The organism is Peribacillus sp. FSL K6-1552, assembly GCF_038005205.1.
Classification (GTDB): Bacteria; Bacillota; Bacilli; order Bacillales; family DSM-1321; genus Peribacillus; species Peribacillus butanolivorans.
In genome coordinates this window covers 2,593,659-2,651,329 of sequence record NZ_JBBOST010000001.1, presented here as the reverse complement: position 1 = coordinate 2,651,329, position 57,671 = coordinate 2,593,659, and the positions used below count along the sequence as shown (strand labels likewise).

Genomic DNA, 57,671 nt, shown 5'->3' with positions numbered 1-57,671 from the left:
CTTCTATCCAATTTAGTGTCCGTTTATCTTTTTCCTCTTCTGTCAGACTTCTTGGGAGTTCTATCCATTGATCTTTTTCAGGGACTAAATGAATCTGTCCTCTTAATGAATTTGGCACTTCCCTGTCCAATAAACGTATCTCTATATCATTATTAATAGTTACATATATATGCCCAGTATATTCGATTTCTTCAATTTTCATGTTAAAGTGACCTCGGGTATTAGGATGGCACCAAATATGATTTCCTTTAAGTTTTCTCAAAGAGTATTCAAAACCAAAAAGTTGTTCTTCCGATATATAATAATCTTTGATGTAATACAAATTTTCATTATGTTTTTTGTCATTCACATCATACACATCATACGTAAAATGTACATTTGAATCTTTTCTTATTTTAGGATTTTGGTCGGTCCAATTGTTATTTACTATTATTGGTCGTACAAAAGATCCTAGCCTTTCTTTTACTAAATATTCAATATTGCTATGATCGAGATTACATCCAAAGGTAAATAAAAAATAGTCTTTCAATTACTTCTAGCCCCATTTCAGCAATGAATTATTATTTAATCTAATATTCCCCTTATGATCAGACCAATCATCTTATGTATGGTAATGATAATTTATTGAATTTTCAGATTGATTTTTAAATACATGAAATCTAAAGTAAGGATTCCATTGTCACCTAATAATTCAAAAATATGCTCTGGTACTACTTAATGGTCCTACACGTCTAGAATATCCATACTTACCATAACCTTTTTTTCCATACTCTCTAGAGTAAACCATACTTTCTTATAAAAATCTTTTTCAAGCGTTACTTAGGAAAGTAAGGATCCGTCATCTTCAAGAAACTCTTTTACCAGAGTTTAAAAGGAAATAACTACACGATGCTCACATTTGCTATTGTCGCCTTTACTATTGTTTTTCTATCGTTTAGGCCCTTTACTAGAATATTATCATTTCTAGAAAGTACCTGACAGTATGAATCTTAACCTAGTAATAGATACATTGTGGAAGAAACAAAAAAAGAAACGTGTACTGGAATCCTTCATTTGAAGGATTCCAGTACACGTCCAAGAAATACAACAATCTACTCTATCAGTACATACTGGTAGAATTCTGCCGCACTCTAGCTACTTTTTTTATGACTGTTTACTTGAATATCAGGGATATTTTTCGTGACACCAGCACTGGCTTTGTTCACCTTAACGAATGGGAACTACTTTTCCATCTTCAACCGCTCCAACGACAATTGTAGATGCGAATCCTCCATTCTCATCAATTGTTGGGATATCGTAAATTTTCTGTTCAGCAGAAATATTCGTCAGCCCGTCCTGCATATGTTCGCGAATCGCCTTGACGTCATCCACGCTTCCTGCCGATTTCATCGCTTCCACAAAAGCATACATCGCGATGTAATTCAAACCGACTTCGGAGCTTGGATCTTCCTTATAATTTTTTTGATATTTCTCAATAAAAGCTGGCACTGCTTCTTCATCGGAGTTAATCAGAGGTAGGACACCGATTGAGCCTTCCAATGTTTCATATGATCCTGCAATCGGCTTCATTTGATCCAGCTTCGCCTGATCCATAATAATAAAACCGCCTTTAAACCCTAACTCCCGAGCTTGCTTCGCTACTTTTGCCGTCGGTTCAGACGCACCTCCGATAAACAGCACATCAGGATCCTTTTTCAATGCATTCGTAACAATCGTAAAGAAATCTGTTTCTTTAGCAAAATCAATCGAGGAATTATAAACGACTTTACCACCTTGCTTTTTCCAATGAGGGAGAACCGCTTCTGTCCAATCTTTTCCGTATTGAGAAGAGGTTGGCAAAGCTGCAATTTTTTTGCCGAAATGTTCCATGGCATACGTTGTAAACGGTTCGATATATCCTTCATAATTCGGTGGAATTCGTACGGTTAATGAATTTCCGCTTTCGGTAACTGAAGGCTCACTCGTATAGGCGCCAATGATAAATTTCTCTTGTTCATTAAAAACCTGCAGCGCCAGGACACCGCCGCTATGCGGCGTAAATATAATCGGTGTATCATATTCCTGAATTAATCGTTTAGCATTCGAACCTGTTTCATTCGGTAAGTATTTATCATCCAAAGAAACGAGATTAAGCGTGTATTTTTCCCCATCTACTTCAAACCCGCCGTCATCATTGATTTCATTGACGGCCATTTCCACACCATTTAACGTTCGTTTCCCATACAATGCTGCAGCCCCGCTTAACGGACCGCTAAAACCGATGTTAACGACATTTCCGCCTTTACCTTTTTTACCACTACTTGATGCGGGGCTGTCTCCCTTGTTACAGCCAACCAAAGCAGTTACTACTAGTAGCATGAATACAAATAACACTTTCAGTTGTTTCATATAAATAAATCCCCCATTCTTTTTTTCATGCTCCAATATACGCTTTCCGTACTTCACCATTAGCCAATAAATCACCTGCTGTTCCTTGAACGACAATTTCCCCATTTTCAAAAACATAACCTTTATCTGCAATGCTGAGGGCAGCATTCGCATTCTGTTCTGCAAGTAGAACGGTGATTCCTTCCCGGTTTATTTCTTCGATAACCTTAAACATCTGTTCCACAATCAAAGGTGCGAGTCCAACCGAAGGCTCATCAAGCATCAGCAGCTTTGGCTTAGACATTAATGCCCTACCTATGGCAAGCATCTGCTGTTGCCCACCGCTCAGACTTCCTGCATCATTATGATTCTTTTCTTTTAAGATTGGGAATAAATTATATACCTTTTCCAAAGAATGCTTGATTTCCGCCTTTTTCTTTCGATGCACATATGCCCCCATCCTCAAATTTTCCTGGACAGTCATTTGTGGAAACAGTTTACGTCCTTCGGCACACTGAACAATTCCAGCTTGAACATTCTTATCCGGGGCCCGACCGCCTATAGGACTATTTTGAAAATAAATTTCTCCTTGAGACAGCTTACTGATACCACTAATGGAACGAAAAGTCGTACTTTTACCCGCTCCATTCGCCCCCAATAAAACGACAATCTCCCCTTTGGCAACTTCGATATTCACATGTTTGATTGCAGTAAAACTTCCATAACTGACTGCAACATTAGATAACTTTAGCACTAGCACTACCTCCCAAATAGGCTTTAATAACCGCTTCATTACTTCGGATTTCCTTAGGTGTACCCTCGGCAATTTTTTCTCCGTAATTCAAAACCATGATGTGGTCAGCCAAGTTCATAATCATATGCATTTTGTGCTCGATTAAACATATCGTAAGACCGGATTGATTTAACTTCTTGATCAGAACTGTCAGTCCTTCCGTTTCATCCGGGTTGATTCCAGCAGCAGGTTCATCAAGAAAGATAATTTCCGGGTCCGTTGCAAGAGCAAGGGCGATGGCTGTCCGTTTCTTTTCCTCCTGCGAAACACTAGCGACTATTTTGTCAGCCACATCCGTTAATCCAACAATCTCCAGCACCTCCATAGCCTTATCCCGACATGCCGCTTCCTCTCGTTTTAAGCGTTTTGTTCTTAGAATGGCATCTACCAAATTCGATTTGGTGCGTAGTCTATGCCCAACAATGACATTATCCAATACGGTCGATTTATCAAAAAGACTGGTTGTTTGGAAGGTCCTTGAAATTCCTAGCGCTGCTATTTCATTAGCAGGAAGCTTGGTGATATCAATTCCTTTAAAAATGACGGTTCCAGAGCTTGGACGATGAAAGCCGCTAATCAAGTTAAAAAAAGTGGATTTCCCCGCCCCATTCGGTCCGATAATAGCATTGATTTTTCCTTTTTTAATCAAAAAATCTACATTATTAACTGCTGCTAAGCCGCCAAACCGCTTTGTCAAATTCTTAGTTTCAATAATCATTTTCATCCCTCCTCCACTTTAATAGAAACATCGTTTCTCAAAACAGGCGGCTTCTTATCTTTTCGTTTGATTTTCCAATCAAAGATGGCACCTGCGATTCCACGTGGATAAAAGATGATGATTAATGTAAGCAAAGGTCCGAAGATCAACATTCGGTACTCTTGAAGAAATTGCAGATTTTGCGAAAGTATTACGAGCAGTAACGTTCCCACCAACGGTCCCGAAAGTGTCCCAATCCCACCAACTAAGAGATACATCAATAGGTCGAACATAATGGAGGTGGAGCCGATATCAGGTCCAATAAACCGAATGAATGAAGCATACAGGGCTCCAGCCAAACCTGCGAAAAATGTAGAAAGGACAAAGGCCGTCAGTTTATTCTTCATCGTGGATATACCAATCGTTTGAGCAAGGTCCTCACTATTCCTGATGGCCATATACGTTCTACCTGTTAACGAATGGATAATCCGATACATGACTATGATCACCGCAAGCAGAAACACAAGGACAAGATAATATTGTGAAGCTGCCGTATCGAATGTTATTGGACCGATATTACCTGGGGCAGGGATGCCAATCAATCCTCTAACTCCCTCCGTCAGCCCCTCCCATTTATCAATGACCAGATATATGATATAGCCTACACATAATGTGTATATGGCGAAAAAGTGTTCCTTTGTCCTCAATGCTATTAATCCGATTACAAATCCAATCGCACATGTGATCAAACAGGCCCCCACAAGAGCCAGCCAAAAATTCATTCCAGATTTTACTGTCAGCAGCCCAAGTGAGTATGCACCAATTGCAAAAAATCCAGCATGAGCAAGCGAAAGATAACCAGTATAGCCTGATAACAAATTGATTCCGTAAACAGCAATTGCCCAAATGAATGAGAGTGTTAGCATATGAAGATAATAGTCGTTTTGACCGATAATAGGGAATAAAAAAGCTAAGATGATAAGAGCAATAATTCCATTTCGTTTCGTCAAAATCTTCATGCTACCTCTCCCCCTTAGCAAAAAGTCCCGTTGGTTTCACTGTTAAAATTACAACTAAAAGAACGAATGCAATGATGTCTTTATAATCATTTGAAATATAAGTTGCGCCCAGGCTCTCGCTGAAACCAAGGATATAACCGCCGACAATCGCCCCTGGAATACTTCCCATGCCTCCCAGAATGATAATGACGAATGCCTTCAAGATGACGAGATGTCCCATGCCGGGGAAAACGAGGTTAATCGGTGAAGCAAGAGATGAGGCAATGGCGGCTAAGCCACCAGATATCATGAAGGTCAGCATAGCGACTTTGTTGATGTTAATCCCTACAAGTGAAGCTCCTTCACGACTTTGGGACATCGCAATTATCGTTGAACCGGTATACGTTTTCTTGAGGAAAAGATAAAGCAAAATCATCACCACGATAGCCGAAACGATAATCAACAAGCGCTGCAGTGTAAACGTCAACCCCATGATGTTGACGACTTGATCGTAAGGAGAAGTCATTGTATGGAAATCGGCGCCCCAGACAAATTGCGCAAAGGCTTCAAGAAAAAGAAGGATCCCGATTGCCGCAATTTTATCGTGCAATGGCGGTGCCTCCCTTAACAAGCGGAACACGAAACGTTCCAATAGAACACCCATCAAACCAACAACGATTACGGATACAAACATAGCAAACCAATAATTAATGCCATATAACGTCATCATTGATAATGTGATGTACCCTCCCAACATATAGAGAGCTCCGTGGGCAAAGTTCGGGATATGCAAAATTCCATATACAAGCGTCAATCCCAGGGCAACTAAACTATAAACGCTTCCAATTGTCAAACCATTAAAAAGCTGCTGGATTAAAATATCCATTTACTTCCTCCTTCTTAATTATTGAATTTTTATCATGCTATTTGGTTATTCCTGCTTCACAATCAAGGGCATGCCTAGAAAACCAGCCATTCAAAAAAGTGAGAGGCATCTATTCATTAATCAAACTGACGATTTTTGATTCTGTTAACGGCAACGGAATTCTAATACTGTTTACCCTACGTTCGCCCGATAATGGATTGCGACAAGCAGATGAAGAAGCCTCCGATAAACCGTAGCCTTCAATGATTTTTATTTTTGTTAGCTTTTCAAACTGATGTAACATCGTAGGAGACAACGGGGCTGAATCACATAAACAGAACTATAATGTATGCAAAGCATTATGAGTATCACCAAGTTCTTTGATTAAAGAGTTTTACATTTGGGGTAAGCCATGAAAAATGGTCACTTTGCAAGTCTCGCTCAACTCGATTACCCGTTTAGCCTAAAACACGGGCACGATGACATTCGCTGCACCAAGCATAACAGCCAAGTTCATCGTGATAGTCATCATATACACATGATAAAGCGGAGAAGCCGTCATGATTACTTCCTCACCGAACTGAATCCTCGATTGAAGAAAGCTTTGGTTCTGAATCACATTGGCAACTAAATTAAAATGGGTTAGTTCCACACCCATTCTCTGTCCGGAAGTCCCGCCTATATACTGAATCACAGCCATATCTACTTTTGGACTTATAGTCGCTTCCCCTACCTCTTTCGGAGGGGCATGGATAAGGTCATCAAGATATTCAAAAGGCAATGTGAGTTTTAATTCTTTATTATCACCACCTACATATATACGAGGTCTTGAAGTAGCTGATAAAACGCCCAACTTGTTAGCGCTTTCATTTTCAGTGACTAAGTATTTCAATTGTACGTCTTCTTGAATCTCTCACATTTCTCTAACCATACATAACGGGTTGATTAGTATAATGATCATTCCTAGTTTAATAGCAGCATAATAGGCGATTAGATAATCGGGTTGATTACCTAGCAAGAAACCAATTTTATTACACTTTTTTGCCCCTGCCTTATAACAAGCAGTTGCAAGACCATCCACATTTCGCATAAGTAATCATTTGTTCTTCATAATAAATGGCTGCCCGGTCCCCAAAACCTATTTACGGAAAGCATTCTGCATAGGCTGATTTTAGGGATATTCGTAGATTTCATCGTCTGAATATAACCGCTTTCCCATGGTCGATCACCTGGATCAATCAACTATCTCACCTCACACTTTCTACATGGAAATTCCGTAGATTAATTCCTTATTAATATGCAAGTGCTGTGCCATAGTTAAACACAGTTACTGTGGCTATTTCAAAGTCCCAGAAAATTCATTATTGAATCATATAAATGAAAAATGGGGTTCTATATAGGATAGTCATCATTCACTTTTGACTGAAAAAATCATTTCTGAATTAAGTTAGTTTCGTGAATGAAGACCTAAAATAACGAGAGTCACTAATATTTGTTATTCAACGGGTAGCGATAAATAGTAAGAGGGGATTTCCGATAAACGGAAATCCCCTCTTACTTACCTATCCTTTTCACTGACCTTTAATTGATATTTTTTAAGTTTCCTCACAATTGTCGCCTGACTCGAATCTAGGGCTTCTGCGATTTCATATGTAGTTTGGTAGGTTTGCGCCGCTTTCGTCAATATTTCCTTTTCCGCTCTTTCTACCGCTTCTTTTAAAGTAAGTGTGCCTTTAAGGTTGGAAAAATTTTGATTTACCTGCTGATATTCTTCCGGAAGATCGCTAAGTGAAAGTAATTGATTATTTGTTAGGACGACGAGCCTTTCCACTATATTATTCAATTCACGGACATTTCCTGGCCAATCATATTGAAAAAAATATTCTTTCAATCTCGAATCTATTTCTTTCGAGAATTTATATTGTTCGTTGGCTTTTGTTAAAAATAAATCCGTCAATGCTAGAATGTCTTCTCTTCTCTCCCTTAAAGGGGGAATCGTAATTGGTATGACATTCAGCCTGTAATAGAGATCTTCACGGAATTCACCTACTTTAACCATTTCCAATAAGTTGCGGTTCGTGGCTGCGATTATTCGAACATCAATTTTTTTGGGCTTCGTTCCTCCGATTCTTTGAATCTCCCTTTCCTGAAGTGCCCTAAGTAGCTTTACCTGCAATTGTAGAGGAAGCTCACCCACTTCATCCAAAAATAAAATCCCACTCTCAGCCACTTCAAACATCCCTGGTTTCCCTTTTTGATTAGCTCCGGTAAACGCGCCGCCTTCATATCCAAAGAGTTCGGATTCCAATAAATCCGCCGGAATTGCCCCGCAGTTTATCTTTACGAAATCTCCTTTTTTAGATCGGATGCTCCGGTTGTAAATATTACGGGCCAGTACATCTTTTCCAACGCCCGTTTCTCCTAAGATCAGTACTGTCGCATCAATATCCGAGATTCTTTCGGCAATCTCATAAATCATTTTCATCTTATCACTGACAAAAACAACCCCATCCTGACTTGTTATCTTTCGAAGTTTTTCAATTTCCTGCTTATATTGATTATTCAATTCATTTACTTTCGTCAATTCATGCATCAGTTCATTTAAATCTGACAAATCACGTATGTTCGTAACGACTTGCTCAATTTCACCTTCTTCATTAAAAACGGGACTTCCTGTAATTAATGTTTCTTTTCCAGCAAAATTATCCTGTACGACTGAAACCGTTCGTCGCAGCTTCACTACCTTATGTGTCACCGAAGTATTCAAAATACCTCGTTTTATTAATTGGTCCACCGATTTGCCGATATAATACTCTTTCGGAATGCCAGTAATCCGTTCAATCGCTGAATTTGTGTAAAGTGTAATGCCATTTTGATCGGTGATATAAATCCCATCATAGGAATTTTCAATAATGGCATCAAGAGCGCGATTCAGTTTTTCCGTTTCATGGGCATCAACCAATAAATTATCCAAAAATTGTGTTTCACTGCCTACATATAGAATATCGCCATTATCCAATTGTGTCAGAAATATAAATAAATACCGTTTGTCATGCAGGCGTGCAGCTGCCAATCTATTATTATCGAGAAATTGCCACTCTTCAAATTGTTCGGTAAGTAGTTTCTTCCCATTCTGTCCTATCCGATCATTTAGGTAACTGCTCCAATCCCTAATCCGGTATTCAGAATCAACGACTAGAGCAGGAAAGATCCACTCTTTGAGCAAATTAATCTGAGAATCCTGTTTTACATGATTCATTAATAATATTCACCGCCGCAAAAAGAATTCTTTTTTAGTACAATTCTGGATAGATTTCGAATCTCCTTTAATATTGTCGAATTTTAATCCTAAAAAAAGTAGTGATGAAATAAATTTCACCACTACTTTCCTTTAGTAGGTCCTAAAAATAACCTCTCCACTGATCGCTTCCTTACCTGATTGGTTGATTGCTGCTACATTGAAATAATACTTATCTTCCTTTTTCTCTTTTAAATCTGCTTGAAGGGTGATAACATCATTCAAGAAAACCATACCTTTGAAACGAATCTTGTATTCTTCAATGTACCCAATTTCATATAGATTACTGAAAATCTTTGCCAGGTTTCCCATCGTCCACATTCCGTGTGCAATAATCCCAGGCAAACCAGCATTTTTTGCTTCTTCATCAATCGTATGAATGGGATTGAAATCACCTGATGCCCCTGCATACTTAATGAGATCCAAACGTGTTACAGGACCAAGCTCTATCGAATGCAACGAGTCGCCAATATGCAGTTCAGTTAATGTAGTCACTTGCTCATCACCATCCTTTTTATCGTTTCATTGATAATGACAAGTTGTTCAGCGGTAAAAACAATTTCTCCATTTGCATCTGTCCCGTAATTTTTTAAGGCTAGGAATCCCATTTCCCCTTGCTTTCCTTTTTTCTCATAGTAGTCCCTCACTTCTGTATAACAGGTAATTTCTTCTCCAACCCTCAGCGGACGGTTATAATGATATTTCTGTTCACCGTGTATCAATCCTTTATTTGGGAGGTCTAAGCCTTCAATCGTTCCAAAATCAAAAACTCTTGGAAAAGTTGGGGGCGCAATATTCGTACCATACCTTGATTGCCTACCTTTTTCTTCATCGATGAAAATCGGATGCGGGTCACCAATCGCTAACGCAAATTTTTTAACGGCTCCCCGTTCAACCAGATTTTTAACCGGTTTAGATTGTTTTCCAATACTTTCATTGAACATATCATCCCGCCTTTACTCTTAATTTTTTGGACCACCCGCAACATATAGAACTTGCCCACTAACGAAAGATGATGCTTCATCAGCGAAAAATGCAACAGCATTAGCGATGTCACTTGGAATACCGCTTCTAGCAACTGGAATACTGTTTGCCCTATCCTGGATAAATTGTTCAAAACTCACTCCCATTCGCCGTGCTGTTTCTTTCGTCATTTCGGTTTCAATAAAACCAGGTGCTACCGAATTAGCCGTTATTCCATATTTACCAAGTTCAATTGCGAGTGTTTTTGTTAACCCCTGCAACCCCGCTTTTGCCGCTGCATAATTAGCCTGACCGCGGTTACCTAGTGCCGAGGTGGAAGATATATTAATAATTCTCCCATATTTGTTTTCAACCATATACTTCTGAGCCGCACGAACCGCATTGAAGGTACCTTTTAAATGCACGTCCATTACTGTCTGCCAATCTGAATCGGTCATTTTAAATAGTAAATTATCTCGAATGACACCTGCATTATTCACGAGAATATCTAGCGAACCGAACGTATCAGCTATTTCTTTTACTGATGCTTCTACCTCTTCTGAATCCACCACATTGGCGACCCTTGTAAAAATGGTATGGCCTTGATCCCTTAGTTCATTTCCTGTTGAGGTCAAAACTTCCTCATTTATATCTATGATAGCAACCTTTGCGCCTTCACTTGCAAATAGTTCTACGATTGCCCGTCCAATTCCCCTGCTTCCACCAGTAACTAAAGCGGTTTTCCCTGAAAATCTTCCTGTCATAATCTTTTCCTCCTAATCTATTATAAAAATTGTCCTAATTTAACATGTCCTTTAATTAAATTCCGTGAAATAATCATGCGTTGTATTTCATCGGTCCCATCATATATTCTCCAAAGTCTTGCCTCACGGTACCAGCGCTCAATTGGAAGTTCCTTCGTATAACCCATGCCCCCATGTATTTGCAACACGCGATCAACGACACGATTCCCCATATTTGCTCCATAGAGTTTAGCCATAGAAGCTAGATGACGATTGTCTTCTCCATGATCTAGTGTGTAGGCGGCATTTAACACAAGCCACCTTGCAGCTTCGATTTCAACAGCCGAGTCAGCAATCTGCCATTGAATAGCCTGGCGCTCAGCGATTGGTTTTCCGAATGTGACGCGTTCTTTTGCATAATCTATAGCCATTTGCAGCAATCGTTCTGAAGAACCGACAGCACGTGCCCCCACGATCCATCTTGCAAAACCAATCCATTCAAGGCCAAGTTTATAACCTCCATGCACTTCTCCTAAAATATTTTCCTCGGGTACCCGAACATTATCGAAAACTAAACCAGCCGGTCCCCATTCTCCCATCGTGTTGATATACTCAGATTTCCAGCCCATGCTCCGATCTACGATGAAACAGGTGACCCCTTCTGTACCAGTTTCTTGATGAAGTTCTTTATCGGTAACAGCAATGACCATGACGAAATCGGCATCATTTCCACCTGTAATGAATGTTTTTTCTCCATTCAGCACCCACTCATTGCCATCTTTTATCGCAGTCATTTTAATATTTCGAGTATCGGACCCAGCTCCCGGCTCCGTCATGGCAAAACAGGATTTTTTCTCCCCATTAATCGTAGGAATCAGATACTTCTTTTTCTGTTCTTCGTTTCCATAATAGAGAATATTGTCCGCAGAACCGCCAAAGCTGAAAGGTACAAACGTTTTTGATACTTCCATCAAGACTATTGCCATCATCATCTGCCCTAAGTCGGCCCCGCCAAACTCCACCGGCGTATTAATGCCCCAGAACCCCGCTTTTTTTGCTTTTTCCTGTAATTCTATTAATTTCCCTTCAGGTAAACTAGGTTTTCCTGCTATTTCGTTGCGAAGTACTTCATTTTCCAAAGGAATTAATTCATTTTCCACGAACTTGCGTATTGTTTTTTGTACCATTTTTTGTTCATCTGATAAACGTAAATCCATTATAACCCCTCCATTTTCTCATTAAACTATTTTTGATAATTTTTCTTTAATTGTCCTGTAATGATATTTTTCTGGATTTCGGACGTTCCTTCATAAATTCTAGTAATTCGTGCATCCCGATAGAAACGTTCGACTGGATAATCCTTCATGTATCCCATCCCTCCATGAATTTGAACTGCTCTATCAGCGACCCTGTTATATACTTCCGAACCATACAGCTTCAGCATTGCCGCTTCTTTAATAATTTTCTCTTTTTGATCGACCATCCATGCAACCCGGTATGTGAATGAGCGGAGAGCTTCTATTTCCATCGCCATTTCGGCAATCATATGAGATACGGCTTGATGATCGATAATAGGAACATCGAATTGTTCACGTTCAGTAGCATAATGGATTGATAAATCAAGCAGGTATTGGCAGGACCCCAAATTTCGTGCGGCAAGTCCCGCCCGGCCATTTGCAAGGATTTTTAATGCATTGACATAGCCTTTCCCGACTTCCCCTAGTACATTTCCCACTGGAACCTCACAATCTTCAAAAACCAGTTCGGCAGAATGTGAGCCCCTAAGTCCCATTTTCCTTTCAATGCTACCAATTTGAAAACCTGGGAACCCCTTCTCTACAATGAATGACGTGATTCCTTTTGCTCCTATTCCCTTATCCGTTACCGCCATAACAGTAAAAATATCGGCCACATCTGCATTCGTTATATAATGCTTAGTCCCATTAAGAATATACTTATCTCCTCTTTTGACAGCAGTCATTTTTAGATTCGTCGCATGAGATCCGGCAGCAGGCTCAGTTAAAGCGAATGCGCCAATTTTATTTCCGCTTGCCATATCTGGCAGGTACTTTTGCTTTTGCATTTCATTGCCCATTTCTACGATTCCGACCGTCCCTATGCCAGTATGGGCACCAATCAGAGTGGTATATCCATTATGTGTTTTACCGATTTCTTCATATAAAGCACATTTCCCTACCATCCCAATGCCTAGCCCGCCGTACTGTTCTGGGATACTGAGTCCGAATAGCCCGATTTCCTTCGATAATTTGATGATGGATTCTGGAATATGATCATCTTCCTCTATTTGCATTGAATATGGTTCGATTTCTTCTTCAATAAACTGCCGTATATTTTCTTTTAAAAGTAGGATGTCTTCATCTAAGCGAAAGTCCATTTGCATTCCCCTTTTTACCTATGAATTATTTGTTAGCGTTTTCATTCATTACCGGATAAGCAGCTTTATATTTTTCTTGAAGCTTTCGTTTTAAAATTTTACCGACCGCAGTTTTGGGAAGTTCACTTTGAAAGGTGATAACTTCCGGTACTTTAAAGGCTGCGAGCTGTTTTCGGCAGTATTCATTCAGTTCCTTTTCAGTTATCCATTCATTTGGCTTAATAACAACGGCTGCATGAACGGTTTCACCACGGTATTGGTCGGGAACACCGAATACCGCTGCTTCAAGTACCTTTGGATGGCTGTAAAAAACCTCTTCAATTTCAATAGGATAAATATTAAATCCGCCTGCGATAATCATTTCTTTCTTTCGTCCAACGATGTAAAAGAAACCATCTTCATCCATCTTTGCGATGTCACCGGTATATAGCCATCCGTTTTGAATCGCCTGCAACGTTTCTTCTGGCATGCCCCAATACCCTTTCATCACCTGAGGTCCCTTAATAACCAATTCGCCAGGTGTATCAACCAAAAGGGACGGCTCACCTGTAATACTGTCAATAATGGCGGCATCTGTATTTGGGATAGGTATCCCAATACTTCCGGGTTTTTGCAGGCCTCTAACTGGATTTCGATGCGTCACTGGTGAAGCCTCAGACAAACCATATCCTTCAGCGATCATTGATCCGCTTACTTCGTTAAAACGTGACAATACATTTAGAGGCAATGGCGACGAACCCGAAGTGCATGTTTTCAAAGAATTCAAATCAAAAGGATGGGACTGGTAATATTGTAATAAAGCAATATACATCGTCGGCACAGCTGGGAAAATAGTCGGTTTGAGCTTATTAATAATATCAACTATCTCAGCCACCTCAAACCTAGGTACTATAATTAAATTACCTCCATTATAAAACGTCAAATTCATAGCAGAGGTCATACCATATACATGAAATAGAGGAGAAACGGCAAGTACCCTTTCCTTCGCCTTTTGAGTATTGATTTGTGAAGTAGCCGCGCTTTGCAAGGTGTTAGCCACGATGTTTCGATGTGTTAGCATCGCACCTTTTGAACGCCCCGTCGTTCCTCCTGTATATTGGAGGACAGCAACATCTTCATCAGGTTCAATTGGTACAGTAAAATCTGCCTCTATTATTTTCATAAGCCTTTTTGTCAGCTCACACCTGCCATTTTCCATAGACACGCTTATTGTCTTTTCAACACGTGTTTCTGGTAATATGGCTTCTACCGTGGGATAAAGTTTATCGAGCACAATGATGTGTCTTGCACCTGAGTCTTTTAGGACATGTATCAATTCGTTCGCCTTATACATTGGATTGATTTGAACAACGATCGCACCATTCAAAAGCGTTCCAAAAAAACTAATCGGATATTGAGGACAATTGGGCAGCATAATAGCCACACGATCTCCCTTTTTAACCCCATCATCAGCAAGTATCCGGGCACATCTTTTCACTAACTGCCCCAACTCAGAATATGTATACGTTTGATCCATAAACGTAATCGCTGTTTTATCCGGATACAGTCCAACTGATTGGTAAAATAAGTCTGTTAGAGATATTTCAGGTATATCAATTTCCATTGGATTTCCGGACGGGATATGCTTGTTCCAAGGTCTATCCATTAGTCCTCCCCTTTCTTCATTCAAAAAATAAAGAAGTCATGCTAATATTATGCAAGGACTGTGCCAAAAATAAAGCGTACTGGTGCATAGATTCTATCAGCATTAGAATTCATAATTGAATTATTTGTTGTCTGGATAAGATTATTAGCTTGCTAGTACAAGGATTTAAAATTGACTCAATAAGTCATTTTTGATTTAAGAATATAGCCCGAAAAAATAATAATTGTTGTAGTTGCAAATAATGGGATATTATCAGGAGATTATTTTCTGGTCGATGAACATGATACATAACCGGCACCCTACCGTTTATTTGTTTTGTTTGTTTTTCATCATAATAAACTAAATAAAAGGGATGCTGATTATTGTCAGCATCCCTTTTTATAAAAAAATTGTTTACGACTCTAAAGCAGATTCATCCTCTAAAGATATCTTCCACAATTCTTTCGCTTTTCCACTTACAGTTTCATCAAAAACAAAAGATCCATTCGTGTAACGATCATGATTTTTTAATGAAGCAGCATGGATTGTTTCAATTATGCCCTTTTCAGAAAGAATGAAAAGACTGTCGGTTTTATTGACAGTTTCAAATCCAATGACCCGATGTGGATTCGATTTCAATTCTCTCAAGACCACGACCCCGCGTTTTGCACGGCCAGTTTTTTCAAACTCGGTTAATTTCATTTTCTTGATGGCTCCGCGCTGGGTAACAATCAGAATTGATTCTTTACTATCCTTAGCTAAAACCTTGCCGCCAATAACATAGTCATCTTCTTTCAAATTAATCCCCTTAACTCCTGCTGCACGGACTCCAACTACACTTACTTCTTCTTCATCAAACCATAAACCGTAGCCATTATGAGTGACTAGGAAAAGCTCGGCCTGACCATCTGTATGATGGACATCAACCAATTCATCATCGCCCTTTAAATTGACACCAACTAGCGGTTTCGAATGCCGCTGTGCTTTATAGGAAGCTAGTTCAGTCTTTTTCACCATACCGTTTTTCGTGACGAACACTAAGAATTGCGGCAGGGTAAAGTCTTTGATTGGAATCGCTTTTATGATTTGTTCTTCTCGATCAATAGGAATGATGTTCGCGATATGCTGGCCGGTTTCCTTCCAGCGAATATCAGGAAGCTGATGAACTGGACAATAAAGGTAATTACCTTTGGAAGTAAACAGCAACAGAACGTCTGTTGTATTCATTTCCAGCCGCTGAAGCATTCGATCGGAATCTTTCATGCCAAAATCAAGCCCGCCTGATGCTGAATACGATCGTAAGGACGTCCGTTTGACATAGCCTTCTTTCGTCACTGTCACCATCACGTCTTCACTCGCGATCAAGACTTCAAGATTGATTTTGATTTCTTCAATATCTTTCTCAATTTTAGAGCGGCGTCCGTCATCAAACCCTTTTTTAATGAATCGTAATTCTTTTTTTATTACTTGGAGAAGTACCCTTTCACTGCCTAGGATTTTGGTCAATTCCTCAATTTTGCTGTTCAACTCCGCTGCCTCTTCTTCAAGAGCCGTAATATCTGTGTTTGTTAATCGGTATAATTGTAAGGATACAATAGCTTCTGCTTGGGCTTCTGTAAAAGAAAATTTAGCGATAAGGTTATCTTTAGCATTACGTTTGTCTTTAGACGCACGGATGACAGCAATAACTTCATCTAAAATGGACAGTGCTTTCATTAAACCATCGACAATATGTGCCCGGTCATGTGCTTTTTGCAATTCATAACGGGAACGGTTCACAATTACTTCTTTACGATGATTGATATACGCATCGAGCATTTTTGGAAGGCTCATTAACGTTGGTCGTTTTTTATAAATCGCGACCATATTAAAATTGTATGCAATTTGAAGATCTGAATTTTTGTATAAATAATGCAGGACACCATTTGCATCTGCTTCTTTTTTCAGTTCAATTACAATACGTAAACCTGTACGATCAGTTTCATCACGTACTTCTGCGATGCCTTCTACTTTCCGATCAAGACGGAATTCATCCATTTTCTTAACAAGGTTCGCTTTATTGACTTCATAAGGGATTTCAGTGATGACGATTTGCTGTTTACCACCACGGATTGTTTCCACTTCAGCCAAGCCACGAATTATGATTTTCCCTTTACCTGTTTCATAGGCTTTACGGATACCTTCAATTCCTTGAATGATACCACCTGTAGGGAAATCCGGACCTTTAATGACCGTCATTAATTCTGCTACTGTTGCTTCTGGATTATCAATTCGCATTATAGCAGCATCAATGACCTCACCTAATTGATGCGGAGGGATTTCCGTTGCATAGCCTGCAGAAATTCCTGTCGAGCCGTTAACAAGTAAATTAGGGAACATCGCAGGTAATACGATAGGTTCTTCTGAGGTATCATCAAAATTCGGGACAAAATCAACAGTTCGTTTTTCAATATCACGTAACATCTCAGATGCAATTGATGAAAGCCTTGCTTCTGTATATCGCATTGCAGCAGGCGGATCTCCATCAATACTACCGTTGTTTCCGTGCATTTGGACCATGACTTTACGCAACTTCCAGTCCTGGCTCATTCGTACCATCGCCTCATAAACCGAAGAATCTCCATGAGGGTGATAGTTACCAATTACATTTCCGACTGTTTTTGCAGATTTTCTAAATCCTTTTTCCTGTGTATTTCCTTCTACATACATCGCATATAATATCCTGCGCTGTACCGGTTTTAACCCATCCCGAGCATCTGGAAGTGCTCGATCCTGAATAATATATTTACTATAACGCCCGAAACGGTCTCCAATAACCTCTTCAAGCGGCAAATCACGAAACGTTTCCTCAAATACCATCGTTATTGACCTCCTCTTCAATCGACATATTTTCATTATCTAAAATATTCGATTCTTCTTCGAGACCAAAAGCGACATTGGTTTCAATCCATTTACGGCGTGGTTCCACTTTGTCTCCCATTAACGTTGTCACACGTCTTTCTGCACGCGCACCGTCATCGATTTTCACGCGGATTAATGTTCTGGTTTCCGGGTTCATTGTCGTATCCCATAATTGATCGGCATTCATCTCACCCAGCCCTTTATAGCGCTGAATCATATAGCCTTTCCCCACCTTGTTTATCGCTCCCTGAAGTTCATCATCACTCCATGCATATTCAATGACTTCTTTCTTCCCGGTCCCTTTACTCACTTTATATAACGGCGGCAAGGCTATGAACACCTTACCCGCCTCAATTAACGGCTTCATATAGCGGTAAAAGAATGTCAGCAGCAGCACTTGGATATGGGCGCCATCCGTATCGGCATCAGTCATGATAATCACTTTATCATAATTAGTGTCCGAGGTATTAAACTCGGCCCCGACGCCTGCACCGATAGCATGGATAATCGTATTGATTTCTTCGTTTTTAAAAATATCCGCTAGTTTTGCCTTTTCTGTATTGATAACTTTACCCCGTAATGGCAGTACCGCTTGAAAACGGCGATCGCGGCCTTGTTTTGCGGATCCTCCTGCAGAGTCCCCTTCCACAAGATACAATTCATTCCGCTCAGGATTTTTAGATTGAGCTGGTGTCAATTTACCAGAAAGGATGGCATCCGACTTTTTCCGTTTCTTCCCACTTCTTGCATCTTCACGCGCTTTACGAGCAGCTTCACGTGCCTGGAATGCTTTAATTGATTTTTTCACCAACAGTGCACTAGTAGTCGGATCTTCTTCAAAAAAGTAAGCCAAGTGCTCCGACACGATTGAATCAACAGCCGAACGGGCTTCGCTTGTTCCAAGCTTGCTCTTGGTTTGTCCTTCAAATTGCAAAAGTTCTTCAGGGATACGCACAGAAATAATTGAAGATAAGCCTTCTCGTATATCGGTACCTTCGAGGTTTTTATCTTTTTCCTTAAGCAGCCCCATTTTTCTAGCATAATCATTAAATGCCCGTGTCATAGCCGTTTTTGCGCCAATCTCATGGGTGCCGCCGTCTTTTGTACGAACATTATTTACAAAGCTTAGAATATTTTCTGAATACCCATCATTAAATTGAAAAGCCAGGTCGACTTCTATCCCATTCTGTTCTCCTTCTAAGCTAATAACACTATGAAGGGTTTCCTTTTCTTCATTTAAGTAGGCTACAAAGGCTTCAATTCCGTTTTCATAATGAAAAGTCTCATGCAGGTCATTACGTTCATCCGTCAATTCTATTTTCATGCCTTTTAAAAGAAAGGCTGATTCGCGTAGACGTTCAGAGAGGATATCATAATTAAAAGTCGTAACCGAAAAAATTTTCGGATCTGGCTTGAAATGGATTTTCGTCCCAACTTGGTTGGTCTTTCCAATTTTCTCTAGGGTCGTTTCCGGTTTTCCTCCCTTGAAAAACCGTTGTTCATAAACAAAGCCATCTCTTTTAATCGTCACGACAAGCCATTCAGACAATGCGTTAACGACAGAGGCACCCACACCATGAAGGCCACCGCTCGTTTTATATCCGCCTTGTCCAAATTTACCGCCTGCATGAAGAATCGTCAAAATGACTTCAGGTGTTGGTTTCCCCAATTTATGCATTCCAGTGGGCATCCCACGCCCTTTATCTGTCACACTTATACTGTTATCTTTATGTATTTTCACACTAATCTGGTCTCCATATCCAGCCAAAGCCTCATCTACGGAGTTATCTACAATCTCGTACACTAAATGATGAAGTCCACGTGCATCAGTACTGCCGATATACATACCGGGACGTTTTCTGACCGCTTCAAGTCCTTCCAGTACCTGAATTGCATCATCATTGTACTCGATTGTTTTTACTTTCTTTGCCACAGAAATTCCCCTTTCCTTACTAAACACAATTTCCGGGCCAAATCATACTGCAATGAAATGACTCTCTAGCTCTTACAAAATAATTCATACGTTGATAATCATACAAAAAGTATAATACTTTCACGAACAAAGAACAAGTGTTCTATTTTTTTAGTCCCTTTTATTAGCGTTAGCACCATCCGTTAAAACTTGTTAGTTTTGTAAACGTATCTTAGCTACCGTTCTAATTGTAGCGGTAATTTTTCATTTGGCAAATACACTTTTACTATTTCGCTTAAATTATTCTTTAAAATGATCGATATGCCCCCACGTTCTCCAAATCCAGTCATAGCTAGGCATTATTGGATTTCTTCGGATGAAACTTTCGATACCTTTAAGAAAGAGCGGAAAATCCGCTCTTTCCAATTTACTTCGTAAGTGCATGTTCAACTTTTATACATCGATCCATGATGACAGTATAACCTTTTTCTTTTAGATAATCATAAGCTTCTTCATTTTCAACCCCAAGCTGCGCCCAAAAAATATCAGCATCGATTTCTGCGAATTCTTTTGCAATCCCCGGGAGGAATTCAGAACGGCGAAAAACATTGACGATATCAACATGCCCTTCAATATCTTTAAGTGCTTTTACGGCCTTAACGCCCAGCACTTCAGTTACAGCTGGATTTACCGGGATGATTTCATATCCGCTATCCTGCATTGCTTTTGATACCATATAAGAAGTACGCTCGGGGTTATTTGATAATCCCACAACAGCAATGCGCTTCGATTTTTTTAACATCTGACCCATTTCTTCTCTGCTTGGATTTTCTATCATTTTTATCAATCCCCTTTATAATAAAATGTATTCTTACGCATAAAGTATTCCTCAACATGGATATTTTACAGAGAAAAGCTGACTATTACCATTATTAAGAAAAACAATTATACAAGAAATAACTTGCTTCGAAAAGGTAAGTCTCTCTTAACTTCCTTTATTTTCATACAGACTACCACGTATTGCATCAATTTATACACTATAGGTAACCCGCATATCTTATATTTACGAAAAAACGAATTCATAAACCTCTCCACCCTATATGAACATAAACGTATATCAAATGATGTATGTTCATCAAGGAAAAATCTTTTTTTAGTGGATTTTTTTTTTGACAGCCATACCATTTTGTCACGAAAATGTTACAATAAGAGGAGCTTATCAGGTATTTAAAGGCTGTTTTAGCTGTTCCTCCACGTCCAATATCGATAAAAGGAACATTCAGCCTGTTAACCGAGATAAAATAAGAAGATTTTTCTTTAAAGAAAGGGTCATAGAATGCTTACATTTATCACTTTACTGTCTGCCTACTTGATTGGTTCGATTCCATCCGGTCTAATAATCGGAAAAACCTTTTACAAAATCGATATTCGGGAGCATGGCAGTAAAAATCTAGGCGGGACAAATACCTTCCGGACACTTGGTGTCAAGGCAGGGCTAACCGTTACTATCATGGATATACTTAAAGGGACTCTAGCAACTTTTCTTCCGTTAATGCTAGGCGTGGAAATGAATCTATTGCTAGCCGGACTTTTTGCAGTAATCGGTCATATGCTCCCTATTTTTGCAAACTTTCGGGGTGGGAAAGCAGTCGCAACATCGGCTGGTGTTATCCTCGCATATGAACCATTATTTTTTCTTATTGTCCTTATCATATTCTTTATATCCTTATACATATCCAAATATGTTTCACTATCTTCCATGATTGCTTGTCTACTAGCTCTCATTTACAGCTTAGTGTTTCATACCGATGATTGGGCTCTTATTATTGTAATTGGCATTTTAACGATTTTCATCTTTTACCGCCACCGTGCGAACATCAAACGAATAATCGATAAAACTGAACCAAAAGTAAAATGGTTGTAAGAGGAGACCATTGGCTTTTTTAAACAAAAATAAAAGCCCGTCTTTACGGGCTTATTTCTATTCTAAAATTAATAGGCCATATGCTTCAGAATCCTGGCATGTCCTAACACCTTTTCCGCAGAATTTCCAATTTTCTAAATCATTATGTTTTTAACAAACTTCATTGTTAAGATTAAATAAGTTCAGCAGTATTACGTTTCACCTTTTAATCTCCTACCTACTAGCGGAAGCAAAAGACTAATTGATTCATGCAAATTGCCCTCATAAGGATTGAATAATTGAAGCATAGAGGCTACACTAGAACTAACCAAAAATCGTCTTTAGGAGAAGAGCCATGAAACCATTACAAATATCAACCGAAACCGCATTAAAGTTATCTGAATCTCTCAACATGCCATTAGAGCAAATCATGCATATGCCCACGCCCATCTTGCTGAAAAAGCTGGCTGAGGCTGAAGCCAAAGAAAAAACAAAATAGCTGCAGACAATGCAGCTATTTTTGTGTGCGCTCATAGTTAGGTGAAACAACCTTACCGATAACATCTTGAAAGGCGTTCCACTCTTCCCATTGAACTTGAAATTGAGCAACACCCAATTTCGTCGCATAATAGTATTTTCTTTTAGGACCTTCTAAAGAATCTCGCCAATAACTTATTAGATACTCTTTCACTTCAAGCCTTTTTAAAGCGGGGTATAGCATACCTTCTTTATAATGCAAATAGCCATCACTTAACTGTTTAAGCTGTTCAATCATTTCATACCCATACATATCCTTTTGAGCTAATAGTGAAAGCAGCACCATCTCCGTACTCCCTTTTAGCAGCTCTGTTTTCCGCAAATTAGCTACCCCCTCTAAATAAGATGATCTATCACTATATCTTCACATTTTATAGTTTCCAAAATAATCCTATTGGAACTATAAAAAGCTTGATTAACTCACTATAATACCAATATTTCAAATATTCATCTACCAATTTATGTTATATAGCTAAGGACATAATAAAAACTTCCGTTGAATTCAAAAAAAAACCGCTCAAAGGCGGATTTTAGTTGGAGAAATAATTTTTTTCATGTTAGCCAATGGCTTCTTTTTAAAGGAGAGTAAAAGATTGTTTTCATATGTACAAGCAAATTCGTATGGAGGGTCATCCAGTAAAATATCCCTTAGATAATACTTTATGTTGGGCACAACTTCATCTGCCTCCATAACCCATTGATATGGCTTCCAGGCAAGTTCTCCTTCATCGCAAGCTAGAAGTCCACCCCCGGTATCTTCGGCTCGGTATACATACATTCCTCCCGTTTGATTCCATGTCACAATCCCACGAAAGGTCAGTCCTTTTACCTTCAAACCAGTTTCTTCAATAATTTCTCGTTCCATCGACTCATCGATTGTTTCACCTGGTTCAATTTTCCCGCCTACACCATTCCATTTATGTTTATTTGGCTCTTTTTTGCGAAAAAGCATTAAGACTTCATTTTTGCCAGATTTTTTTCGAGTAATAAAACAAATATTGTATATAATCTCCATTGCGATTTCCTTTCTATAGCGCACAATATTCGCATCTGCTATATAATTACTTTATACTTAAATAGCGAACCTCTGGGAAGGAGAATTTGTATGAAACTAACAATTTCCGAACAAGCTGCTAAGTGGTATAGCGATGAGTTAGAGCTTCAGGAAGGCTCTCATTTGCGCTTTTATGTAAGATATGGAGGACATAGTTCCGTTCAAAGTGGCTTTTCATTAGGTATCATGATAGAAGAACCTGAAGCTGTGGCAGCGGCAACTACATTGAATAAGATTACTTTCTATGTGGAAGAAAAAGATATCTGGTACTTCGATGGTCACGATTTACTTATCACCTTTAATGAAAAACTAACTGAGCCTGAATTTCATTACGAAAAAAGTGCTTGATACATGCAACAGCGGTGTAGACTGCTGTTGCAAAATTCCCTATTCAATTGACCAGCCTTTCTTTAATATCCTCGGCTTTAAGAATTTCCTTTTGCCTAGCCCCCAATAGATCAAAATGAGAATAGCCATCCTTCCGGTGGTGAATCCATTCTTTTTTCAGTCCGTATTTTTTGCCCCACTCTGCTAATCGTTCTAAATCATTGCACCCAACTTTTGTCACGGTCTTACAACCAGGAAAGCGATCATCGAGCCAATAATGAGTCAGAAATGCAATTTGTCCCTGATCAATTTGCTGCTTCCAGGCTACTACGTCTACCCGTTTTATCCCAAACGCCATCCTTAATTCACCTCAAATTATGTAATTACATTAGTTAATCCGGTTTTTTATTTTGCTCATAGGCCTCATGCCAATCAGGGAACATACGTTTAATAGATATAGGCCGGAAGGTGTCCTTTTTAACGCAAACATGTGATGACTGGCCGGTTGCCGATACTTCATTTTCCCCGTTAATGATTTCATATCCATAAATGACACGCAGACCATCATACTTCTCAATCCAAGTCTTTATCTTAACCTTATCACCATAGCGAACAGGTATTTTATATGAAGCCCGGATATCCATGACAGGCGAGAGGATACCAACCGCCTCCATATCAGCATAATAAAAGCCTAAATCATTGATCAATTTCGTCCTGCCAAGTTCCATCCATACAAGATAATTAGCATGGTACACAACACCCATTTGATCTGTCTCTGCATACCGAACCTCAATTTCATTTTCAGCAATCAACATCATAATTCCCCACTTTCATTTCTATTGCAATATACATTTTACCATAACTTCCGGCCAACTTTCATTTAAGGAAATTAGCCCATTTTCTACACTCCCATTCTTTATCCATCATCCAAAGACGAAAAATCATTAAAGAAAGGGGGAGAAAGACCCCTTCTTTCTCCCCCTTTCATATTTATTCTAATTCATTATCCGTTTTATAACCTCTTTCACGAGCTTGTTGTTCATCTTCTACTTCTGACATCATGCCAGCAATACTCTCTTTCCTTCGGTCGTTCTTTGCCCTTATCGCCTCTTTATCGCCCGATGAAGAGAATGACAATGTTTCATTTGCAGCCTTTATGTTCTCTTCTGTATTCTGAATTGCATCCTGAAGTTTTTCAACATTATCCAATCGGTTGTCTGGATTGTGTTTAAATGAGTCCATTTTCTATCGCCTCAATTCATGTTATTTTTTTGTAAATAGTTTACATAATATTATTACAAATATTAAATTTAAAGCAGTTTATTCGCCCTTAGTTTGAATAACCTGAGGATGCTTGCCCGATTTATCCTGCATTTGCTTTCCGTTATTTCCTCCTGCTGCTCTCGGTTGCATACCAAGATGACTTGGTCTGAAGTGTTTAGAATCTTTTTTAGGATTACCCATTTTTAATCGCCTCCTTACCTTATCATTGTTAAAAAAGCTGAAATTCATGAGTGCCAGTTTTTGAAAAGGCACTATTTTTTTTAAACTAAATCGAAAAAGAGCCAGCACTTTGAAGAAAACTTCAATGTGCTGGCTCTTTTTTTTCGAAAGAAAGCCCTCGCAAAGGTTATTCAGCCTTTTGCATATGTTTTTTCTCAAGTCGTTCCTCAAGTCTTTCCATTTGTTTAACGTCCATCAACAATTCCTTTTTATTTTCTTTAATCAATTCTTCAAACGTCCGTTTTCTTTTTTTCATCCTTTTCACCTACTTGTTCATAATATATTGTTCAGCATTACCAAATTAACGTAAAATTATGACTATATGGTGCGAAGTCTTTTAATTGTCACAATTATCAGTTATTTATATTTATAAACACCCCTTTATATCACCCTCTATACTTTAACCCATTTTTCATTGACAGTAACCCTATTTTTAATAATTTTTTGATTTTTCAATTAACTTTTGACAAATTTGTTACATATAAGATAAATGAATACTAACTATATAAAAAAATACGGAACCCCATAAGGATTCCGTCATTTGATGCTATTGATATTTCGTTCCATATCTTTAAGCTGCATCGCTGAAATAACCTTATTCCTGATAATACCCTTACTGTCGATAAAGTACGTCGTCGGAATACTAAGAATTTTATAACGCTCATTTACCGGGTCTTTTGCACTCTGACTGTCTAAAGGAATGGTAAAAGTGATACCATTATCCTCAACAAATGCTTGTACATCATTTTCCGGATCAATGTTGACAGCTAGGATGACGACATCATCACCTGCCTGCTGCGAATATTTCTGCATATCTGGCATTTCCTTTTTACAAGGCGGGCACCACGTAGCCCAGAAGTTCAGCATTACTTTTTTCCCTTTATAGTCCGACAAATTAACCTGCTTGCCATCGAGCGTCTTTAGGGAGAAATCTGGTGCCGCTGCACCAATTTTCAGTCCGCCCAGGGAATCATTTTCAGCTTTTTTATCCGGTTTATTATCCATCGCTTGCACGATTGCTATCGTAAACAGTGACAGTAAGACCACCGAGGCAATAATTTTTTTAAGCATACTCGTCCCCCTAGTCCCATTACAATATAATATTTGTTCAATTCCAGAAATAGAACAACTTACTTCCATTTCCACTAACCTCTTCCATCTTATCAATAAATACATATTCAGAAAAGCGTTATTCCTAAAAATCACTATATATTATTCCAGTATTTCATAATCTTGACACAAAAAAACGGCAAACCTAACATGTAGGTTTGCCGCTTCTCAAAAGCTTAAATTAGCCTTTTAATTTATTACGTAATACCATTTGAAGGATACCACCGTGACGGTAGTAGTCGATTTCGATTTCAGAGTCGAAACGAACAAGTACATCAAATTCTTTTACGTTTCCAGCTTCATCAGTAGCTGTAACTGTTACGATATCACGTGGTTTAACTGTTTCGTCGATTTTAACAGCAATCGCTTCTTTACCAGTTAATCCTAGTGTTTCAGCGTTTTCGCCTTCTTTGAATTGAAGAGGAAGAACACCCATTAACGCAAGGTTAGAACGGTGAATACGTTCGAAGCTTTCAGCGATAACTGTTTTGATACCAAGAAGGTTAGTACCTTTTGCAGCCCAGTCACGAGAGCTTCCCATACCGTAGTCTTTACCAGCAATAACTGCAAGACCTGTTCCATCAGCTTTGTATTTCATACAAGCATCATAGATAGCCATTACATCGCCTGTTGGCCAGTAAGTAGTGTAACCACCTTCTGTACCTGGAGCAACTTGGTTACGGATACGAATGTTAGCGAAAGTTCCACGCATCATTGCTTCATGGTTACCACGACGAGAACCGTAAGAGTTAAAGTCACGTGGTTTCACACCGTTTTCACGAAGGTAGATACCAGCTGGTGTATCTTTACCGATAGCACCTGCAGGAGAAATGTGGTCAGTTGTTACTGAGTCACCGAATTTACCTACTACGCGCAAGCCAGAAAGTGGGTTAACTGAACCTGGTTCTGGTGATAATCCTTCAAAGAATGGAGGATTTTGAATGTATGTTGATTTAGAATCGAAAGCGTAAATTGCTTCGTTGCTTGTTTGGATTTCATTCCAACGTTTGTTATCGTTGAATACTGTTTCGTATTCTTTACGGAATAATTCCGGTGTAACTGTTGCTTTAACAGCAGCGTTAACCTCTTCTTGTGATGGCCAGATATCAGCAAGATACACATCGTTGCCGTCTTTATCTTTACCAAGTGAATCATTGTTAAGATCGAAGTCCACAGTACCTGCAAGTGCATATGCCACAACCAAAGTTGGAGAAGCAAGGTAGTTTGCTTTCACTAGTGGATGAATACGACCTTCGAAGTTACGGTTACCAGAAAGTACTGAAGTTACTAGAAGATCTGCTTCAGCAACTGCTGCTTCGATTTCGTCTGCTAATGGACCTGAGTTACCGATACATGTTGTACATCCGTAACCAACTACGTTGAATCCTAATTGATCAAGGTATGATTGAAGACCTGCATCACGAAGGTAACCAGTAACAACTTTAGAACCTGGTGCTAATGATGTTTTTACATAATCCGGAACAGTCAAGCCTTTTTCAACTGCTTTTTTAGCAATAAGACCTGCTCCAAGCATTACGTATGGGTTAGAAGTATTTGTACAGCTTGTGATTGCAGCAATTGCGATCGCGCCTGTTTTCATTACCGTTTCTTTACCATCGGCAAATTTAACAGTTACTTCTTTATCCAATTCAGAATTGTCCATGCCGAAACCTTGGTTACCCATAGGTGCATTGATAGCATCATGGAAAGATTGTTTCATTTGAGAAAGTGGAATCAAATCTTGTGGGCGTTTAGGGCCTGAAAGGTTTGGTTCAATTGCTGAAAGGTCGATTTCCACAACATCATTGTAAGCTGGATCTTCGTTTTCAGGAGAGTAGAACAATCCATTTTCTTTGCAGTAAGATTCAACAACTTTAATTTGTTTTTCATCACGGCCTGTTAAGCGCATGTAATCGATGGCTTCTGCATCAACTGGGAAGAAACCAACTGTAGCACCGTATTCAGGAGCCATGTTAGCAATTGTTGCACGGTCAGCAAGTGGAAGATATCCTACTCCAGGGCCGTAGAACTCAACAAATTTACCAACTACGCCGTGTGCACGAAGAACTTGAGTTACTTTCAATGCAAGGTCAGTAGCTGTTGTTCCTTTAGGAAGTTGACCAGTTAGTTTCACACCAACTACTTTTGGTACTGGGAAGTATGAAGGCTGTCCAAGCATACCTGCTTCTGCTTCGATACCGCCGACACCCCAACCAAGAACACCAATACCGTTGATCATTGTAGTATGTGAATCTGTACCGAATACAGAGTCAGGGAATACTTCAAAGTCGCCGTTTGGAGTTTCAACCGCATGTACTACGTTCGCAAGGTACTCAAGGTTAACTTGGTGAACGATACCAGTTGCTGGTGGAACCGCACGGTAGTTGTTGAATGATTTTTGAGCCCAGCTTAGGAACTGGTAACGCTCTGCATTACGTTCGAATTCAAGATCCATATTGGCATCAAGAGAATCAATTGTACCTGCTTTATCAACTTGTACAGAGTGGTCAATTACAAGGTCAACTGGAATTTCCGGGTTGATTTTATCAGGATCTCCACCAAGTGCAGCGAATGCATTACGTAGAGAAGCTAAATCTACAACAACTGGAACACCAGTGAAATCTTGTAGGATAACACGTGAAGGCTTGAACGGAACATCTATATCTTGTTGCTCGCTTGTTCCCCATTTAGCAAGGTTCGCAACGTGTTCTTTTGTGATTACTCTTCCGTCTACTTGGCGAAGTACTGCTTCAAGTAGGACTTTAATGGAATATGGAAGGCGTGATACTTGGCCGTCCCCTGCTTTTTCAATAGCGTCTAGGCTGTAGTAGTTGTAGCGTTCCCCTTCAATTTCAAAGGATTTACGCGCTTGGTATACGTCATTTTTCGTCATGAATATTACCCCCTATTAAACTGTCAGAACTTATTCTGCACATAAAAGTAAAACCTGGTTCACTGAAACCATGTCTACTATAAATATAAGTAAAAAAGTTAGTTTGTCGAATTTTCTCTCTGTTCTCCCACCCTAACTCTTCCTTCGACTTAATACTAATATAGAATTGAGTATAAGTAAATAACAAGAAAGTTATTGTTTTTGATAAGTTTGACTTATAGAAAAATCTCCTTTATTTATTAAAGTGCTTTTGGGAAGCCTTACTTGTATGCTGTTTTTCTAAAATGTTCTAATTATATACCTGATAAATTATTCCAATAAAACATATTAGTAATGCATACATAATCATTCACCATTATCACACTCTATGAGTGGAGGTGTCGAAATGGCAAAACAAAAGGCTAATCATGTAATACCCGGAATGAACGCTGCAAAAGCACAGGGTAATGGAGCAGGTTACCATGATGAATTAGGAAATGAACCACCGTTAACCGAGGTCCAAAGGCAAAATAATAAAAAACGAAAGAAAAACCAATGATTTCCTTATTCTGGCATTAAATAGTAAAGGCTTTTTGAAAATGCAGATGAACTGCATTCTTCAAAAAGCCTATTCTATTCTAAAAACAGGGAAAAAGCGCCTCTACTAGTGCCTTCAGGTATAGAAATCAATAATCGTCTGAATTGACTTCATTTACAATTGCCTGAATATCCTGTTCAAATTGTTTTAATTGTTCTCGCTGATGCTCAGAAGCGGTGACTAAAGCTGATTGTATTTGCTGAAAGGCCTCATTTACTTCCTGCTTCACATGTTTCAATTCTGTTCCGTAATTCGGTGCCGTTTTTTCAATGGCTGAGTACATATCAGTTACTTGTTGATGGCTTTGCTGAGCTTCTTGAAAAGTCCTCCGCTTATCTTGTTTATCCTGCATTAGATTCATCTCCTTAATTAGTATCCATCCATAGCATGTACGAGGTATACAAATATATGTATATGAATAATTTTTCACCGATTGATTATCTTAAGGTGTAGGAGGGATCGCACATGAACAAAAATGATGGTAAAGATATTCGAAAAAATGCACCTAAAGGGAATAACCCAGGTCAACCTGCCCCGCTAAGCGGTTCTCATAAGGTGAAAAATAGACAGCACTCCCGTCAGAAACATAACAGCAGTCACGATATGTAAAAGGTTCTGCTTATATATTCGTTCCATAACAAAAGCGGTGCCGCCCTAAAGGGCTGACATCGCTTTTGTTTACATACGTTTTCCAATGCCCCAGAATGACCAAATGCTGGATTCAAAATAGTCCGTACTATATTTTTTTGGGTACGCATTAATTACCCAGATATATCTTTGCACTTAAGTATAAGGCTATATTCTTGGGGGATTTCGTTATCTATTAAGGACTTTTTCCAAATGTTTCACTTTAGGTGTCAAGTTAGCGAAGAAATATGCTTCACGAAGGCGACGTGATGGTGCACTGTCTTTTAAATAACCGGCACTCCCGTTATGCATCATACTTGATTGAACGGCTTTAATTGTTAAGTATTCCGCTTTAAGGCGGATATTAGCACTTGGTTAATACCCAGACCGAGAGGAATTTGGTAAGCGATGAATGCTGGACGAATCTGCTCCACAAACGTATCAGCATCTTCAGATAACATCCATAATACGTTTATTTTCGTTGACACCTGCTATTAATCCGAACCCATGATTATACCAAGGTTTGAAACAGACGCCAGAACACCTTTAAGAATATAGCCGCCTTCTGTAGGTTCTGCGCTTAACTTCAGCTTTTCAAGCCCTGCTTAATATTTCAACAAGTTAGACTGTCCTGTTGCACCTAACAGTTCCCATTCTCAAAAGATGGCAACAATTTACTTTTTATCACTTCATTATTAGTTACGGATATACGTAAATGCAGCATGGTGGCACCAGATACAAAAAGCTGTAGTCATGCATACTTTAGCTGTTTCCTCTTCTACATGTATCTTATCTAATAAGATTTCCTTTTGCGTCTTATTAATAGAAGAAAGTAAACCAGCTTTCCCTAGCTTTTTTATATAAGAAAGGCACACGGCAAGTGTATAGAGGATAAGTCAGCAGTGATATGAGAGGTTTTAAATAAGTAGGACTAACATAGGTAGAGAACTAGGAGAAAAAGGATATCTGCTAAATTCGTTTTGTTATGCAGAAACTCTTTTATTTCTTTGGTTCAATGAACCTGAAAAAGGCACACTGACGTCAGACAAAGACGTAGGCTTTTCACGCTTAACAAGGTTTCCATCCCCCCTACTTTACCACCTAAGCAATAATATCGGAGGTAAATATATGCTAGTTTTGATAGCTTGAAATAAACGGATAGCACATCTTTGCCTAACACTCTTTCAGTGTGAATTTTCATTTTACTGACTGCAATAATTTAGCCTAAATAGCGATGATACAACGATTTTGCTTCTGCGATTTCTTTTGTTCCATGAATCAGGGCCCGCCCATCTTTAAAAACAACTAATCGATGAGGCCCGATTGTGAATGAAAGTAAATATGGATTTCTAACGATCTTACCACCTTGAGCAAGCAGATTTTTTTCAAGTTGCACTAAATCTCTTTCAAACTTCATTGCTGGGCGAATCTGGACAGACTCCCTCCCGCATAAAACCGCTGTTTTTGTTTGATTTAGATAAGAAAGGTGTGGGTAGGTTCGCTTTGACCCACATGACAAACAGCTGTCTTTTTTTAATTTCTTTACATTTATGGATGTATGCTCATTTTTCCAAAGGTCAAATGAAACGATTTTATTTCTAAGGGAATCATAATCTTCCACAAGAATTTTTAATGCTTCAGTCAGTTGATAAGCAACAACCGTTTGAACGGCGGGACTAATAATTCCAGCCGTATCACAGGTTAATCCACCAATTGGAACCGTTTCCAGCAAACAATTCAAACATGGAGTTACTTCTGGGACAATTGTGTAACTTATTCCATAGCTCCCCACACACGCTCCGTAAATCCATGGAATTTTGAATTTTTGTGATATATCATTAATCAGCATCCTTGTATCAAAATTATCGGTGGCGTCCAATATTAAATCGACTCTGTCAACGAGCCGCTCCAGTTCCTCCACTGACACATCCAACACATGTGATTTTACAATTACATCTGAGTTTAGCGCTTTCAATCGATTCTCCGCCGCCACTGCTTTTGGCATTCTTTTTTCAGCATCTTCCTCACAATAAAGTTGCTGTCTTTGAAGATTACTCCACTCCACATAATCTCTGTCAACAATGGTCAGTTTTCCAATTCCTGCTCGCACAAGTCCTTCAGCACTTCCCGTACCGAGAGCCCCTGCTCCAATCACTAAAACGTGTTTCTTGGAAATTTTCTGTTGCCCTTCGACTCCAATTGGTGAAAAGAGTTCTTGGCGTGAATAACGTTCATTCATCCAATGCTCATTCCTTCAACTGGACTGCTTGCTATAGCGTACTCATTTTTTTCAATTCTCCCTGCTTCATACCCTAAGCGCCCTGATTCAATAGCAAGCTTCATTGCTTTCGCCATTTTGATTGGATCTTTGGCACCCGATACAGCTGTATTAAGCAATACACCATCTGCCCCTAATTCCATGGCAATCGTCGCATCCGATGGTGTTCCAATTCCAGCATCAACAATTACCGGAACATTGGACTGTTCAATGATAAATCGTAAGTTTAGTCGGTTTATAATACCTTGGCCTGATCCAATTGGAGAAGCTCCAGGCATAATCGCATGACACCCTACCTCTTCTAAACGTTTAGCAAGTAACACATCATCAGACGTATATGGTAACACTATAAAACCTAGTTTTACTAATTCCTCTGCTGCCTTTAGTGTTTCAATCGGATCAGGCAATAGTGTTTTTTGACAACCAATCACTTCTACCTTTATCATGTCACAAAGCCCAGACGCCTTGGCAAGCTGAGCTATTCGCACAGCTTCTTTGGCCGTTTTAGCTCCTGCTGTATTGGGAAGAAGTGTATATTTTTTCAAATCAAGCTTTTCTAAAAAATTTGGTTGGCTAGCTTCAAAAATATTCATTCTCCGAACTGCAAATGTTAATATTTCAGTCTCTGAAATCTCCACTGCTTGCTTCTGAACATCGAAGCTTGAATATTTCCCAGTACCTAATAGTAATCTTGAAGAAAATTCATAAGAACCAATTTTTAACATATCATCCGCCTCCTACAAAATGTACAATCTCAACTTTGTCTCCATTTGACAAACGCGTTTCATTCTGATTTTCTTTTTCTAAAATTTCATCATTTAATTCCACAATCACGACTTTCTGATGTAAGCTAAAATGCTGTAATAACTCCGCAACAGTTGACTCATTAGCAGGAATTTGTATTTTTTCTCCATTAATAATTAATTCCAATTCATTCACCTCTATTATGAAAAAATTGTATTTATCGAACGATCCACTCGAAAAGCAGACCATTCAGAATTTGCCTTTCTTTCAACTATATCTGCTATAAGTACACCTGTAATAGGAGATAGTAGAATTCCATTCCTAAAGTGACCCGTTGCAATAAAAAGTCCATTGTATGCTGGATGTTCTCCAAAGTAAGGTAGGCCATCTCCTGTTTGCGGACGTATTCCAGCCCATGCTTTTTCCCACTCCGTTTCTTTAAGTGCTGGAAGCAGATGTGTTGCCTTTTCTATTAATGTTGAAATTCCTTCGATACTTACCTTTTGGTCAAAAGTGTGAGCTTTAACCGTCGCACCAACAATGATTCTCCCGCCAACTTTAGGTACAAGATAGCACCCTTGTGAAAAAATCGTTTTTTCAAGCAATGGACGATTAGTCAAAACGGAAAAGCACTCTCCTTTTACGGGATATGTATCAAGCTTTAACCCGGCCTTTTCTAGAAGAAAATTGCTCCATGCTCCACTTGCTACTATTACATTTTCACTAAAAAATTCTCCTATATTAGTGACCACACCTCTTACACACGCGTTTTCAATAATCAAATCAGAAACATGTACATATTCCTTTATATCAGCGCCTAGAGCAGCAGCAGATTTAGTAAAAGCGAGCGACAACCTAGAGGCCGAAACTTGTCCATCCTTTGGAATATACATAGCACCTCTAATCTCATCAGAAAGAAGAGGCTCCTTTTTTCTTATTTCAGCAGTTGTAAACCATTCCGCCTCAAGCCCGGCTTTTTGCTGGATTTTGATCATGTTCTTCAAATCTGATTCTTGTTCACTAGTAAGTGCTACCTTAAACATTCCTTTGTTAACTAATTCAATATCAATCCCGCTTATGTCTTTTAATTCTTCCGACAGCGCAGGAAACATCCCCCTGCTTTGTCTTGCTAATGTAAAAAGCGGGTTATCAGATTCTAACTCGGATTGCGCTCCTAACATCCCGGCAGCTGCACTAGATGCTTTACTAGCAAGTCTATCTTTCTCTAATAAAAGGACTTTTTTACCTCGTTTGGCTAATTGATAAGCAATCGACCCTCCAATTACACCACCACCTACAATGATCGCATCATATATGGAATTCATCTTATATCTCCTTTCCTAAAGACCTTGCATACTCTTTTGCAGATTGAATTGGATTTTCCGCTTCTAGGACACCTGACATAACCGCGATCCCTTGTGCACCTGCATTTAGTACAAGTTGACTATTAGAAGGTGTTATTCCACCTATTGCAATAATAGGTAGTTTGATATTCATCGTGATTTTTTGAAGCTCCTCCACTCCCTTAGGAGCGAGACCTCGTTTTGAGTTTGTTTCGAAGATATGGCCATAAATCGCGTAATTGGCTCCATTATGGAAAGCAGCCTTTGCTTCATCAAAGGAATGAATAGAGCTCCCAACCCTGATTTCTGGAAATGCTTGCTTTACGACTCTGACATCTAAACTATGAAAAGCCAACTGCACACCAAAAACCTTCATTGCCCAAGCTACATCCACTCGGTCATTAATTATGATTTTAGACAACGGAATCTTTTTTTCATGTAATAAGGTCACAGCTTTATAGAGTTGTGACGCACTCATCTGCTTTTCTCTAATATAAAAGTAATCCACATAATCTTGAATGTTTGAAGCAATCTCAACAAACTTCTCAATTGGCTGTTTCCCAGTAGAAATAATATGCAATTCTTGTGCATTCATACTAAGAACTCCTTAACGATAATAATCAATTTTTCTTTAATCAAATTGATAAATACGGAAATTGTACAGATAGATAAAACCCTGCCAACAACAAGATGACAAAATACAGAATGAACCCATGGTCATTTTTAGAAAACCCAAATTCATAATAGTATGTTCGATTCCTGGTATCTGAAAATCGTTTGGCCTCCATCGCAACCGCAATCCGGTGAGCTCGTCTAATACTTCCGGATAACAACGGAATGGAGTAGGCTTTCATTTTAAAATATAGTGATCTTATTCCTTTTTTCCTTTCGACGCCACGTACCCTCATCGCATTCCGTATCGTTTGAAATTCCTCCAACATGATAGGAATAAGCCTTAACGCCGCCATGAAACTATAAGCATATTTAGGTTTAAGCTTAACTTGCTGCATTAAGGAATAAAACAGGTTGACAGGTCTCGTCGTTAACGAAAAAGTTAATCCAAGTACCGCAAAAAGCAAGGCTCGAAAGCCAACCAATAATCCCCTCATGAAACTCTCTTCCGTAATCGAAATGAGTCCCCACTTAAACCAAAGTGTCTCACCTTGTCCGAATAATATCATTGCAGAAGAAGTAGATAAAAAAATGAAACAAAAAGGAATTGATAGGAGTAAAATACGTTTTATCGGATGTCCGGAAAAACACAAAAATAAGAGTAAAACACCCATGGTAACGTTAATCATATAATTTAGGTCTTTAATAAATAACGCCACCATACATAACACAATTAATACAAAAAGCTTAAGGCTTGGATTAATCTTATGGAGCCATGTTTCTGCACTCGAAACATTCACTTACATGACACCCCTTCTATAGTGATAAAACTTCGGTCTCTAAAAACGCTAGTTGCTTGCTAATCTTTTCATCACTAATTACTTTCCCATCCTTAACCGTCCAGATCCTAGTTGCAAAGTTTTTTGAAATATGATCATCATGGGTTACCATAATCACTGTAATACCCCGCTTTCGATATTCCTCGAACCATTCCAGTAAGGCAAAGGTATTTTTCGAATCTTGGCCAAAGGTAGGCTCATCTAAAAGAATGATCTTTTTTTCTTTCACGATTGAAGCCGCTACACTTAATCGCCGCTTTTGACCCATCGATAATTGAAAAGGATGTTTATCGCGATGGGCCGTAAGGTGGAACACTTCAAGCAGTGCATGAACTCTCTCTTCTATTTCTTGAGGAGGCTTTTTGTCAATTCGTAATGAATAAGCGATTTCTTCATATACAGAATTCGCAACGAATTGAAACTCAGGATTTTGAAAGACAAACGTCATGTTATCTGTTAGATTTTTCACCTTTTTAATCGAGGTTCCCATCAATTCATAATAACCATTCGTTTTAATGAACTGCATCAGTGCATGCAAAAGCGTACTCTTGCCCGCTCCATTTTCTCCCCTGATGACAATCCATTCCCCTGAGTGGATCTGCAGCTCTTCAACCATAATTTTTTCTTCCTTTTTTCGGAAACCTCTAAAACCTTGCATTTGCATTATGGGACCGCCATCATTAAATTCCGTTTGTTCACGAATGGGTGCATGGTCATGAATATACTCATCCCAAACACCAGGGAACCAGATTCCATGTTCTTTCATTTTGTTTTTGTATAATGAAAGAATGATGTCTTTGGGACCATCAGCAATGATTTGACCGTTATCGTTAAAAAGCACTATTCGTTCGATAAATTCTAAAACATGGTCAATTTTATGTTCGACGATAATAACGGTCTTGTCTTTGCCAATTTCCTTTAAAACATCCCAAATTTCTTTTGTTCCAACCGGATCAAGCATAGCGGTTGGTTCATCTAAAAATATCACTTCAGGTTCAAGTGCCAATACTGACGCAATCGCTAAACGCTGTTTCATCCCGCCTGATAATGTATCAATACTTGTATGGATATCATCTAAGTGTAATCCTACCTGCCGGATATGATTGTGAATCCTCTCATTCATTTGCTGCTTAGGAACGGAAAGGTTTTCAAGGACGAAGGCAATTTCTTCATCTGCAAATGGCATACAAAACTGACTATCTGGGTCTTGAAAAACATATCCCCATGAAGAAGGGCTCTCCAGTTCTTTCGCTTTCATCGGGACTTCAATGGAATGTGGGATCAGCCCACTTAACACTTGCAAAAGTGTAGACTTTCCACATCCGGACGGTCCCAACAATAGAACTTTTTCACCTTTATCAAACGAGACGGATAAGTCCTTGAATATCAAGGACTCATCACCGGGAAACTTCAATCTTAACTTTTCAACAAGAGCTATTCGTTCCATGCTTATCAACCTCTACTTTTGATCCAGTGCAGCATAATCCTTACTTGATACTGGACGAACAAGATTAGTTACTCCTGTTGCTTCTAATACTTTTACTAGATAGTAAGCAAATACACCAGCAAAGAAAATTGACCCGATAAATCTTGCAATCATAAATAATAGTAAATTCCAAAGAGAGAGGGCACCAATTTCTCCGTATGCAAAATCCATGAGGACCGACCCTACACATGAAGCTATCGCCGCTAATACAGCAACCGACATATTAAACTTTTTATACCTGAACGCCATAAACACCAGTTCCGCGAATAATCCTTGTACAACTCCATATAAGAGTACGGTTAATCCCCACGGTGAACCTAAAAAGAATTCACCGGACGCTGCCGCGATTTCTGCCAACAGAGCCACACCCGGTTTCCTCATAACTAAAAAGGCAACGGGCCCTGCTATAAACCACATTCCATAAATTAATTGATCTAGATGTAACCCTAATGGTTTAACGGAATAATATATCGAACCCCAAAGGATATAGACTATTCCAAATGCGACGGCAATCACGATTGTGACTAAAATATCCGTTAATTTCAACCCTTTTCTCATTGTCAATCTCCTTTATACTTCTAATGTTTCCTTATGCACTGGCCAAGTTTCTAAGCGATAAGCCATTTCCCAAAATGAGTATTCATATTGACTGCTAAGGATAAAATGCTCTTTCATTCTTTCTTTATCTTCTTCCGTTACTTTTTCAGCGATCTCATCAAGTCTCGCGATTTGTTCTTCTACCAACGTACGGAACCATTCTCCTCCGTATGCCGCAATCCACTCTTGATAAATTGGCTCATCAGGTATACACCCTTGCAGTTTTTCACCTATTTCATAGTACAACCAGTAACACGGTAAGATGGCCGCAATCACATCCCCTAATTGGCCAGAATACGCGGCACGATACATATGGGATGTGTAGGCATAGGCAGTAGGAGCGGGCTTAAAGTTTTTCCTTTCTTCTTCTGTAATACCTAATCTCTCAGAAAAATTTTCATGAAGCTTTAATTCAGCTTCATATGTTCCTTGTGCATGGCTTGCTAGTCGACTAGTTGTATGTAAATCTGTTGCTTTGACTGCACCTAAAGCTTGAACTCTAGCAAAATGAGATAAATAATATGCATCTTGCATGACATAAAAACGAAAACACTCTACTGGCAATGTGCCATCTCCAATTCCTCTAACAAACGGGTGATTGAAGCTTGCTTCCCAAATATGATCTACTTCTTTACGAATGACCTCTGAAAATTTCATTTTTATACCTCCAAATTTGTATTTTATTAAGCAATGAAACTGGATAAATAATGATTGATAACCTATAATCACCTCTTTTGAGCAAATAAAAAACCACTTCCTTTACCGACGTAAAGAAAGTGGTTGTACTTGAAATAATACATAAACGTATTGTTTCATGACCCCACTTCCCTACGCTGGTGTAAACCAGATCAGGTTCTAAGGGTCTTAAAGTTATACTTTAATCTCAGCTTCTGCGGTAAAATTGACTTTTACCTGTAAAGCACCCCTAGTGGTACAAATTGTATATTTAGTTCATTTGCCTTTATATTAACACGTTATATCTAATTGTCAAACTTATTAAATAAAGTTTTTTTTTAGTAATGTATAAAATCCAACGATATGTTAAATAAAAAATCGCCTAACATACTCTTTGGAAATCGAACTTAATCACATAAAAAATATTCTCTATTAACCTTAAGCAAAGTTTATTTTACTATTAATCCTGCTTTCCTAATTATCGTTGGTACTGTTTATGAAGCTGAGCCGCTATGATATTCTTTTGGATTTCGGATGTACCTTCATAAATTCTCGTAATACGTGCATCACGATAAAAACGTTCAATGGGATATTCAGAAATGTAACCAATCCCTCCATGAATTTGGAGAGCCGTATCAGCTACACGATTATAAGTTTCTGAACCAAGTAACTTGACCATAGCCGCATTTTTAATGACGTTCTTTTTTTGATCAACCATCCAGGCAACGCGATAGGTCATGGATCGAAGGGCTTCTGTATCTAATGCCATATCTGCCAAGTAATGCTGAATAATTTGTTGTTCGAAGATTGGTTTGTCGAACTGAATTCTCATATGAGCAAAATCAATCGACATCTCAAGTAATTTTTCACATGACCCTAGGTTTCGTGCTGCCATTCCTGCACGTCCATTCGCCAAGATTTTCAGGGCATTCATATACCCTTGCCCCTCTTCACCCAATACATTCTCAACTGGAACTTCGCAATCCTCAAAGAAAATTTCAGATGAATGTGAACCATGAAGGCCCATTTTCCGTTCGATTTTCCCTAGTTGAAACCCTGGGGAGTCTTTTTCGACGATAAAAGATGTGATTCCTTTTGCACCCTTAGAAGGATCTGTAACAGCCATTACAGTAAACACATCTGCGATTGGAGCATTAGTAATGTAATGTTTGCTTCCATTCAGGATATACTTTTCTCCCTTTTTAACCGCTGTTGTTTTCAGATTTGAGGCATGTGAACCTGCGCTTGGTTCAGTTAAAGCAAAAGCGCCAATTCTTTCACCTGATGCCATGTCAGGTAAATATCTGCGTTTTTGTTCTTCATTTCCCATCTCTACAATTCCAACGCCGCCAATTCCCGTATGTCCGCCAATTACTGTTGTATAACCGTTATGTGTTCTTCCCAACTCCTCTAGAATGGCGCATTTCCCAACCATATCAATGCCTAACCCACCATATTCTACAGGAATACTAAGGCCAAACAGTCCCATTTCTTTCGATTTCCCCATAATGATTTCTGGGATTTCATTGCTTTCTTCAATTAACATGGCATGTGGTTCTACTTCGTTATCAATAAATTCTCGGATTCCTTGTTTTAAAACTTTTATATCGTCTGAAAATTCAAAATTCAAGGTATTTTCTCCCCCTTCTATTGGTTATAGATATAATTCCTTAACCCGATTTCTTTTACATATAGGAGGATACTATTCTCCTAAGCTTCGAAATAATACAAATGGCTATCTAATCAAACAAAATCAACCTATTTGACCCACTGGGTGATGAAAAATCCTAAGAAATATTTTCAGGCAATAGTTTTACTTTTTGTGATTACCATTTAATCAGTTTCATAAAGTCAAACCATGGTTAAGCCGCCATTGACGGAAAGAGTTTGCCCAGTTACATATCCTGCTTCTTCCGAAACAAAATAGGCCACAGCACCGGCAATATCTTCTGGTTGAGCTAAACGTCGGAACGGAATCGCTTTCTCCAAAGCTCCAGCTATTCCTTCATTGTAAGAACCAATTTCTTGAAATAAAGGCGTGTCAGCTGGACCTGGCGCAATACAATTGATGTTAAGCTTATGACGTGCCATTTCTCTTGCTATTGTTTTCGTGAACGCAATGACCCCACCCTTAGCAGCCGAATAGACTGCCTCACCGCTAGATCCGATTCTTGCTGCATCCGACGCAATATTGACTACCTTTCCGTAACCGCTTTCAATCATAAGCGGTAAAATTTCCTTACAAGTATGAACTTGACCCAGTAAATTAATATCGATAATCCTTTTCCAAGTGCTTGGATCACTTTTTAGGAATGGTTCTACTTTGTCCCATCCTGCATTATTAACCAATACATCAATCTTTTGATAAAAGCTCACTGATTCTTCAACTGCTTTTTTCACACTCTCTAAACTCGTTACATCACAATAGACGGCCTTAGCTTCATAACCCGCTTGCTCAATTAAAGAGACAGTTTCTTCTGCGTTTTTACTATTGATATCGGCCACAACAATGTTCATATTTCGAGAGGCTAATGTTTTAGCAATCTCTCTACCAATTCCGCTTCCTGCTCCAGTGATAAATGCTACTCGTTTATTCATCATAAATCCCTCCATTTTTATCATGAAATTGCTATCTGGTTACATTAACTGGTCCTATATTTTGTCTTGTATCTTTTCGTTTATCATTTCCCGAAGACGGAACTTCTGGATTTTCCCGCTAGGAGTACGCGGAAAATCATCCATGATTTCAAGTTGTTCTGGCCAATATTGTTTGGCCAAACCTTTTTCATAAAGAAATTTCTTTAATGATTCCATTGTAATCGGGCTCTTCCCTGGTCTTACGCTGATACATGCACATGCTTTTTCCTGAAGCCTGACATCTGGTACAGCAACGACCTGCACGCTTGAAATATCCGGGTGTTCATATAATACGTTTTCTACGTAAGCGACTGGAATATTTTCACCTCCACGAATGATAATGTCTTTGTTTCTTCCAGAAATCCGGATATATCCTTCTTCATCCATAATTGCTCGATCACCGGTAATGAACCATCCGTCCTTATGTTCTGCAATGGTGTCATCAATCCTCTTCAAATACCCGACAAATAGGGCAGGACCCCTAGCAAGTAAATCACCTTCTTCATTTGGAGCGCAGATCTTTCCTTCAAAATTCACTACTTTCAACTCCATTTCCGGAAATGGAGCCCCATCGGTATTTGTCAGTTTTTCTGCTGAATCTTCGAGTCTCGTCAAGGTCACTAGGCCATCTTCTGTTTGTCCCCATCCTGACAATATTTTGAACCGTACTTTTTCCGCCGCTTCTTTCACCAACTGCCTTGGAATCGGGGCGCCTAAAGCTACAAAGACTCGGAATGAGTTAAGATTGTACGTTTTTATTCCCTCCATTTGAATCATATCTTGCAGAAAGGGAGTCGCACCCGCTGTAAACGTTATCTTCTCCTTCTCAATCCATTCAATAAATTCATTAGGATTCCAAACGTCTTGATAAACACCTGTACCCCCAAAATGAGTTGGTAGCCTCACCCCATAACCAAATCCAGTTTGATGAGCAAATGTTGACGCCATGAATAGGACGTCATCGGATGTTAAATGTAAATGGTCAATCCAGTAATTCGTTGATACACAAAGAGTATTATGTGTATGCATGACTCCCTTTGGACTCCCCGTCGTTCCCGATGTAAAGATAATTTCGGTAACATCATTTGGGTCATGTATGATTTCATCCAAAATGGATGCATCCATCCGCTCTTCCCAAGGTTCCTCAAGCAAAGAAGAGAAAGATTTCATTCCATTCGGCACTTCGTCCCCTATCACATAAATATGTTCTAATGAAGGCCATTTATGGCTTAGCCTCTCAATCATGGCAGGATAATAAAAACCTCGGAAACTATCTGGAACAACGATCATTTTAGACTCTGCCATTTCGACCATATAGCCAATTTCTCGATCACGATAAATCGGAATTAAGGGATTGCTTATGGCGCCTATCCTTGTAACCGCATAATGAAGGATAATGAACTCATTCCAATTAGGCAGTTGAAAAGAGATAACATCTCCTTTTCCCAATCCTATATTCAAAAGGCCTAAAGCGATTCGATCAACCAACTTACCGAGTTCCTTGTAAGTAAAACGGCTTTTTTTATCAATAATCGCTATTTTATCTGGATCCTTCTCTATCGCATCATTTAAATAATCTAAAATCGTTCGATTTGGCCAAATACATTGATATTTTTCCACATATTCTTGACTCAAAATCGTATCCAATTTCACTAGTTTCCATCCCCCTCATTACCTTCTGAACTTTTTAAAATCTACTGGCCGCTTTTCAAGGAAAGCATTCTTTCCTTCTTCCGATTCTTGCGTGTTGTAAAACATCGCTAGACTGCCCATCGATAGCTGAGAAATCCCTTGGATGTTTGCACTATCAGCATTAAAGGAGTATTTAAGCATTTTAAGCGCTGTCGGGCTCTTCTCGAGAATCTTTTCCGCCCATTCTTCTGCTGCTTGTTGCAGCTGTTCTGCGGGAACGATTTTGTTCACAAGTCCCATTTCTTTTGCTTCTTGTGCAGTGTATTGTTCACACAAATACCAGATTTCCCTTGCTTTCTTTTCACCGACAATTCGGGCTAGATAAGCAGAACCAAATCCGGCATCATAACTTCCTACCTTAGGTCCACTCTGGCCGAATTTTGCCGTTTCAGATGCAATCGTTAAATCACAAACGACATGAAGGACATGCCCACCTCCAATAGCAAATCCATTAACCGCTGCAATAACAGGCTTTGGGATATTGCGAATTGTTTGGTGTAGATTTTCAATTTCCAACCCCATCCCTCCCCCTAAACCTCCAGAATAATCATATCCACCTTCTTCTCCTTTTTCTTTTTGATCTCCACCGACACAAAATGCCTTCTCTCCTGCTCCTGTCAAGATTACCGCGCCAATACGGTTATCATCCCAAGCATCACGGAAGGTCCAAATTAATTCTTGAACTGTTCTTGCACGAAAAGCATTGTAGACTTTAGGCCGATTCATTGTAATCTTTGCAATCCCATTGGTTTTTTCATATAAAACATCTGTTAATTCCATCGTATTAATCCCTCCATTGTCATAATAGTTTCAGAATAATTTTCCCTTGAATCACGTCAATACGAAGTTCATTCCTACATCGAACTTTTATCGTGATCCAATTTCGCTGTACATTCACATCAATAATCTCTATCTCTGCTGTAATCGTGTTGTCGATTTGAACTGGATGTATGAACACTAATTCCTTTTGTATGATGACACATGGTCCACCCGGCAACTCTTTACTGATTGCCTCTGTTAGGAGACCTTCGCTTAAAATTCCTGGGACCAGGGAGCGACCAAAATCTTTACTGAAAAATTCCGGGTCATAGACATCATTGAAATCCTGCGTTAACAAACTCCAGCGCTTCACATCATCCTCTGTAAAGGTTCTTTGCACTCTTGCAATTTGACCGATAAAATAGCAATCTACCTTTTCCATACACTACAATCCTCTAGTTTAATATGATCGGAATTCTTTTCCAATAATGTCTTTTGCAATGACCATCATATTGGCTTGGGCAGTTCCATCACCAATTTCTAAACCAATGACGTCACGTAAACGTTGCTCTAGCGGCATTTCCTTCGTATAAGCATAGTGGCCGTTCAAAAGTAAACATTCATGAATGGCATCTACACTATATTTTGGACCTAACCATTTTACTGAAGCTGATTCTTTACTATGGTTCAACCCTTGATCACGAAGCCAAAGTCCTCGATAGGCTTGCCACTTCACAAGCTCTAACTGAGTATAGTGAGTCACTATTGGGAATGAAACTCCTTGATACGTTGCCAACGGCTTGTTAAAAGAATGTCTAACTTTCACATGTTCGATGGTCTCATCAATACTTTGTGAGGCAGCCCCAACACATTGCAATCCAATTAAGAGCCGGCTTAGATCAAACCCATTCATCACCTGGGAAAAACCTTTATTCTGAAGACCGATCATATACTCTTCTGGAACTTCTACATCGTTTAAATAGATAGAACCTCTGCTAATTGGAATATTACCCATGTCTTTGTAACCTTTGCATTCAACTCCTGGAAGATTGGCAGGAACTATAAAAGCGCTAATTCCCCGATTTCCTAATTCAGGTTCTGTTTTTGCAAATATAACAAAGGCATCTCCACATGTAGCTACGCTAATTCCTGACTTTTCTCCATTAAGAACATATACATTCCCTTTATGTACTGCTGTTGTTTTAATCCCGCCTGCATCCGTCCCTGCCGATGGTTCTGTAATAGCGATGCCGACAATTTTTTCCCCGCTCGCAATTTTGGGAAGCCATTCTTTTTTCAATTCCTCTCTAGCGTGATTATTGATAATTTCACCTATTAACGCATTCAACATCACAGCATAGGTTAGATTGAAATCACCTCGTCCTATCTCCTCCGCAGCAATCCCCGTTGTCACACAGTCAGCACCGCTACCGCCATACTCAACTGGAATCCGCAGGCCATTTACGCCTAACTCCCCAAGCTTTTTCCACAAGTGTCTTGGAGTAATCTCTTCTCGATCCCACTTTGTATATTGAGGAAGCAGTTCCTCCTTCGCAAATTCTTTCAACATTTTACGAAAATAATCTTGTTCTTCTGTAAAGGCAAAATTCAACATGTTATTACCTCCTTTGTTATGTTTAACGAAGTTACAAAACAATCTATTCACGGGCTATCTTATGAACTAAGTTAAGTAACTTCATCCTTTGTCAATCTATTATTGCAAGTTGTGTGCCAACTTATTTTTGCTGCATATCAGGCTTCATTTAATATCGTTTTCGCATTTTTAATTTTTTTCGCAATCTTGCAAATCAAATATGCGAAATCAAAAAAAAGACACACTTCTAAAGTGTGTTCAAAGGTTAACTTGATTTATATTTCACTTATCAACTTTATAGTAACGTTATTTCAGCTTGTACTTCGCAATTTTTCTATATAAGCTCGCAATATGAATTTTCAGCTTTTGAGCGGCTAAAGAACGATCTCCATCCGACTCTATTAACGCACGCTGAATAGCAGATATCTCAGCTTTCCCGAGCACCTCATCCAAGCTACTTGAGTAAGAAATTTCCAGTTTCTCCACCTCATCCTGCAAAGTTAAATTAGGTGTAAAATATAAAGAGTCCAATGTTAAAGTCCGTCCCTCTACGATATTCATACCTCGTTCGATAATTGCTTTAAATTCACGAACGTTTCCGGGCCAGCTATAATTTGAAAGCCATTCTTGGAGTTTAGGCTCAATTTCTCTAACGTTACACCCTAATTTGTTATTAAAATAATCGATAAAATAATAAGCTAACGGAAGAATATCTTCCGGCCGTTCCCTTAATGAAGGAATTTTCAATTCAAAAACATAAAGACGGTAATATAAATCTTGCCGGAATTTTCCTTCTTGAATAAGGGTTTTTAGATCTCTGTTCGTCGCCGCAATAATACGGATATCGACATTCTTACTCCCTGTTCCACCGAGTCTTTCTACTTCCCTTTCCTGTAAGACACGTAAGAGCTTGCCCTGAGCCTGATAAGGCAGTTCAGAAATCTCGTCTAAAAAAAGGGTACCATTTTGAGCTAATTCTATTTTCCCAGGTTTACCTTCTTTTTTCGCACCGCTAAATGCCCCAGCTTCATAACCAAAGATCTCCGATTCAAATAATTCATCTGGTATTGCAGCACAATTGACCGGAACAAACGGGTGTGATTTTCTTGTACTCAAACCATGAATCGCTTGAGCAAACAGTTCCTTACCTGTTCCAGTTTCTCCGGTAAGCAGCACTGTTGAACTACTGGTAGCAATTCTAGCTGCCAGCTCTTTTATCCGTTCAATCGCTTGGCTTTTTCCAACAATCTCTTCAAAGCCATATCGACTTTGAATTCCAGCTTTTTTCTTAGCTTTATGCCTATCCAAGGAATTGGCATAATATACTAAATCAGCGTATTCAAGCTCTTCTTGTCGGATGATTACATTATAAATGGTAATGCTTTCTTTTCGAATAGTTCTAATAAAACAAGAGTGTCCTGAGATCACACCGGGAAACACATGTTTTTTATCAGGATTTTTTAAAGAATTGTTCATAGAAGTGTGAATGACCTTCGCAATGGACTCCCCTATCAAATCAGTCGGTATTATAGTGAAATGCTCATAAAAATCAGCACTGGCGCCTATAACTTTTCCATTTTCATCGACTTCAATTGATCCCCAATTTCTTTTAACGTTTTTAACGTTTTCCATTCACATCACCTAACATCTTGATTAGTTAAAACTAATATCACAACTTGTCCTTTAATAACTTCAATTCCTGCTTGATTATAGCAAGTCACCTTTTGTGTCACCCAATCTCTATTTAAATTAATGTCAATAACCTCCAGCTCAGCCGAAATCATATCTCCTATATGTACAGGATGGTAAAACACTAATTCCTTTTGTAGTAAAATACAAGCACTTCCAGGGAGTTTTTCACTTATTACTTGAGTAATAAGCCCTTCTGTTAACAAACCAGGAACAATCGGCTTGCTGTAATTGCTTCTCCATTCCTCTTTATTCACTTGATAAATCGGGCTGTAATCTTTTGTTAATTCACTGCATAACCTTACATCTGATTCATTAAAAGTACGCTGAAGACTGGCAATCTGTCCGATAAACAAATCCGTGATTGTTAAGCTCATAACTTCCCTTCTCTCTATTTTGAATATTCTAACTATTTTACATATAATACTAACTATACATAATATTCAATGCAAATGAAAGGTGTAGCGTGGACAATTACAACACATCAAATATGGAAAGTAACCTTTTAAAAAATAAGAGTGCTCATAAGAAAAGCAGCATCACTTGTTTTTGTGATGCCACCTAGTACTCCTTCAAAAAGAATGATTTTTGCTCAATCTAACGGATTTTCTCCAAATGCTTCCCATAGCAAAGGAAACTTTTGACGTAACCCCTCTTCATCATCCTCATTCCAATCAAATTCTATTTCTGGTTCGGTATAATCATCTTTCGCCAATTGATGGTATAATTTATCATACCTATCATCATCCAGCCCCGTTTTCTCTTCGTAGGCCATACATGCTGCCGATAGCAATTCTTCCAACTGGGGTATTTCTTCTTGCTCTTTCAATAATATAAAATAGGGAAGCATTGTTTCAGGATTTTGTATAGCCGCTTCATAAGGGTCTTTTCCAAGATATAAAACCCATGCTCTGAAATAGTCAAAGCAATCATCTGAACACCCACCCATGACAATATAAGCAGCCGCCCATAAATTAGATGTGTGCAACTTGTAATAGTATTGTTTAAAAATCGATTCAAACATAATTATATCTTTCACAGGTTTTCTTGACAATTGAGCGACTAACCACCCGACCTGTTCATCAGCATCGTTTCCCTGTTCCTTGCATCAATCCAGTAATCCCCAAAACAAATCTTCTGTCATCGAACTATCTTTTACAACCTGATCTGACAATTGGGTCACCACATACCCTTGCTTTTTTAATTTTGGATTGAATCAGTTTCTCTCCTTCGTTTTTACAGATTTCTTCTGATTCAAACTCCTTTGATTTCACCGAACCTATAGTACCTACTTTCCCATATGTCACGGTAAATGTGTTTCCTGCAATATGAATTTTCCAGAACTTATATGATGTGGCGTCTTTAAAAATGAGTAGTGTTTCCACTAATAAACAGTTCCTAGATTAATATCTTATATCTTAATCTATTAAATTTTTGATAGCAGAGTAACGATTTATCTATATGTACACCTGAGATCTAATAAATATTCTAATCGTTACACTTAATATCAGTATTAATGACAATCCCAATTGTATAAAACGTTAGAGAAATCAAGTTTCTTTAAATCCTCTACCTTGATGAAGAAGTTAGCTACTCCGCAATCTCCCCACATAATCTCATTATCATCGTCTGTATCAATTTGTAGTAATAAGACGTCATAATGCTTATAAGATCTATCTTCTCTTGGATCAGATTGCGTAAAAAAAGCATATCCACCAATCTTATGACCCTCATTAGATAGGTTTTCTTCATACAATTCCAAGAGAGTAATCTCATCTCCATTTTCATCTTCTCCTACTATTTCCTCAAAATCTAATTCACCATAGAATTCATCAAAAGCTCGATCAGAGGTAGAAACGGCTTCAAAATCTACCGAGAAAGATAGACTAACCTCATCTTCAATTGGAAAATGCTCATCTTCAAAAGTGGTCATATATGAGAAATCAGTTGTCACCTCGCCTTCCTTCAAGATATCTTCATGATAGATGACCCGGAAATTCTTTTGGTTGGTTTGATTATTAAAATCAAGCCCCATAACATCATCGTCACCAGAAAGGAAAATTTGCAACATTCCTTTTTGTGGCATATCATTTAGTACACGTGGTAAATCTTCAAAATTGATTTGCGCTAATAGTTTCATATAGTTCCCTTTTCCATCGATTGGGTGTTCAAAATTTTCAGGTAAATAAGGATAGCCTGCAAACTTGCTTTCAAACAAAGTTGGCTTGTTCGTTGATGTCGAGATTTTTATAGTCGGTTGCATAGTTGATTCAATGTCTTTCCTGAATTTCTCTAATTCTTTAGGTAAAGATAAATGTGGCTTCATAGTCATCAGATATCTCCTTTTTATAAGCTTTTTTTTATTATACAAGGCATAAACAGCAAACACTATCAGAAAAGTAAATGATAACCATAATGCTTCTTTTTCCAAACTGTTTTGTTTTTTAAAGCATCAAGAAAATATAATATTAATTTAAATCATAATTGTCCTATGTGTGTATGACTCCAATGTAAATGAAGAGGTGAGGAAAGTTTCAATTTGGCGTTCCATTCGAAAGTTCTTTCAGTTTTTTGTAGATAAACCTATTAAAAAAGGTGCAGTTTTGTATGATCGATACGAGGTCATAAGTGTTATAGGAACTGGAAGCTACGGCATTGTTTATCTCTGCAAAGATTTGAAAACAAATGAGAATAGAGTAGTCAAACAGCTTCGTCCAAGTAAACGCCGTATCAAAAAAGAGATTAAGCTGTTTGAAAATGAAATATCTATTCTGCGTTTGTTAAACCACAAAAGTATGCCCAAGTTATATGATGAATTTTCAAATAACGGATATTTTTATTATGTAATGAATTACATTGAAGGGGACAATTTGGAAGACCAAATTTTCTTAAATCATAAAACCTTTAAAGAGACAGAGTCTCTACTTTTACTTGCTCGCCTGCTAGAATTAGTAGCTTATCTTCACAAAAATGGTATGTACCATCAAGATTTACGTATTCCAAATATTTTACTAAAAGACAAAGAGCCTTTTTTAATCGACTTTGGTCTGTCGAAACAGATTGTCTCGGTTGTCCCATTTTGTTCATCATCAATAGTATTAGAAATGAAACAGCAGGACTATTATGATTTAGGAGACATACTTTTATATTTACTTTATACGACTTACTCTTCCAACAATAAAAAAGTTCTTCCTTGGACAGAAGAACTTTCTTTAGAAAAAGAAACCGTACATTTACTAAAAAGGTTATTAAGAATTCAAGAACCTTATTCAGATATCAGTGAACTTTCAGCAGATCTTCATGCTGCACTTATATCTAAAGAACAATAAATTACTTCATGGAGGGGTATTAACTGCTACTCCTCCCTCCTTTTCGTTTATAGCGGTTACTACCACTCATTGGAGACCGTTTATACCCCCTGCTGCTCCTGCTGCTACTACTGCTGCCTCGGCGATAATGGCTATGTCTTCGCTCGCTGCTGCCTTCGGAAAGCTGCTTAATTTTCTTCAATATTTTTTTAAACATATTTTTCACCTCTTTTCTTCTCTTCTAACGCTTACTGTTTTATTGTTATAGCCTAACATATACTAGAGATAAACCTTACTAATAAGTACTTATTAAAAATCTTCGTTTGTTAAATCTGTTTAACTTTAATAGCTACCTTTTTCAGCGCAATATAACTAAATGTTAGTACGGCCTAAATTAAACGCAAATAAAAGAATAAACTTTTAAGATGAAACTTATTTAAATAAAAAAACTCTGGAGACTTTTCTCATCTCCAGAGTTTTTTTTACTACATGTTTATTTTATTTTACAGCTTCTTTTAATTCCTTACCTGCTTTAAAAGCGGGTACTTTGCTAGCTGCAATTTGTATTTCTTCACCTGTTTGTGGGTTTCTTCCTGTACGAGCTGCACGGTCGCGCACTTCAAATGTTCCAAATCCTACTAATTGGATTTTTTCCTCTTTAGCAAGCGTAGTTGTGATTGTTTCAAACAATGCATCCACTACTTTTTTAGCGTCGTCTTTTGTTAGTTCAGCTTGTGCTGCCACAGTACTCACTAGTTCTGTTTTGTTCATATCAAACACCTCATCCTTTTAATTCTATAAAGTATGTAGAGAAGACAACATAACATATCTTGTATATGTCTGTCACTTAATATGACTAAATAAAAGAAAGTTTAACCCTGTAATTAATGGTGAATGTGATTTTCACGAAAGTAAATCATATAAAAACGAAATAATATTAGTTCATTTGAATCCTTACGATATACAAAAAAAGCCAATTCTTTCCATGATATATGGAAAGAATTGCGCTTTATTTTAGATAATAATTCACGATAGCTTGATGGAATAGGTGAGTCTACTATTCAACTTTCCATGGTTTCAAACTGCAGCCATTCATAAATAGTATCCATATCTATATTTTCTTCCAAATGTGAAGCCAAGAGGTTATAAGCTTCTTCTCTTCGCTCTGAGTCACTTTGAACATTTTCCTTCACTTCATCTAATCCTTTTGACCTTCGAATTTGATTAACTAGCATTCTTGTAAACAAGCGATTATGGAAAATCCCATGAAGATAGGTTCCAATGACTTTGTTGTCTGCAGAAATAGCCCCATCCTCTCTTCCATCCTTCAATAAAAGAAATGGCCTTACTAGTGCAGAGTCCAATGATGTTCTCCCTAAATGGATCTCAAAACCGGTCAGATTCATTTCTCCTTCCATGATCCCTGAAGAAAGAACACCTTCCATTTGGACCGTTTTCTTTTCTGCATTAAAAACGGTTTGTACTGGAAGAAGAGAAAGTCCTATTGCATTTTCTCCGCAGCCCTCAACAGCATCAGGATCGAAAAGCTTCGTACCAAGCATTTGAAATCCACCACATATCCCAAATATTAATGTCCCTTTTTCACGCAAATCTTGGATAGCCCTATCCAGTCCTGCTCTTCTCAGCCACTCTAGATCTTCCATCGTGTTTTTTGTACCCGGCAAGATAAGCAGGTCAGGATTCCCTAATTCGTGCACACTGCCTACAAGTCTGACGCCTACACCCGGTTCATCAAAGAAAGGATCCACATCTGTAAAATTGGAGATACGAGGCAATCTTAAAACGGCGACATCGATTGGAAATTCCGCCTTTTTAGGTTTTTTAAACCGCAAGGAAGATAGTGCTAATGAATCTTCCGCTTCAATATTCACGTCTATATAAGGAAGTACACCGAGGACTGGAATCCCTGTTTCTTTTTCCACCCATTCAATGCCGTCATCCAATAACTCGCGCATCCCACGAAATTTATTGATGATAATCCCCTTTACACATTCGCGTTCATCCTTATCCAATAAGGCAAGTGTTCCAATAATTGACGCAAAAACTCCACCGCGATCAATGTCAGCTACCAAAATGACCGAAGCATCTGCAAGTTTGGCCATACGCATATTTGCAATATCTCGGTCCTTCAGGTTGATTTCAGCTGGACTTCCTGCTCCTTCAAGAACGATAATGTCATATTCGTCCTGAAGTTTTTCCACCGATTTACGTACGATGGGCATGGCCTCTTGGACAAATTGATATCGATAGCTTTTGGCATCCATATCAAGAAAATGTTTTCCATGCACAATGACTTCTGAAACCATATCCTGCTTCGGTTTTAATAGAATCGGATTCATATCAGTGGTTGCTGTAATACGTGCAGCCTCGGCTTGTACTCCTTGAGCACGGCCGATTTCACCGCCATCCAACGTTACATACGAATTTAAAGCCATGTTTTGCGATTTGAATGGTACGACTCGTAATCCTTTATTGGAAAAAACCCGGCACAGTGCCGTACAAATCAAACTTTTCCCTACATCAGAGGACGTCCCTTGTATCATAATGGATCTTGCCTTCATTCGACTCACCCCTTAAAACTCTAATCCTTTGACAGCGCCGATTCCCTCTTCATAGTAATGCTTAGTCGCATCAATATTAGAAACTAAATCCGCCAAATCCATCAGTTCCTGTTTGGCATCTCTGCCAGTAACGACTAGATGCATATGAGCGGGTCGATTACGAATCACATCGATTACTTCTGCTAGTGGCAATACATCTTCAATCGGGAACTTAGAGATGGCTAACGCATTGTTTAACTCATCCAGAACCAGTAAATCGATGGTTGAATCACAAAGGGCCTGTTTAGCTTTTTCCCAAGCAATCGTTAGTGCCTCCCGATGCTCTTGTGGTGTTTTGGTCCATGTAAAACCAATCCCGAGTTGTTCCATTTCAACCCCTAATTTCTTTAAAGCCAATGCCTCTCCATATGTACGCTCTGGAGATTTTATAAATTGAAGAAATTTAACATTCATGCCTCTCCCAATCGCCCGTAAAGTAACACCAAGTGAGGCAGTCGTTTTCCCTTTCCCATTTCCGGTATATATAAGAAACAATCCTCTGCGAGCCATCTTATTCGCCTACCTTCATAGCCAAACTGTTTTTTCTATGTATGAAGTTCTTTTAGTAGCAGGAACAGGTTGATCCTTTTTAGGATAGCCGATAAAAATAGTACCGATTACTTTTTTGTTTTCCGGCGAACCGATAAATTCGTGCAGTCGTTCATCTCTGACAAGGCCTACTCCTCTAGTGCGCCATACAAAGCCAAGACCTAGTTCTTTTGCTGCAAGCCACATCGAATGGACAGCACAACAAGAGGCAAACACATTGTCCTCGGTTGATTCCGGATCGTCAGGCAAAATATCAGAGGTTACGACAATGATAAGCGGTGTAGTTTTTACAACTTCTAGTGAACTATCAATCAATTTCGGCTTGGTCGGGAAACGCTCATGTAAATATTTTTCTGCCAACTGTTCATAGCGTTGCTTCGCTTCTCCCTTGATTACATAAAAACCCCAAGGTTCACGTAGTCGGTCGTTAGGGGCATATGTAGCTGCTTCTAATAACTGCCTGATTTTTTCATCTTCTACTTCTTTTTCTTCATAGTTTCGTATGGCTCTGCGGTCTTTTAATTCTTGAATGATAGACATCTTGACTCGTTCCCTTCACTCGTAGACTCTGATTCAATCACTTTTTCAAACCATTGGATTTTTTCTCTTAATTGAACGACTTCACCTACCAGAAAGATTGCCGGATTTTGAATTTCCTCTTTCACAGCAAGCATAGAAATCGTGTTCAAGGTTCCAGTTATCGTCCTTTGTTTATCTGTAGTACCCCATTCAATGACAGCCACTGGTGTTTCTTCGTCTCTACCATGCTCTATCAATTGTTCGCAGATAAATGGCATATTACCAATTCCCATGTAAAAGGCGATGGTATCAATTCCTTGAGCCAATGCCTGCCAATTCAGGTTGTCTTGACCCTTGTAATCACGTCCATGTCCGGTCACAATCGCAAAACTCGACGCATGTTCACGATGGGTAACCGGTATACCGGCATAAGCTGGGGCTGCAATGCCCGCTGTCACTCCTGGGATTATTTCATATTCTATCCCATTAGCCGCCAGGACCTCAGCTTCCTCTCCTCCCCGACCAAAGACAAACGGATCTCCTCCCTTTAGGCGGGTAACATTTTTCCCCTGCAAGGCCTTTTCTACCAAAAGTGAATGAATTTCTTCTTGAATGAGATGATGTCTCCCGGGTGATTTCCCGCAATATACAAGCTCCGCATTTTCTTTTGCATAGGTTAATAGTTTTGGATTGACAAGCCTGTCATAAGCTATGACATCAGCCTTTTGAATACATTCCATTCCATATACCGTAATTAGTTTCGGATCTCCGGGACCCGCACCGACCAGATGTACCTTTCCCGGTTTCATGCTCTTGCCTCCTCTTATTTATCAAAAAACACCTTTTCATTGTTGATATGTTTCGTGTCCCATCAGTTTTTTTTGTTTTAAGCATGCACCTATCCAATTCTCAACAAGTTTAGGATTGGAAGCAAAATGAAAATGGGTATAACCAGCAACCAGATTACCTATTATGCACCCTTCTTTCTTTGAACCAAATCTTCCTTTCGCCTCGTAGGCATGCGGAAGCACATCATCTGACTCAAATGTGGAATAGTGGAATTCATGACCTTTTGCCTGCTCACAATCTTTTATTAAAAAGTTGCTTTCGGTTCCAGTTATTTCACGATATCCCAGTGCCGCAAGCTTTTTCTGCATTTTGATCCTACCTGGAATCAATCCTGCCATCGGATACTTTTCTCTAGAAGTTGTTTCAATAGATTTGCTCAAAAACATGAATCCACCACATTCTGCTAGAGTTGGCAAACCCTTTTCAATGGCGTTTCTGATGGATTTTATAGCAATTTCATTGCGAGAAAGTTCATCTGCAAATTCTTCTGGAAAACCGCCTCCAAGGTATAAGCCATCCGCATCCAACGGAACTTCATCCCCTTTTAATGGAGAAAAATACTTGATGTTCGCTCCTTTTGCTTCAAGCAACTCAAGGTTTTCCTGATAATAAAAATTAAAGGCCGCATCTTTTGCAACGGCTATACACACGTCTTTCTTGCTACTAGACTGAAAGATTCCTGAATTCCCACTGGAAATGGTGCTGGTCTTAGCCAAGAGATACAGCTGTTCGATATCAATCGTTTCCATAACTAAATGAGCGAGTTTATCGAAAAATGGTTCAAGTTCACCTCGTTCAATGGCAGGAATTAAGCCTAAATGACGGCTAGGAATATCAATATCTAACTCTCTCTTCATATACCCCATCACTGGAACATCGCATTCCTGCTCGATGGCTGCTTTGACAATTTTGTAATGCCCCTCACTTCCCACTTGATTGGCAATTACTCCAATAATGTTCGGACCCGTAGAAAAAGCTTGAAACCCTTTAACAATCGCAGCTGCGCTACGCGCCATACTCGCACAGTTGACAATTAACAAGACAGGACTTTCAGTAATCATGCTGATTTCAGCTGTTGACCCCGTATTCGATAAAGGATTTTTTCCATCGAAAAAGCCCATGACTCCTTCGATAATCGAGATATCCGCTCCAACGCTCGCTTTGTTAAGTATTTCTCGGACGATATCGTGCTCAAACATCCAGCTGTCAAGATTTCGTGAAGTTCGCCCTGTTACGGCTGTATGATAGGTTGGATCAATATAGTCAGGACCACATTTAAAACCCTGAACGGTATACCCTTTCTTCTGGAGGGCTGCCATAATTCCGATGGTCAATGTCGTTTTTCCGACCCCGCTTCCGGTGCCAGCAATAACTAATCTTCTATCGCTCATAAATATCCCCCCTTCCTTATAAAGGAATAATCCCTACTGAAATGGTGACATTTCCCGATTTTTTCTTAACCAGCTCCAGTTGTTCCGCTCCTGTAAAAATTCTAACAGCTGGCTCACTCACCCCATAAGCACCTGTGTATTTATATACTGTGTCTGACGGAGCTTCAATTTTAGCCTGATTAAGTTCTTCCGGTTCAAAATACACAAATTCCCAACCGTGTTTTTGAACGACTTCGAGCAAACCAATTTCATCTTTCTTTATTGAAATTGTACATATTGCTTTAACACTTTTTATTGAAAATGATAATTCCGCTAATGTTTCCACAATTACCTGCTCAATTTCAACGGCTGATGTTCCTCGATTACAACCGATTCCAAGAACAATGACTTTTGGACGAAATACAATACCATTGTCCAGAATCTTATTTTCAGTCTGCCTAAGCTCCCGATGAGTAACGACTAAGGCTGCTTGAGGCTTTGCTTTAAGGGCGTCATCAATTGACGGATAAACGATTATTTGTTCAGGTAATGCTGTTTCATACGTCCACCAGTTCCGTTCACCCGACTCCTGAACGATTGCAACATGCTCTTCATTAACAACGGACGCACTGACTGGCGTTAATTTTTCCGCAGAATCCCAAACCCAGCCAAAGCGCTGGCCAAATAAATCGACAGGAATTGTTTTTTGTACATCTGATGCAGTTGTAATAATTGCATTTGCATCAAGCGCTGCTGCAACTTCCTTGGTAAGTTCATTTGCTCCTCCAAGGTGTCCTGACAAAACACTGATAACATTCTCCCCTTTGTCATCAATGACAACAACTCCTGGGTCCGTTTTTTTATCCTTCAAAATTGGAGCAATCATCCGGACGACGGCACCGAGTGAAATAATTAAAATGATTCCTTTATATTCCTTGAATAAAGCGGGTAACAGCATACGGACACTTCCCGAAAAAAGCTGGATTTGTCTGTGCTCTTCATCCCCTTTTTCAAACTTGCTCATGTAATATAGATCAGAATTTGAAAAAACAGTGTGTAATTTTCTTGCTAGTTCTACACCATGCTTTGTAATCGCTACGATTGCATAAGTATGTGACCGTTTTATGGGGGCAAGTTCCTCTTCTTTTAATTCAATGATCATGGCTTGACACCTTTTCGGAAACCGTGGGTAAAGCTCGCATCATATAGTTTGGAACGGTATTCATCTTTATCATGGATATTAGGGTCTAACGCCCATCCAGCCAAAATCATTGCATGCTTGCGGATTCCATTTTTACGCATATCATCATCTAAATTCACTAAGGTAGTACGAACAATTTTTTGGTCCGGCCATGTTGCCCTTTGAATGACTGCAACAGGCGTATCATCTTTCCACCCCGCTGTTTGGAGTTCTTTGACGATT

62 protein-coding genes, 2 pseudogenes and 1 riboswitch (2 of these 65 cut by a window edge) are annotated in these 57,671 nt (G+C 38.9%); of the genes and pseudogenes, 6 read left to right on the top strand and 58 right to left on the bottom strand.

Annotated features, from left to right (window positions below; all coding sequences use genetic code 11):
• The 18 genes and pseudogenes from NST21_RS12875 to NST21_RS12795 form a co-directional block, all read right to left on the bottom strand.
• Nucleotides 1-529, bottom strand: the 5' portion of a protein-coding gene (locus tag NST21_RS12875; RefSeq protein ID WP_340889455.1) for a hypothetical protein. It extends 29 nt beyond the left edge of the window; 529 of the gene's 558 nt are visible here — the first part of the coding sequence; its start codon is at nt 527-529; its stop codon lies beyond the left edge, outside the window.
• A 677-nt stretch (nt 530-1,206) separates the two neighbouring features.
• The gene (locus tag NST21_RS12870) at nt 1,207-2,388 is read right to left on the bottom strand and encodes an ABC transporter substrate-binding protein (RefSeq protein WP_340889454.1); all 1,182 of its coding nucleotides are present in this window, start codon (nt 2,386-2,388) and stop codon (nt 1,207-1,209) included.
• Nucleotides 2,389-2,413: 25 nt separating this feature from the next.
• Nucleotides 2,414-3,121, bottom strand: a complete 708-nt coding sequence (locus tag NST21_RS12865; RefSeq protein WP_340889452.1) for an ABC transporter ATP-binding protein — start codon at nt 3,119-3,121, stop codon at nt 2,414-2,416.
• Nucleotides 3,105-3,878, bottom strand: a complete 774-nt coding sequence (locus NST21_RS12860; protein ID WP_201180746.1) for an ABC transporter ATP-binding protein — start codon at nt 3,876-3,878, stop codon at nt 3,105-3,107. The genes NST21_RS12865 and NST21_RS12860 overlap by 17 nt, the downstream gene beginning before the upstream one ends.
• Nucleotides 3,879-3,880: 2 nt before the next feature.
• A complete protein-coding gene (locus tag NST21_RS12855) occupies nt 3,881-4,876 on the bottom strand; it encodes a branched-chain amino acid ABC transporter permease (protein ID WP_053345897.1) in 996 nt (331 codons plus the stop codon).
• 1 nt (nt 4,877) lies between these two features.
• On the bottom strand, nt 4,878-5,741 hold the full coding sequence (locus NST21_RS12850) for a branched-chain amino acid ABC transporter permease (RefSeq protein WP_340889449.1): 864 nt from the start codon (nt 5,739-5,741) through the stop codon (nt 4,878-4,880).
• Nucleotides 5,742-5,850: 109 nt separating this feature from the next.
• A pseudogene (locus tag NST21_RS28835) lies at nt 5,851-6,045 on the bottom strand (AMP-binding protein); the annotation flags it as partial.
• Nucleotides 6,046-6,183: 138 nt separating this feature from the next.
• Nucleotides 6,184-6,810, bottom strand: a pseudogene (locus tag NST21_RS12845) (AMP-binding protein).
• A gap of 468 nt (nt 6,811-7,278) precedes the next feature.
• Entirely contained in the window at nt 7,279-8,979 is a 1,701-nt protein-coding gene (locus NST21_RS12840) for a sigma-54 interaction domain-containing protein (RefSeq protein WP_057219407.1), read from the bottom strand.
• A 132-nt stretch (nt 8,980-9,111) separates the two neighbouring features.
• Nucleotides 9,112-9,513 carry a MaoC/PaaZ C-terminal domain-containing protein gene (locus NST21_RS12835; RefSeq protein ID WP_053345894.1) on the bottom strand — a complete coding sequence of 134 codons (402 nt, stop codon included), beginning with the start codon at nt 9,511-9,513 and terminating at the stop codon, nt 9,112-9,114.
• Nucleotides 9,510-9,962, bottom strand: coding sequence for a MaoC family dehydratase N-terminal domain-containing protein (locus NST21_RS12830; protein WP_056529604.1), 453 nt, complete (start codon nt 9,960-9,962; stop codon nt 9,510-9,512). The genes NST21_RS12835 and NST21_RS12830 overlap by 4 nt, the downstream gene beginning before the upstream one ends.
• A gap of 18 nt (nt 9,963-9,980) precedes the next feature.
• Nucleotides 9,981-10,745, bottom strand: a complete 765-nt coding sequence (locus NST21_RS12825) for an SDR family oxidoreductase (RefSeq protein WP_340889447.1) — start codon at nt 10,743-10,745, stop codon at nt 9,981-9,983.
• A gap of 20 nt (nt 10,746-10,765) precedes the next feature.
• Complete coding sequence (locus NST21_RS12820; protein ID WP_098174625.1) at nt 10,766-11,941, bottom strand: acyl-CoA dehydrogenase family protein; 1,176 nt, start codon at nt 11,939-11,941, stop codon at nt 10,766-10,768.
• A 26-nt stretch (nt 11,942-11,967) separates the two neighbouring features.
• Nucleotides 11,968-13,119, bottom strand: a complete 1,152-nt coding sequence (locus NST21_RS12815; protein WP_340889445.1) for an acyl-CoA dehydrogenase family protein — start codon at nt 13,117-13,119, stop codon at nt 11,968-11,970.
• Nucleotides 13,120-13,144: 25 nt separating this feature from the next.
• Complete coding sequence (locus NST21_RS12810) at nt 13,145-14,764, bottom strand: long-chain-fatty-acid--CoA ligase (protein WP_340889443.1); 1,620 nt, start codon at nt 14,762-14,764, stop codon at nt 13,145-13,147.
• Between the two features lie 393 nt (nt 14,765-15,157).
• On the bottom strand, nt 15,158-17,602 hold the full coding sequence (gene parC, locus NST21_RS12805; RefSeq protein ID WP_340889441.1) for a DNA topoisomerase IV subunit A: 2,445 nt from the start codon (nt 17,600-17,602) through the stop codon (nt 15,158-15,160).
• Entirely contained in the window at nt 17,592-19,577 is a 1,986-nt protein-coding gene (gene parE, locus NST21_RS12800; protein WP_056526451.1) for a DNA topoisomerase IV subunit B, read from the bottom strand. The genes parC and parE overlap by 11 nt, the downstream gene beginning before the upstream one ends.
• 406 nt (nt 19,578-19,983) lie before the next feature.
• Entirely contained in the window at nt 19,984-20,394 is a 411-nt protein-coding gene (locus tag NST21_RS12795; protein ID WP_053345885.1) for a CoA-binding protein, read from the bottom strand.
• A 498-nt stretch (nt 20,395-20,892) separates the two neighbouring features.
• On the opposite strand from NST21_RS12795, the gene plsY reads away from it, so the two are divergent.
• Together plsY and NST21_RS12785 are read left to right on the top strand one after the other, a co-directional pair.
• Nucleotides 20,893-21,480: a glycerol-3-phosphate 1-O-acyltransferase PlsY gene (gene plsY, locus NST21_RS12790; protein ID WP_053345884.1), complete on the top strand. Its 588-nt coding sequence runs from the start codon at nt 20,893-20,895 to the stop codon at nt 21,478-21,480.
• Between the two features lie 334 nt (nt 21,481-21,814).
• On the top strand, nt 21,815-21,958 hold the full coding sequence (locus tag NST21_RS12785; protein WP_082527609.1) for a YycC family protein: 144 nt from the start codon (nt 21,815-21,817) through the stop codon (nt 21,956-21,958).
• Nucleotides 21,959-21,973: 15 nt separating this feature from the next.
• On the opposite strand, the gene NST21_RS12780 is transcribed toward NST21_RS12785, so the two are convergent.
• Together NST21_RS12780 and NST21_RS12775 are read right to left on the bottom strand one after the other, a co-directional pair.
• Nucleotides 21,974-22,318: a PadR family transcriptional regulator gene (locus NST21_RS12780; RefSeq protein WP_235566083.1), complete on the bottom strand. Its 345-nt coding sequence runs from the start codon at nt 22,316-22,318 to the stop codon at nt 21,974-21,976.
• 195 nt (nt 22,319-22,513) lie between these two features.
• Nucleotides 22,514-23,011 carry an NUDIX hydrolase gene (locus tag NST21_RS12775; protein ID WP_340889438.1) on the bottom strand — a complete coding sequence of 166 codons (498 nt, stop codon included), beginning with the start codon at nt 23,009-23,011 and terminating at the stop codon, nt 22,514-22,516.
• A 90-nt stretch (nt 23,012-23,101) separates the two neighbouring features.
• Between NST21_RS12775 and NST21_RS12770 the strand changes: the two genes are divergently transcribed.
• Entirely contained in the window at nt 23,102-23,398 is a 297-nt protein-coding gene (locus NST21_RS12770) for a HesB/YadR/YfhF family protein (protein ID WP_056526443.1), read from the top strand.
• Nucleotides 23,399-23,441: 43 nt separating this feature from the next.
• Here the strand turns inward: NST21_RS12770 and NST21_RS12765 are convergent, their stop codons facing one another.
• From NST21_RS12765 to acnA, 7 genes are all read right to left on the bottom strand, one after another.
• A complete protein-coding gene (locus tag NST21_RS12765; protein WP_053345881.1) occupies nt 23,442-23,735 on the bottom strand; it encodes a hypothetical protein in 294 nt (97 codons plus the stop codon).
• A 34-nt stretch (nt 23,736-23,769) separates the two neighbouring features.
• Nucleotides 23,770-24,192: an acyl-CoA thioesterase gene (locus tag NST21_RS12760; protein ID WP_340892525.1), complete on the bottom strand. Its 423-nt coding sequence runs from the start codon at nt 24,190-24,192 to the stop codon at nt 23,770-23,772.
• A 175-nt stretch (nt 24,193-24,367) separates the two neighbouring features.
• Entirely contained in the window at nt 24,368-24,619 is a 252-nt protein-coding gene (gene tlp, locus NST21_RS12755; protein ID WP_340889436.1) for a small acid-soluble spore protein Tlp, read from the bottom strand.
• Nucleotides 24,620-24,697: 78 nt separating this feature from the next.
• Nucleotides 24,698-24,841, bottom strand: coding sequence for an acid-soluble spore protein N (locus NST21_RS12750; RefSeq protein WP_053345878.1), 144 nt, complete (start codon nt 24,839-24,841; stop codon nt 24,698-24,700).
• Nucleotides 24,842-25,007: 166 nt separating this feature from the next.
• Nucleotides 25,008-25,136 (bottom strand): FbpB family small basic protein, encoded by a 129-nt coding sequence (locus NST21_RS12745; RefSeq protein WP_081108788.1) that lies wholly within the window; start codon nt 25,134-25,136, stop codon nt 25,008-25,010.
• 281 nt (nt 25,137-25,417) lie between these two features.
• Nucleotides 25,418-25,951, bottom strand: a complete 534-nt coding sequence (locus NST21_RS12740) for a TlpA disulfide reductase family protein (protein WP_056526435.1) — start codon at nt 25,949-25,951, stop codon at nt 25,418-25,420.
• 220 nt (nt 25,952-26,171) lie between these two features.
• Nucleotides 26,172-28,883, bottom strand: a complete 2,712-nt coding sequence (acnA, locus tag NST21_RS12735) for an aconitate hydratase AcnA (protein ID WP_340455586.1) — start codon at nt 28,881-28,883, stop codon at nt 26,172-26,174.
• A 385-nt stretch (nt 28,884-29,268) separates the two neighbouring features.
• On the opposite strand from acnA, the gene sspO reads away from it, so the two are divergent.
• A complete protein-coding gene (gene sspO, locus NST21_RS12730; protein WP_053345875.1) occupies nt 29,269-29,421 on the top strand; it encodes a small acid-soluble spore protein O in 153 nt (50 codons plus the stop codon).
• Between the two features lie 127 nt (nt 29,422-29,548).
• Here the strand turns inward: sspO and NST21_RS12725 are convergent, their stop codons facing one another.
• Complete coding sequence (locus tag NST21_RS12725; protein WP_116822025.1) at nt 29,549-29,812, bottom strand: hypothetical protein; 264 nt, start codon at nt 29,810-29,812, stop codon at nt 29,549-29,551.
• 113 nt (nt 29,813-29,925) lie between these two features.
• Between NST21_RS12725 and NST21_RS12720 the strand changes: the two genes are divergently transcribed.
• On the top strand, nt 29,926-30,069 hold the full coding sequence (locus NST21_RS12720; protein ID WP_083450736.1) for a small acid-soluble spore protein P: 144 nt from the start codon (nt 29,926-29,928) through the stop codon (nt 30,067-30,069).
• 356 nt (nt 30,070-30,425) lie between these two features.
• Here NST21_RS12720 and NST21_RS12715 read toward each other — a convergent pair whose 3' ends face one another.
• From NST21_RS12715 to NST21_RS12615, 21 genes are all read right to left on the bottom strand, one after another.
• The gene (locus NST21_RS12715) at nt 30,426-30,575 is read right to left on the bottom strand and encodes a hypothetical protein (protein WP_340889433.1); all 150 of its coding nucleotides are present in this window, start codon (nt 30,573-30,575) and stop codon (nt 30,426-30,428) included.
• A gap of 731 nt (nt 30,576-31,306) precedes the next feature.
• The gene (locus tag NST21_RS12710) at nt 31,307-32,326 is read right to left on the bottom strand and encodes a thiazole biosynthesis adenylyltransferase ThiF (RefSeq protein WP_056526429.1); all 1,020 of its coding nucleotides are present in this window, start codon (nt 32,324-32,326) and stop codon (nt 31,307-31,309) included.
• Nucleotides 32,323-33,090 (bottom strand): thiazole synthase, encoded by a 768-nt coding sequence (locus NST21_RS12705; protein ID WP_057214788.1) that lies wholly within the window; start codon nt 33,088-33,090, stop codon nt 32,323-32,325. Before NST21_RS12705 ends, NST21_RS12710 begins: the two co-directional genes overlap by 4 nt.
• A 1-nt stretch (nt 33,091) precedes the next feature.
• On the bottom strand, nt 33,092-33,295 hold the full coding sequence (thiS, locus tag NST21_RS12700) for a sulfur carrier protein ThiS (RefSeq protein ID WP_053345871.1): 204 nt from the start codon (nt 33,293-33,295) through the stop codon (nt 33,092-33,094).
• A gap of 14 nt (nt 33,296-33,309) precedes the next feature.
• Nucleotides 33,310-34,434: a glycine oxidase ThiO gene (gene thiO / locus NST21_RS12695; RefSeq protein ID WP_340889430.1), complete on the bottom strand. Its 1,125-nt coding sequence runs from the start codon at nt 34,432-34,434 to the stop codon at nt 33,310-33,312.
• Nucleotide 34,435: 1 nt separating this feature from the next.
• Nucleotides 34,436-35,047, bottom strand: coding sequence for a thiazole tautomerase TenI (tenI, locus tag NST21_RS12690; protein WP_340889428.1), 612 nt, complete (start codon nt 35,045-35,047; stop codon nt 34,436-34,438).
• Between the two features lie 40 nt (nt 35,048-35,087).
• The gene (locus NST21_RS12685; protein WP_162878835.1) at nt 35,088-35,864 is read right to left on the bottom strand and encodes an energy-coupling factor transporter transmembrane component T family protein; all 777 of its coding nucleotides are present in this window, start codon (nt 35,862-35,864) and stop codon (nt 35,088-35,090) included.
• 16 nt (nt 35,865-35,880) lie between these two features.
• Nucleotides 35,881-37,350, bottom strand: a complete 1,470-nt coding sequence (locus tag NST21_RS12680) for an ABC transporter ATP-binding protein (protein ID WP_098174638.1) — start codon at nt 37,348-37,350, stop codon at nt 35,881-35,883.
• Nucleotides 37,351-37,362: 12 nt separating this feature from the next.
• On the bottom strand, nt 37,363-37,947 hold the full coding sequence (locus NST21_RS12675; RefSeq protein WP_056526411.1) for an ECF transporter S component: 585 nt from the start codon (nt 37,945-37,947) through the stop codon (nt 37,363-37,365).
• A 12-nt stretch (nt 37,948-37,959) separates the two neighbouring features.
• On the bottom strand, nt 37,960-38,643 hold the full coding sequence (gene tenA, locus NST21_RS12670; protein WP_340889424.1) for a thiaminase II: 684 nt from the start codon (nt 38,641-38,643) through the stop codon (nt 37,960-37,962).
• A gap of 151 nt (nt 38,644-38,794) precedes the next feature.
• Nucleotides 38,795-38,923, bottom strand: a riboswitch (TPP riboswitch).
• 216 nt (nt 38,924-39,139) lie between these two features.
• Nucleotides 39,140-40,291: an acyl-CoA dehydrogenase family protein gene (locus tag NST21_RS12665; protein WP_340889423.1), complete on the bottom strand. Its 1,152-nt coding sequence runs from the start codon at nt 40,289-40,291 to the stop codon at nt 39,140-39,142.
• A gap of 221 nt (nt 40,292-40,512) precedes the next feature.
• Nucleotides 40,513-41,259, bottom strand: coding sequence for a glucose 1-dehydrogenase (locus tag NST21_RS12660; protein ID WP_200964744.1), 747 nt, complete (start codon nt 41,257-41,259; stop codon nt 40,513-40,515).
• A 54-nt stretch (nt 41,260-41,313) separates the two neighbouring features.
• On the bottom strand, nt 41,314-42,951 hold the full coding sequence (locus tag NST21_RS12655; protein ID WP_340889420.1) for an AMP-binding protein: 1,638 nt from the start codon (nt 42,949-42,951) through the stop codon (nt 41,314-41,316).
• An 18-nt stretch (nt 42,952-42,969) separates the two neighbouring features.
• Nucleotides 42,970-43,770: a 1,4-dihydroxy-2-naphthoyl-CoA synthase gene (gene menB, locus NST21_RS12650; protein WP_053345862.1), complete on the bottom strand. Its 801-nt coding sequence runs from the start codon at nt 43,768-43,770 to the stop codon at nt 42,970-42,972.
• Nucleotides 43,771-43,789: 19 nt separating this feature from the next.
• Entirely contained in the window at nt 43,790-44,191 is a 402-nt protein-coding gene (locus tag NST21_RS12645) for a MaoC/PaaZ C-terminal domain-containing protein (RefSeq protein WP_056526395.1), read from the bottom strand.
• Between the two features lie 18 nt (nt 44,192-44,209).
• Complete coding sequence (locus tag NST21_RS12640; RefSeq protein ID WP_340889418.1) at nt 44,210-45,364, bottom strand: acyl-CoA dehydrogenase family protein; 1,155 nt, start codon at nt 45,362-45,364, stop codon at nt 44,210-44,212.
• A 285-nt stretch (nt 45,365-45,649) separates the two neighbouring features.
• Nucleotides 45,650-46,975, bottom strand: coding sequence for a sigma-54 interaction domain-containing protein (locus tag NST21_RS12635; protein ID WP_340889417.1), 1,326 nt, complete (start codon nt 46,973-46,975; stop codon nt 45,650-45,652).
• 5 nt (nt 46,976-46,980) lie between these two features.
• Nucleotides 46,981-47,409, bottom strand: coding sequence for a MaoC/PaaZ C-terminal domain-containing protein (locus tag NST21_RS12630; RefSeq protein WP_053345859.1), 429 nt, complete (start codon nt 47,407-47,409; stop codon nt 46,981-46,983).
• Between the two features lie 215 nt (nt 47,410-47,624).
• A complete protein-coding gene (locus NST21_RS12625) occupies nt 47,625-48,086 on the bottom strand; it encodes a DUF4240 domain-containing protein (protein ID WP_340889415.1) in 462 nt (153 codons plus the stop codon).
• A gap of 94 nt (nt 48,087-48,180) precedes the next feature.
• Nucleotides 48,181-48,417 (bottom strand): WGR domain-containing protein, encoded by a 237-nt coding sequence (locus NST21_RS12620; RefSeq protein ID WP_340889414.1) that lies wholly within the window; start codon nt 48,415-48,417, stop codon nt 48,181-48,183.
• Nucleotides 48,418-48,545: 128 nt separating this feature from the next.
• Nucleotides 48,546-49,364, bottom strand: a complete 819-nt coding sequence (locus NST21_RS12615; protein WP_340889412.1) for a YwqG family protein — start codon at nt 49,362-49,364, stop codon at nt 48,546-48,548.
• 271 nt (nt 49,365-49,635) lie between these two features.
• On the opposite strand from NST21_RS12615, the gene NST21_RS12610 reads away from it, so the two are divergent.
• On the top strand, nt 49,636-50,361 hold the full coding sequence (locus NST21_RS12610; RefSeq protein WP_340889411.1) for a protein kinase domain-containing protein: 726 nt from the start codon (nt 49,636-49,638) through the stop codon (nt 50,359-50,361).
• Between the two features lie 19 nt (nt 50,362-50,380).
• On the opposite strand, the gene NST21_RS12605 is transcribed toward NST21_RS12610, so the two are convergent.
• The 9 genes from NST21_RS12605 to cobM all read right to left on the bottom strand — a co-directional run.
• The gene (locus NST21_RS12605) at nt 50,381-50,557 is read right to left on the bottom strand and encodes a hypothetical protein (RefSeq protein WP_340889410.1); all 177 of its coding nucleotides are present in this window, start codon (nt 50,555-50,557) and stop codon (nt 50,381-50,383) included.
• A gap of 281 nt (nt 50,558-50,838) precedes the next feature.
• Entirely contained in the window at nt 50,839-51,111 is a 273-nt protein-coding gene (locus tag NST21_RS12600; protein ID WP_053345857.1) for an HU family DNA-binding protein, read from the bottom strand.
• A gap of 290 nt (nt 51,112-51,401) precedes the next feature.
• Entirely contained in the window at nt 51,402-52,922 is a 1,521-nt protein-coding gene (locus NST21_RS12595) for a cobyric acid synthase (protein WP_056526986.1), read from the bottom strand.
• A gap of 12 nt (nt 52,923-52,934) precedes the next feature.
• Nucleotides 52,935-53,471 (bottom strand): cob(I)yrinic acid a,c-diamide adenosyltransferase, encoded by a 537-nt coding sequence (locus NST21_RS12590; RefSeq protein WP_340889407.1) that lies wholly within the window; start codon nt 53,469-53,471, stop codon nt 52,935-52,937.
• Between the two features lie 15 nt (nt 53,472-53,486).
• Entirely contained in the window at nt 53,487-54,050 is a 564-nt protein-coding gene (locus tag NST21_RS12585; protein WP_340889406.1) for a nitroreductase family protein, read from the bottom strand.
• Entirely contained in the window at nt 54,029-54,838 is an 810-nt protein-coding gene (gene cobA / locus NST21_RS12580) for a uroporphyrinogen-III C-methyltransferase (RefSeq protein WP_056526991.1), read from the bottom strand. The genes NST21_RS12585 and cobA overlap by 22 nt, the downstream gene beginning before the upstream one ends.
• A 36-nt stretch (nt 54,839-54,874) precedes the next feature.
• Nucleotides 54,875-56,269 carry a cobyrinate a,c-diamide synthase gene (locus tag NST21_RS12575; RefSeq protein WP_340889404.1) on the bottom strand — a complete coding sequence of 465 codons (1,395 nt, stop codon included), beginning with the start codon at nt 56,267-56,269 and terminating at the stop codon, nt 54,875-54,877.
• Between the two features lie 16 nt (nt 56,270-56,285).
• Nucleotides 56,286-57,410, bottom strand: coding sequence for a cobalt-precorrin 5A hydrolase (locus NST21_RS12570; protein WP_340889403.1), 1,125 nt, complete (start codon nt 57,408-57,410; stop codon nt 56,286-56,288).
• Nucleotides 57,407-57,671 carry the 3' end of a precorrin-4 C(11)-methyltransferase gene (gene cobM / locus NST21_RS12565; RefSeq protein WP_340889401.1) on the bottom strand. It continues 512 nt past the right edge of the window, so 265 of the gene's 777 nt are visible here — the last part of the coding sequence; its start codon lies beyond the right edge, outside the window; the stop codon is at nt 57,407-57,409. Before cobM ends, NST21_RS12570 begins: the two co-directional genes overlap by 4 nt.

What these genes read in the sequence shown, in the direction of transcription:
- NST21_RS12590 (WP_340889407.1), bottom strand. Translation starts at nt 53,471, where the DNA reads ATGGCTCGCAGAGGATTGTTTCTTATATATACCGGAAATGGGAAAGGG.
- NST21_RS12760 (WP_340892525.1), bottom strand. Translation starts at nt 24,192, where the DNA reads ATGTTGATTGCTGAAAATGAAATTGAGGTTCGGTATGCAGAGACAGAT.
- NST21_RS12575 (WP_340889404.1), bottom strand. Translation starts at nt 56,269, where the DNA reads ATGAGCGATAGAAGATTAGTTATTGCTGGCACCGGAAGCGGGGTCGGA.
- NST21_RS12600 (WP_053345857.1), bottom strand. Translation starts at nt 51,111, where the DNA reads ATGAACAAAACAGAACTAGTGAGTACTGTGGCAGCACAAGCTGAACTA.
- NST21_RS12585 (WP_340889406.1), bottom strand. Translation starts at nt 54,050, where the DNA reads ATGTCTATCATTCAAGAATTAAAAGACCGCAGAGCCATACGAAACTAT.
- NST21_RS12675 (WP_056526411.1), bottom strand. Translation starts at nt 37,947, where the DNA reads ATGAGAAAAGGGTTGAAATTAACGGATATTTTAGTCACAATCGTGATT.
- NST21_RS12740 (WP_056526435.1), bottom strand. Translation starts at nt 25,951, where the DNA reads ATGCTTAAAAAAATTATTGCCTCGGTGGTCTTACTGTCACTGTTTACG.
- parC (WP_340889441.1), bottom strand. Translation starts at nt 17,602, where the DNA reads ATGGTATTTGAGGAAACGTTTCGTGATTTGCCGCTTGAAGAGGTTATT.
- NST21_RS12840 (WP_057219407.1), bottom strand. Translation starts at nt 8,979, where the DNA reads ATGAATCATGTAAAACAGGATTCTCAGATTAATTTGCTCAAAGAGTGG.
- NST21_RS12770 (WP_056526443.1), top strand. Translation starts at nt 23,102, where the DNA reads ATGAAACTAACAATTTCCGAACAAGCTGCTAAGTGGTATAGCGATGAG.
- NST21_RS12705 (WP_057214788.1), bottom strand. Translation starts at nt 33,090, where the DNA reads ATGTTAAAAATTGGTTCTTATGAATTTTCTTCAAGATTACTATTAGGT.
- NST21_RS12660 (WP_200964744.1), bottom strand. Translation starts at nt 41,259, where the DNA reads ATGAATAAACGAGTAGCATTTATCACTGGAGCAGGAAGCGGAATTGGT.
- menB (WP_053345862.1), bottom strand. Translation starts at nt 43,770, where the DNA reads ATGGAATTAACAGATGTTTTATATGAAAAAACCAATGGGATTGCAAAG.
- NST21_RS12745 (WP_081108788.1), bottom strand. Translation starts at nt 25,136, where the DNA reads ATGAAAAAAAGAAAACGGACGTTTGAAGAATTGATTAAAGAAAATAAA.
- NST21_RS12605 (WP_340889410.1), bottom strand. Translation starts at nt 50,557, where the DNA reads ATGTTTAAAAAAATATTGAAGAAAATTAAGCAGCTTTCCGAAGGCAGC.
- NST21_RS12795 (WP_053345885.1), bottom strand. Translation starts at nt 20,394, where the DNA reads ATGATAGAAAATCCAAGCAGAGAAGAAATGGGTCAGATGTTAAAAAAA.
- acnA (WP_340455586.1), bottom strand. Translation starts at nt 28,883, where the DNA reads ATGACGAAAAATGACGTATACCAAGCGCGTAAATCCTTTGAAATTGAA.
- NST21_RS12595 (WP_056526986.1), bottom strand. Translation starts at nt 52,922, where the DNA reads ATGAAGGCAAGATCCATTATGATACAAGGGACGTCCTCTGATGTAGGG.
- NST21_RS12725 (WP_116822025.1), bottom strand. Translation starts at nt 29,812, where the DNA reads ATGCAGGATAAACAAGATAAGCGGAGGACTTTTCAAGAAGCTCAGCAA.
- plsY (WP_053345884.1), top strand. Translation starts at nt 20,893, where the DNA reads ATGCTTACATTTATCACTTTACTGTCTGCCTACTTGATTGGTTCGATT.
- thiO (WP_340889430.1), bottom strand. Translation starts at nt 34,434, where the DNA reads ATGAATTCCATATATGATGCGATCATTGTAGGTGGTGGTGTAATTGGA.
- NST21_RS12640 (WP_340889418.1), bottom strand. Translation starts at nt 45,364, where the DNA reads ATGTTGAATTTTGCCTTTACAGAAGAACAAGATTATTTTCGTAAAATG.
- NST21_RS12815 (WP_340889445.1), bottom strand. Translation starts at nt 13,119, where the DNA reads ATGGACTTTCGCTTAGATGAAGACATCCTACTTTTAAAAGAAAATATA.
- sspO (WP_053345875.1), top strand. Translation starts at nt 29,269, where the DNA reads ATGGCAAAACAAAAGGCTAATCATGTAATACCCGGAATGAACGCTGCA.
- NST21_RS12710 (WP_056526429.1), bottom strand. Translation starts at nt 32,326, where the DNA reads ATGAATGAACGTTATTCACGCCAAGAACTCTTTTCACCAATTGGAGTC.
- NST21_RS12825 (WP_340889447.1), bottom strand. Translation starts at nt 10,745, where the DNA reads ATGACAGGAAGATTTTCAGGGAAAACCGCTTTAGTTACTGGTGGAAGC.
- NST21_RS12630 (WP_053345859.1), bottom strand. Translation starts at nt 47,409, where the DNA reads ATGAGCTTAACAATCACGGATTTGTTTATCGGACAGATTGCCAGTCTT.
- tenA (WP_340889424.1), bottom strand. Translation starts at nt 38,643, where the DNA reads ATGAAATTTTCAGAGGTCATTCGTAAAGAAGTAGATCATATTTGGGAA.
- NST21_RS12750 (WP_053345878.1), bottom strand. Translation starts at nt 24,841, where the DNA reads ATGGGTAATCCTAAAAAAGATTCTAAACACTTCAGACCAAGTCATCTT.
- NST21_RS12615 (WP_340889412.1), bottom strand. Translation starts at nt 49,364, where the DNA reads ATGACTATGAAGCCACATTTATCTTTACCTAAAGAATTAGAGAAATTC.
- NST21_RS12860 (WP_201180746.1), bottom strand. Translation starts at nt 3,878, where the DNA reads ATGATTATTGAAACTAAGAATTTGACAAAGCGGTTTGGCGGCTTAGCA.
- NST21_RS12775 (WP_340889438.1), bottom strand. Translation starts at nt 23,011, where the DNA reads ATGGAGATTATATACAATATTTGTTTTATTACTCGAAAAAAATCTGGC.
- NST21_RS12680 (WP_098174638.1), bottom strand. Translation starts at nt 37,350, where the DNA reads ATGGAACGAATAGCTCTTGTTGAAAAGTTAAGATTGAAGTTTCCCGGT.
- NST21_RS12820 (WP_098174625.1), bottom strand. Translation starts at nt 11,941, where the DNA reads ATGGATTTACGTTTATCAGATGAACAAAAAATGGTACAAAAAACAATA.
- NST21_RS12830 (WP_056529604.1), bottom strand. Translation starts at nt 9,962, where the DNA reads ATGTTCAATGAAAGTATTGGAAAACAATCTAAACCGGTTAAAAATCTG.
- NST21_RS12765 (WP_053345881.1), bottom strand. Translation starts at nt 23,735, where the DNA reads ATGGCGTTTGGGATAAAACGGGTAGACGTAGTAGCCTGGAAGCAGCAA.
- cobA (WP_056526991.1), bottom strand. Translation starts at nt 54,838, where the DNA reads ATGAAACCGGGAAAGGTACATCTGGTCGGTGCGGGTCCCGGAGATCCG.
- NST21_RS12570 (WP_340889403.1), bottom strand. Translation starts at nt 57,410, where the DNA reads ATGATCATTGAATTAAAAGAAGAGGAACTTGCCCCCATAAAACGGTCA.
- NST21_RS12855 (WP_053345897.1), bottom strand. Translation starts at nt 4,876, where the DNA reads ATGAAGATTTTGACGAAACGAAATGGAATTATTGCTCTTATCATCTTA.
- NST21_RS12645 (WP_056526395.1), bottom strand. Translation starts at nt 44,191, where the DNA reads ATGGAAAAGGTAGATTGCTATTTTATCGGTCAAATTGCAAGAGTGCAA.
- NST21_RS12785 (WP_082527609.1), top strand. Translation starts at nt 21,815, where the DNA reads ATGAAACCATTACAAATATCAACCGAAACCGCATTAAAGTTATCTGAA.
- NST21_RS12870 (WP_340889454.1), bottom strand. Translation starts at nt 2,388, where the DNA reads ATGAAACAACTGAAAGTGTTATTTGTATTCATGCTACTAGTAGTAACT.
- tenI (WP_340889428.1), bottom strand. Translation starts at nt 35,047, where the DNA reads ATGAATGCACAAGAATTGCATATTATTTCTACTGGGAAACAGCCAATT.
- NST21_RS12635 (WP_340889417.1), bottom strand. Translation starts at nt 46,975, where the DNA reads ATGGAAAACGTTAAAAACGTTAAAAGAAATTGGGGATCAATTGAAGTC.
- tlp (WP_340889436.1), bottom strand. Translation starts at nt 24,619, where the DNA reads ATGGACTCATTTAAACACAATCCAGACAACCGATTGGATAATGTTGAA.
- NST21_RS12850 (WP_340889449.1), bottom strand. Translation starts at nt 5,741, where the DNA reads ATGGATATTTTAATCCAGCAGCTTTTTAATGGTTTGACAATTGGAAGC.
- NST21_RS12810 (WP_340889443.1), bottom strand. Translation starts at nt 14,764, where the DNA reads ATGGATAGACCTTGGAACAAGCATATCCCGTCCGGAAATCCAATGGAA.
- NST21_RS12720 (WP_083450736.1), top strand. Translation starts at nt 29,926, where the DNA reads ATGAACAAAAATGATGGTAAAGATATTCGAAAAAATGCACCTAAAGGG.